Source organism: Sciscionella marina DSM 45152 (genome assembly GCF_000379465.1).
In the GTDB taxonomy this organism is placed as follows: Bacteria; Actinomycetota; Actinomycetes; order Mycobacteriales; family Pseudonocardiaceae; genus Sciscionella; species Sciscionella marina.
The window spans coordinates 56,416-112,240 of record NZ_KB905385.1; the positions used below are offsets into that span (position 1 = coordinate 56,416).

Genomic DNA, 55,825 nt, shown 5'->3' on the forward strand with positions numbered 1-55,825 from the left:
CAGAGTGGGGTGCTGACGTGTCAGAAGCGCCTTCGGTGAAACGAGTACTGATCGTTTCCGCGAACATGGGTGAGGGGCACAACGCGACCGGCCGCGCGCTCGAGGAGCGGGTGCACGTGCTGTGGCCGGATGCGCAGGTCCGGTGGGTGGACACGCTGGACGCGATGGGCAAGGCCGTCGGGCCCGCCTTCCGCTGGACTTACGTGACCAATGTGGAGTCGACGCCATGGCTCTACGAGTTCTTCTACGACTCGCTGTGGCACCGCCCCTGGTTCGCGCACGCCGCGAAACGGTTCGTCGCGGAATGGGCGGGACGCTCGCTGCGCGGGGTGCTGCGCGAGTTCCGCCCGGATCTGGTGTTGCCCACCTATCCGCTCGGCACCGCCGGGCTGAACTGGTTGCGCCGCAGGGGAGAGCTCTCCGCCCCGGTCGGCGCGTGGATCTCGGATTTCGCCCCGCACCCGTTCTGGGTCTATGACCGCATCGACCGCAATGTGGTGATGCACGATGTCGCGACCGGCCCGGCGCGGGTGTGCGTGCCCAAGGCACCGGTCTCGGTGAGCAGGCCCCCGGTGACCGGCCGGTTCGTGCCCGGTGACCGGCTCGCCGCGCGCAAGCGGCTCGGTCTTCCGGTGGACGGGTTCGTGGCCGTGGTCTCCTGCGGATCGCTCGGCTTCGGCTCGGTTGCCGCCGCGGTGCACGAACTGCTCAGCGCCGACGAGTCGGTGACCGTGCTCGCGGTGTGCGGGCGCAACGATGCCTTGCGCGCCAAGGTGAACGCGGTCAGTCCCGGGGATCCGCGGCTGATCGCCTACGGCTGGACCGACGAGGTTCCCGAGCTGCTCGCCGCCTGCGATGTGCTCGTCACCAACGCGGGCGGGGCGACCTCCCTTGAGGCGCTGGCCTGTGAACGCGCGGTGCTGATGTATCAGCCCATTGCCGCGCACGGGAAGGCCAATGCGCGCCTGATGGCCGATGCCGGGCTGGCCATTCTGTGCCCGGATCGCGGTTCGCTGACCAGGACGGTGCGCGAATTGCTCGCCGAACCGACGCGGCTGGCCGCCATCGAACGCCGGGCCCGCGAGCACGTGCGTGATCACCCCAGCCTGGACGAGGCGCTCGTGGACCTGGCCGGATCCGTGCCCGCCCCGCACCGGGTGCGCGCCCAGGACTCGATTTTCCTTTACGCGGACGGGAAAAACCATCCTCAGCAGCTGGGCGCGGTGCTGGTCCTGCATCCCAAGGAGGACGGCACTCTGCCGGGGCGCGCGGAGGCAGAGGTACTGTTCGGCGCGCTTCCCGGTGGGCGCAACCGGATGCGCCGCCGCTGGCTGCGCCATCCGCGACTGGTGGACGACCGGATCGGGGACAGCGACATCCGGCTGTCCCTTGTGGACATTTCCGAACAGGTCGCCGAGCAGGGCGAGGAGGCGGCACTGGACGCCGCGCTCGGGGAGTTCTTCTCCGCGCGGCTGGATCCGTATCAGTACGCCGGGCGGGCACGGCTGGTCAGCGGGCTCGAGGGCGGACGCGCGGCATTCCTGGTGAGCTCGCACCATTCCTTCGCCGACGGGATGGCGGTCACCGGCTCGCTGGTGTCCGCCTCGCGCGGAAACCCATGGCCGCAGGAGCTCGCGCCGTTCGACGAGCCGGAGACGGTCACCCCGCGCCAGCTGGTGCGCGGGCTGTACACGCTCGCCCGCGGCGGCGCGGTGAAACCGAATTCGCTCAACCGTGCGGTCACCACTCGGGAACGCCGCTACCGGCGAGCCTGGCTGGACCAGCCCGGGTTGAACGAGATCGCGACCGAACTCGGGGTCACGGTCCCGGATGTGGTGCTCGGCCTGCTCGCCGAGGCCCTGCGCGCCGAGGTGCCGGACACGCAGAACGGCGCCCGGCTCACCGTTCCGCAGTCCACCCGCAGCGTGCGTACCTTCCGCTCGGCGGGCAACCACACCGGGGCGATCCGGCTCGATCTCCCGGTCGCCGAGATGGAGCTGCCGGAGCGGATCAAACGCACCGCCGAGGCATTGCGCGATGAGGAGGAATCCGGTGCGCCCGCGGCCGCGCGGCTCGTGGTGCGCGTCATGGGCGGGCTGCCCGCGCCGCTGCACCGGATGCTCGCGGCAAACTTCAACTCCGGCAACTGGTTCAACATGATCGCCTCGATCCTGCCCGGCGCGCGCGGGGTGCTCAAGGTGCGTGGCTCGCTGATCGGTTCGGTGTACCCGATCCTGCCGCTGGCCAAAGGGACCGCGTTCGCCGCCGGATTCATGTTGTGGGCCAAGGAGGTCACCGTGTGCATCGCCACCGATCCGGACGGGGCCGAGACCGCCGAGCGGTTGTGCGCGCGCATCGAGGCCGAGTACGCCGCGCTGCGGATGAGGACCGCATGAGTGAAGCTTGCGAGCGAATCGTGGACCTCATGCGCCGAAAGAGGTCGAACACAGTCTCGCGAAGCGAGGCGACCGCATGAGTGAAGCTTGCGAGCGAATCATGGACCTCATGCGCCGAAAGAGGTCGAACACAGTCTCGCGAAGCGAGGCGACCGCATGAGTATGAACTGGGCGGGTGCGCGGGTACTGATCACCGGGGCATCCTCCGGGATCGGCGCCGAACTCGCTCGGCTGCTGGCGCGCCGTGGTGCGCACATTCTCGCCGCTGGGCGCACCGGATCCGCGCTGCACGGGCACGAGAACTTCGCGGGCGATCTCGCCGAACCGGGTGCCTGCGTGGAACTGGCGGCCGCGGTCGGCGATGTCGATGTGTTCATCGGCAACGCCGGGTTCGGATACGCCGGGGATTTCGCCGCCATGCCAACGGACCGGATCGGCGAACTGATCACCGTGAACCTCACGGCGAACATGCTGCTCACCCGCGCGCTGCTGCCCGGGATGCTGGACCGGGGGCACGGCGCGCTCGCCTACATCACGAGCATCGCCGGTGCCATGGCGGTGGCCGAGGAGGCCGCGTATTCCGGGGCGAAGGCAGGCATGGCCACCTTCGCGGAAAGCGTGCGGCTCGCCGCGCGGCCGAAGGGGGTGCGGGTCACCACCGTCGTTCCCGGGGTCGTGGACACCGCGTTCTTCGAACGGCGTGGCGCTGCCTATGACCGCTCCCGCCCGCGACCCGTTGCGCCGCAGCGGGTCGCGGAGGCCACTATCGCCGCCATCGAACGCGGCAGGGCCGAGGTGTTCGTGCCGTCCTGGCTGCGGTTCCCGGCCCGGCTCGGCGGGGCCGCACCGGGGCTGGTGCGCGCCCTGCGGAGCCGCTTCGAATAGCCGCTGCTAACCGGTGAACGCCTTGGTGAAATCGAGTGGGCTCTGTGCCACCCCGCTGCAGGTGGAGGAGGCGCGGGCGGCGGAATCACAGGCTTTGTCGCGGTTCAGCGACCAGAAGGAAAGCCGCCCCACCTGATTCGATTTCGCCCATTCGGCGACCGCTTTCGCGTTGTCCATGGTGAGTGTGGAATTGTCGTCGTTGGTGCCGATCATCGGGGTGATACCGATATTGGCATTGCTGTAGCCGGAATCGATGCCCTGGATCTGTTTGAGGGTCGCCTGGGCGGCGCTGGTCGCGGCCTTGCCCATGTCCTGGCTGCCCTGGTTGTAGTCCATCGCCATGATGTTGACGATGTCGATGCGCACCCCGGCGTCTTTGGCGGCCTGCACGGGTTTCAGCCCGTCCTGGGTGAGCCCGTCCGGCAGTACCGGCAGGGTGACCGAGATCTCGAGGTCCGGGTTACTCGCTTTGAGTGCTTTCACCGCTTTCATGTTCCGCGCGGCGGCCGCGGTGTCGTTCTGGGCGGCGCCCTCGATGTCGAAGTCCAGCTGGTTCACCTTGTAGGTGTCGATGATCTGCTGGTAGCCCTTCTGGATGGCCTGCTGATCGGTGCAGGTCCAGGCGAGTGGCAGGCCCGCGGCGCCACCGGTGGAGATGATCGGGCTCGCGCCTTCGGATCGCGCCTTCTCGATCTCCCCGTCGACCTTCGGATCCTTGCCGATCGGCAGCGTGTCGCCCCAGATCTGGTCGCATCCGGAACCGGTGACGAAAGCGGCGCTGAACGACTTGAGTCCGGCCCCGGTTATCGCCTGGTGGAGCATGTCCACCTGGGAATTCGACATGTCGACATAGGGGGCGGCGGTCGCGCTCGCCGTGGTCTGGGCGTCAGCGGTGAACGGGACGGCGAGCGCGCATCCGGTGACTGCGGCGACGGCGGTGGCAAGGAAGGACTTGCGGGACATCTGATCTCCTCGGCTCTGCGAAAGGCTCAGGAAAAAGCGCCACGTAGCATCGCAGCGGCCGAGCTTGATCGGTACCGACCATCGTCGCTTCACAATTGACCGAACCTCGTAGGATGGGTTCGGCGATACCAGCGAACGGAATCAGCGAACGAGGAGAAACCCATGATCGACCGGTTCGAGGCGGGTAAGGACACCGTCCAGGAGCTCACCGAGTCGGCCTCGGCGCACATCGGCAATATCGCCACGATCGTCACCGGTGCGGTGCGCGATGTGGCCCGGGAAACGGGTGACTGGCTGACCGAGCTGATCACGATGCCGGAGGCGGCGGCGCGCTCGACAAGGGACGAGTGATCCCCCGGTCCGAGCCGTACGTGCCCGGTCCGGGGGATCCGCTGTCTCCGCGTTATTTCTCGATGGCCGCCCGGATGGACTCCTTGAGCGAGCCCATGGTGGCCAGCACGGCGGTCGGTTCGTAGCCGCAGTGCGCCATGCAGTTGTCGCAGCGGGGGTCCTTGCCCCTGCCGTATTTGTCCCAGTCGGTCGTCTCGATGAGTTCCTTGTAGGTCTTGGCGTACCCATCGGACATCAGGTAGCAGGGTTTCTGCCACCCGAAAAGGGAATACGAGGGAATTCCCCACGCGGTGCACTGGAAATCGACCTTGCCCTCGAGGAAATCGAGGAACAGCGGCGAGTGGTTGAGCCGCCATTTCTTGCGGCGACCGTCCGCGAACACCTTCTTGAACAGTTCGCGGGTTTCCTGCACACCGAGGAAGTGGTCCTGGTCGGGAGCTTTCTCGTAGGCGTACGCGGGGGAGAATTCCATCTCGTCGACCTTGACCACGTCGTTGAGGTAGTCGAAGGTGTCGATGATGCTCTGCGGGGTGTCCGTGGAGAAGAAGGTGGAGTTACTGGTGACGCGGAATCCGCGGGACTGCAGCTCCTTGATCGCCTCCATCGCCTCGTCGAAGACGCCTTCCTTGCACACCGAGGCATCGTGCGCATCCCGCAGACCGTCGATGTGAATGGCCCACTGGAAATACGGCGAGGGTTTGAAATCGAACTTGTCGATCCGCTTGCGCACCAGCATGGCGTTCGTGCACAGGGTGACGAACTTCTTGCGCTTGACCAGTTCGTTGACGATGACGTCGATCTGCGGGTGCATCAGCGGTTCGCCGCCGGAGATGGCGACCATGGGCGCACCGGATTCCTCGATCGCGCCGACTGCCTGTTCGACCGGCATCCTGCGCTTGAGCACATCGGCCGGGTGCTGGATCTTGCCGCACCCCGCGCAGGAGAGGTTGCACGCGAACAGGGTTTCCAGTTCGACGACGAGCGGGAATTTCTTCACGCCCCTGATTTTGTTCTTGAAAATGTAGGCACCTACACGAAGTGCCTGTCGCACTGGTACAGCCATACGAGTTTCAGACCTCCAAATCTACCGCGGGAGTGTTGAGGGTCGTCGTTTCCTCGGCCCATTTGCGCATTCCTGGTCCCACTCTACGCAGCGTACGAATCGCCGCGATGCCCGCGGTGACGGTGCGCGGGTGGGACAGCGGGAACCGCGGGGTGTCGACGACGGCCCTGATGACCGCTCGGGGACCGGTCACCCGGTGCAGCAGGTGCGCGGATTCCATATCGGCGATGAGCGCACCGGTCGCGGCGAGTTGGGATCGCCGCGCGCCGTGCACGATCGCGGCCGTGGTGACGACCGGTCCGAGGTGCACGGTGAGTCCTGATTCGCGCAGCAGCGCGGCGAGGCGTTCGGGCTCGGTGAGCGCGAACTCGGCCCCGTCCTCGGCGCGCACGCAGTTGCCGACGACGAGGTCGCCTGCGGACACGGCACCGTCGAGGGCACCGCCGAACCCGGCGACGACCGCCGGTTCCGTGGTGGCGGGCGCGGCACGCAGCGAGCGCGCCCTGCCCATTCCGGTGCGCAGTACGTGCGCGCCCGCGCTGCGCATCGAAAGGGCTTCGATGCGCAGCGGGGCGAGCACGGTAACGGTCATGATGCAGGTTGGTCCGTTCCGAGGTAGCGGCCGATCGCGTTGATCGGGAAGACCAGCCGGTAGAGCTCATAGCTGATGTAGAAGTCGCCGGGGAATCCGGTCCCGGTGAACTGTTCCTCGTCCCAGCCGCCGTCGGCGCGCTGGTTGCTCATCAGCCAGCGGATCCCGGCGTCCGCCTTCGGCCCGCGCTCACCGGCGGCCAGCAGGGCCAGCAGCGCCCACGCGGTCTGCGAGGGGGTGGAGGTTCCCTTACCGCTCCAGGTCGTGTCCACATAGGACCGCAGATCCTCGCCCCAGCCGCCGTCCGGGTTCTGCTTCTCGTACAGCCAGGCGACCGCGCGCCGGATCCGGTTGTCCCCCGCGGAGATGCCGGACTTGATCAGCGCGGGAACCACGGCACCGGTGCCGTAGATGTAGTTCGCGCCCCAGCGGCCGTACCAGGAACCGTCTTCCTCCTGGGAGTCGAGCAGCCAGCGCAGCCCGTCGCGTGCCGGCCGGCTGTGCGTCATGCCCAGCGCGGTGTACATCTCCACGATGTGCGCGGTGACATCGGCCGACGGCGGGTCGATGACGGCGCCGAAATCGCAGAACGGCACATAGTTGACCAGCCACTGGGTGTTGTCCGCGTCGAACGCGCCCCAGCCGCCGTCCTTGGACCGCATCGCGGTGAGCCAGGTAGTCGCCTTCTCGATGGAGGCTCGTACCGCGCCCTGCCGCTGCGGGTGCTTGACCCGGTTGAGCGCGAGCACGATCTCCGAGGTGTCGTCGGTGTCCGGGTAGATGTCGTTGGCGAACTCGAAGGCCCAGCCACCGCATTCCACGCCGGGCCGCTGCACCGTCCAGTCACCCGGCACGGTGATCTGCTCGGCGAGCAGCCAGTCGGTCGCGGTGACCACGGACTCGTTGTCCGCCGGGATACCCGCGTCGAGCAGGGCGTTGAGCGCGAGCGCGGTGTCCCACACCGGGGACTGGCAGGCCTCGAACCAGCGCATCGTGCCGTCCGGGGTCTCCTCCCAGACGGTGAACCCGTCGAGCCCGTTGATCGCCTTGTCCAGCACCGGGTGGTCCATCTGGTAGCCGAGCAGGGTCAGCGCGATGATCGAGTACACCCACGGGGGCTGGATGCCGCCCCAGCCGCCGTCGGCCTCCTGGCGGGCGATGATCCACTCGCCGACCTGGCGCAGCGCCGATTCGCGCAGTGGTTTGACCGGGGAGTCTTCGTGCCGGTGCAGCAGCCAGTCCAGCCCGTTGAACGCGGTGCTGAAGAAGTCGTCGCGCAGCTTGTCCCGGGCGTCCACCAGCCGCATCGGGTTGAGCTCGGCGAGCTTGGGCAGTGTGGGCAGCGCGAAGATCGAGCGTTTCGGCTTGTCGATGTAGAGCTCGGTGATGCCGATGCCCAGCGAGCGCACCGGGCGCATGGCGCTGACCACGGTGAGCGCCATGACCGTCTGGCGCGCCCATGCCGCCCAGTCGTAGGTGTTCAGCGGGAACCAGGAGGGCAGGAAGATCATCTCCGGTGGCAGCACCGGGAGGTCGTCCCAGGACCATTCGCCGAACATCGCGAGCCAGAACCGGGTGAAGATCCGGGTCTTCGGGATACCGCCCTGGGAGAGGATGTAGTCCCGCGCCAGCCGCATGTGCCGTACCTGCGGGTCGTCCCCGGCGAGGCGGAGCGCGATGTAGGCCTCGACCGTGGTGGACAGTTCGGCGGGTCCGCCGGGGAAAGTCGCCCAGGTGCCGTCCTCGGCTTGCTGGGAGCGGATCCAGCGAGCGGTCTGCTCGGTCTGCTCCTCGGTGCGGATCCCGAGGAACTGACGCAGGAACAGATCCTCGGCATCCATCGTGACGTTGGTCCGCAGCTTGCCTTTCCACCAGCCCTGCTCGTTCTGCAGGGAGAGCAGGTGCTCACGGGCGCGCAACAGCGCCTCGGTCACCTCGGCTTCGTCGGTGGTCAGCTCGCTGTCGAGTACCGTATAGCTCACGCTGTCTCCTCGCTGGTGCTCGTCGACACCGTTCGCATAGCTGCTCTGCTGTCTGGTTCGCTCGCAAGCTCGCTCACGATCGCTGGTTCCCCTCTCTGATGCTCACAGGTCACGCTCCGTTACGAATCGTGCGGTCAGTTCGAAGGCCGCCCTGGTGTTCTCGGGCAGATCGATCTCGTCCAGGCAGGCGATCGCGGACCGCACGTGCTCATCGGCCTGGACACTGGTCCATTCCCGCCCGCCCGCCTTCTCGATCAGCGTGGCGAGCAGGGCCACGTCGGTCTCCCGCTCGTTGCCGTACCGCTCGCGCAGTTCGTCGCCCGCGCTGGTGCCGGAATCCATGGCGGCGAGCACCGGGACCGATTTCTTCCGCGAGGTCAGGTCGGAGAGCGCCGGTTTGCCGGTCACCTCGCTCGCGCCCCAGATCCCGAGCAGGTCGTCGACCATCTGGAAGGCGATCCCGAGGTGTTCGCCGAACGTGTCGAGCGCGTGCACGGTCGCCTCGTCCGCGCCCGCGGCCACCGCGCCGATGGAACTGGCGCAGGCGAGCAGCGCGGAGGTCTTGTCCCGCTCCATGCGCACGCATTCCTCGACGGTCACATCGGCGCGGGATTCGAAGCTGACATCGGCGCTCTGCCCGGCGATCAGCCTGCGCACCGCGGTCGTCAGGCATTTCTCGACGGCCACCGCCCGGTCCGGCTGATAGGCCTCGCGCACCGTGTCCACGGCGACGGTGAGCATCGCGTCCCCGGCCAGGATCGCCGCGGGGACCCCGAAGACCCGCCAGGCGGTCGCGCGGTGCCGGCGCTCCACGTCCCCGTCCATCACATCGTCGTGCAGCAGCGAGAAGTTGTGCACCAGTTCGACGGCGGCACCGGCGGGGACCCCGAGTTCGGAGCGGGATCCGGCCGCCTGCGCGGAAAGCAGCGCGAGCGCGGGCCGCAGGGTCTTGCCCCCTGGCGTGCTCGGTTTGCCCTCGCCGTCCTCCCAGCCGAAGTGGTAGCGGCAGACGCGCGCGGTGGGACCGTCGAGCCGGTCGATGGCCGAACGCAACGCGGGGGTCACCAGCTCACGCGCTTCGGTGAGTTCGCTCGGCATCACCGCGGTCATGAGAGGACGCCCTTTCCGAGCATCGCAGCGAGCCACGGCGAGCGAGGAGCGCGGGAAAGGCGTCCTCGGGCCAACACGGTCATGTGCCCTCCTGAAGTCTCGGTCTGCCGATGAGGCGCGCCGCGTCGAGCCCGCTGCGCACCGCTCCCTCCATCGTGTCCGGCCACCCGGTACCGGTCCACGCCCCCGCGAGCACCAGCCCCGGCACCTTGCTCGCCGGGTTCGCGCGCATCACCGCGGTCCCCGGGCCCTGGCGGAATGTCGCGTGCCGTTCCCGGGTGACGAAGAACGACTCGACGTTCGCCGCGGCGGCCGCGGGAAGCACCCTGCTCAGCTCGGGGAGGAAAGTCTTGCGCAGGTTCGCGGTCGGCTCGTCGATGAGTTCTTCCGCAGCAGACAGTGACACGGCGAGGTACTGGGCGCCACTCGGTTTTCGCGCGTCGTCGCTCGATTCGGTGAGTCCGGAGATCGCGGTGCGGTCGAACACCCACTGCACGGGGGAGTCGACGAAGGCGAGCATCTGCTCGTCGAGCACTTCCCGGTCGTAGACCACGTGCAGGTTCAGGATCGGCGAGGTGCCGAGCTCCTCGGGATAGCCGGACGGCGTGCGCAGCGAGCCCTTCGGGGCGAGCTCGGCCGCCTTGCGCGCGGGTACCGCGAGCACGACCCGGTCCGCCTCGAGCCGTTCCCCGTCGAGTTCCACCGTGAACCCGTCCGCGTCCGGGGTGATCCGGCGCGCCGGGGTGTCGGTGCGCACGCTCGCGCCCCGGTCCCGCAGGTACTTCTCCGCGGCCTCCCCGTGCAGCCGCTGCAGCGGAACACGGGGGATCCCGATATCTGCCGAGTCCGCGTTCTCCAGCAGCGCGGTGCGGAACACCATGGCGCACAGGGAAAGCGCGGCATTGTCCGCTTCGGTGTTCAGCGCGGCGACCGTGATCAGGTTCCACAGCGCCTCGATGGTGCGGTCGTTCTGTCCCGCGCGGCGCAGCCAGGTGCCGAACCGCTGCTCGTCCAGCGCCGGGTTGTCCAGTTCGAGCTTGCGCAGTTCGTCCACCCCGCGCAGTACCCGGAGCCGGTCCGTGAGGCCGAGCAGTCCGTACCGGGCCAGTGCGGGACCCAGGTGCAGCGGGGCGGGCAGTCCGGGGGTGCGTTCGAGCACGTACCGGTTCCCGCCCGGGCGCTGCACCGGGATGCGGAACCGGGGCTGCATCTCGATCTCGTGTTCCACCCCGAGCCTGCGCAGCCAGCCGAGGTATTCGGTGTAGCAGCGCAGCAGCACGTGCTGGCCGTTGTCGATCACCAGTCCTTCCCTGGTGAACGAGAAGGTGGCCCCGCCGAGCCGGGCCCGTTCCTCGAGCACGGTGACCGACCAGCCACGGTCCACCAGCGAACAGGCCGCCGTCAGCCCGGCAAGCCCGCCACCGGCCACGATCGCGCGCATCAGAACGCACCCGCCAAGGCCCGCGCGGCGACTCCCGCCTTCTCCATACCGGGCAACGAGACCCGCCGGTCGAGCACCTGCCAGGGCCGCAGCGAGATGTTGGTCAGCAGCCGCTGATAGATCCCGGCCATCGCCGCGCAGCAGGCCCTGCTCCTGCGGTCCAGGCGGCCGAGCAGCCGCATCCCCTCGGCGTACCACTCCTGGGCGCGGGCCGCCTCGAACTCGATGAGGGCGAGCAGCGCGTCGTGTTCGTCGAGCAGGGCGCCGTCCGCGTCGATGTCCAGGGTGCACCCGAACCGTTCGAGATCTTCGGCCGGCAGATAGATCCGCCCGTTGATCCGGTCCTCGCGGATGTCGCGCAGGATGTTGGTCAGCTGCAGGGCGATGCCGAGCGAATCGGCGAGCCGGTCGTTCGCCGGGGTCCGGTCCGCGCCGAACACCGCGAGGGAGAGTCGCCCGATCGATCCGGCGACACAACGGCAGTAGTGCCGCAGCCCCTCGAAGTCCGGATAACCGGTGCCGAGCACATCCGCGCGGCAGCCTTCGATCAGTTCCTCGAAGGCGCGCATCGGGATCCCGGTGCGCGCCCGGGTGTCCGCGATCGCCACCAGCACCGGGTCCTCGGGAAAGGCCGCGGGATCCGCGCACGCCTGCTCGGCGAGGGCGAGACCGGCGAGCTTGGTCTCGGCGTCGTCCTGCCCGTCCCCGATGTCGTCGATGCGCCTGGCGAAGGCGTACACCGCGGAGAGCGCGGCACGCTTGGGTTTGGGCAGCAGCTTGATGCCGTAGGAGAAATTGCGAGCCTGTTCGGTGGTGATCTGCTCGCAGCGCTGATAAGCCTCGTCGAGATTCACCCTCGTCCTCCAACGAGGCTGCGCAGCGCCAGCGCCGCGGTACGTGGCTTGCTCGGGCCGACCTGCGAACCGATCGTGTCGAAGTTCGCCGCCGCGATCGCCGCGGCCGTCGCGCGCCCGCCCGCGAGGAACCCGGAGACCGCGATCCGCCCGGCCCCGCGCAGTTCCCTGAGCAGTGGCTCTCCCTCGTCCAGCAGTCGCACCGCGCGCTGGGCCTCGAAGGCGGTCAGCGCGCGCAGCCCGCGCGAGGCGGGTGCCCTGGTCAGTTCCTCGGTGCTCACCCCGAACCGTTCGCGGTCCTGCGCGGGCAGGTAGATCCGGCCGTTCCCGGCGTCCTCGGCGATGTCCTGCAGGTGCTCGAGGATCTGCAGTGCCGTGCAGATCCTGTCGGAGAGCTTCTCGTTCGCCGGCGTGTGATTGCCGAACACGTACAGCACCAGGTTGCCGACCGGGTTCGCGGAGTAGGAGCAGTAGTCGAGCAGCTGCTCGTAGGTCCGGTACTCGCGCACCTGCTGATCGGTGAGGTTCGCGGTGATCAGGTCGTCGAATGGTTCGCGGGGGATGCCGACCTCGCGGACGGTTTCCCCCAGTACCCGCATCACCTCGTCGCGCGGCTCGCTTCCGGCGAACAATTCGTCGAGATCGCGGGAAACCTTGCGCAGCAGGGTGGCGCGATCGCCGGGCGCCTCATCGCCGATGTAGTCGACGAACCTGGCGTACACGTAGATCGCCATCAGATGACGCCGGTGCTTCTTCGGGAGAAACCACAGTGCGACCGGAAAATTCTCGGTCCCCGCGACCTTGCGGAGCTCGGTGGTGGACACCGCCGGATGCGGTGCTCTGTGCGCCTGTGCGGCGCCCGATCGCTGACGCTGGAGGGCCAATCGGGTCATCCTTTACTGCCGTCGTCGGTCGCCGCGGCCGCTTGTGGCTGGCCTTGCCGACCACCGCCGAGTTCGAGGTCGTCCGGGACATTTCGCGATTAGTTGTGTCATACAGCTACTTTTGCTGCTACCGTACTCTTCACCCTCGGCTTACGGTAGTTGTGGGACATCACTCGGGCGGCTACAACCCGACAGGGACTGCATAGGTGAGGAAACAGCCACGAAAGCCACGCGCGCACAAGCAGCAGGCGGCGCCGCGCAAGCGGGCCCGAGCGGACACAACGCCCGGAAAGCTCGCGCGCAAGCAGGCGCGCGCCGACAACAAGGTCGCGCGGCGGCGGGCGAAAGCGGCGACCCGGGCTGACAAGGCGAACAAGGCCGCGAAGAAACAACAGCCCATTCCGTCGTTTCTCGGGCCGAACGCCACCGGAACCGACAGTCTCGAACTGGCCGAACGGCAGCTGACCCTGCTCGTCCGCACCACCGCGATGCTCGCCCAGGAGAACACCCGCGAGGCTCCACTGGACCGCTCGAGCTACTTGTTGCTGTGCACCCTGGACAAGAAGGGGCCCTCGACCATCTCCACGCTGGCCGCCGAGCTGTGCCTCGCCGCGTCCACCGTGACCCGCCAGGTCGCCACCATGTGCGCGGCCGGGCTGGTGTCCAGTGCGGCCCATCCCAACGACCGGCGGGCCCGGGTCATCACCATGGAGTCGCACGGCAAGGAACTGTTCGTGGCCGAGCGCAAGCGCCGCCGTGGGGTGCTTCGCGCGATCACCGGCAGCTGGACCGACGACGAGTGCGAACAGCTCGCCGAACTGCTCAGCAGGCTGAACACCTCGCTCGGCCAGCTCTTCGAAGGGGCCCCGCTCGCCTACGAGCTGTGAACCGGGGAGCGGCGAATACCCCTTCACAGGGGTACCGCAGGAGGGTCAGGCCGCGGCGTGCGCGCCCGTCCAGCGCAGTTTCAGCCGCAGCGCGATGCCCTGATTGCGCATCGAACGGCGGATCCACAGCACCGAGACCGCGATGGCCGCGCCGACCACACCGTACGAGCCCGCGGTGGAGACCATCAGGAAGTTGCCGACCGTCTGGGTGGCGAGCACGAACAGCGTGCTGACCCCGTTGACCAGGAACACCAGCGCCCACAGCAGCGAGATCTGCTTCAGCACGCGCTGCAGGTGCGGATGCCCGGAGAGGGTGTCCGGGATCACCCCGAAGTCGTCGGCGAGCTTGGAGAGCAGCGGTCGCTTCAGCGGTAGCGTCGCGAGCAGGGCGAAGGTGATCAGGAAGTTCTGCGCGGTCGGCTGCAGGAAGTAGAGGAACACGCTTCCGGTGCAGAACCCGATCACCGTTCGGACGACGAGTAACGTGGTCGTCAACCACAGGACGGCGGGAACCTTCTTGCGGAGCACGACTCGGCGCCCGAGCGCGAGCAGGGACCAGCCGAGCGCGGCGAACAGGCCACCGTCCAGTCCCACGAGGCGGAACAGCAGGTAGAACAAACCGAGCGGGATGAGCGTTGACTCGAGGAGCGGCACCGCCGCTTTCCGCAGCAGCGCGGCGACCGGAGGGAGGTGCACCGTCGTATGAGTGGTCTGCACGCGCTCAGCCACCTTGCCAATCGGGTCGACTACCGGGTTCAGAGTAGGGCTGGCCATAGGAAGTATAACCGGACGCGTGAAATTGCGGTGGCGGACCGGTCGGATCGAGAGGAAAATAGCGCGTGGTGAATACCGAACTGGTGGTCGCCGCGCCACTCGCCGTGCTCGCCGCGGCGTGCATCGGGCTCGCGAGCGCGGCCCAGGCGGGCGCGGCCAAGCAGGTGGAAGCGACGGGGACACTCGACCCGCGCCTGTTCAAGCGGCTCGTGCAGAAGCCGCTGTGGCTGCTCGGGGTCGGTTGCACGATCGCGGGGCTGGTGCTGCAGCTGCTCGCGCTGAACTTCGGACCGTTGATCCTGGTCCAGCCCATCATCATTACCTCACTGCTGTTCGCCACCGTGTTCTACGCATGGTTCGGGCACACGCGCATCGACGGCATCATTATGGTCGGAGCCTTGTTATGTTGCGGTGGGCTCGCGGCGTTCATGCTGCTCGCGCGACCCACACCAGGTACCTCCGTTCCCAAGGACGTGTGGGGCCCGGTTCCGTTGGCCATCGTTCTGGTACTCGTTCTCGGTGCCGGGGTACTCACCGCGAACCACGTCGGCCGCCGGTTCAAGGTGCTGCTGCTCGCGCTGTGCACCGGTCTCGCCTACGGGATGACCGCGGCGCTGATGAAGGTCATCACCTCGCAGCTGCAGGACGGGATCGGCACGATCTTCGCCCACCCGGTGCTCTATCTGGCCTGCGCGCTCGGCCCGGTCGGTTTCCTGCTCGCGCAGAACACCTTCCAGGTCGGCAAACTGCTCTCCCCCGCGCTCGCCGTGATCACCGTGGTGGACCCGATCATCGGCGTACTGCTCGGGATGCAGTGGTTCGACGAGAAGGTCACGGTCACCCCGGGGACGCTGATCGGCGAGCTCATCGCGGGCGCCGCGGTCATCGGCGGGATCAGCCTGCTCTCCCGGCGCGCGGACCACATCACCGCGAGCCATGCGCCGCAGGGCGACGAGACAGCGGACGCGGGCGAGGTTCCCGGAGACACCGCGCCCCAGTCCTCGCACTGAGCCGGGTTTTCGGCCCGGCTCGCGCGGCGGGTCCGGTGGCGGAACCTCGGGCCCTGGGCGACCTGGCCAGGTATTCCGAGACACCACGTCGGTGCCGTCTTCGCGAGGAAACACCCCCGGATCAGACGGCGGCGTGTGCCGGTTTGCGCCGGGGCGCGCCGAGCAGCCAGGTGCCGCGCCCGTTCTCGCGTAGTCGTTCGATCGGACCGGAAAGCAGCCGGATCGCCAGGAAACCGCTGCACGCGACGATCGCGCCGAGCAGGTAGCCGCCGAGCACGTCGTGTGGGTAGTGCGCGCCGACGTACACCCGGGAGAAGCCCATGACCAGGCCGAGCACGATCATCGCCGAGCCGATACCGCGGTGTACGAGCAGGATCGAGACCGCGAAAGCCGCCGCGAGCACCGAGTGATCGCTGGGGAAGGCGAAGTCGCTCGGCGGATCACAGACCGCGACGGTGAACACGTGCGGGATCGAGCGGCACGGGCGCAGCTCGCTCACCACGGGTTTGACGAGGTATTTGCTGATCGCGTAGGCCAGCAGCACGGCGATCGGGGACCACAGCGCGGCCGCCATGATCTTCGGTGAGCGGACCCGCGCGGTCCACCAGGCGAGCACCATCAGCGCGGCGAACAGGACGAAACCGTAGTCGGTGAAACCGTTCGCGATCCCGTGCAGCCACGGCGTCTGCTTTGCGAAGTCGGTCAGGTCCACGTACCAGGAGCCGTCGATCCCCGACCCATCGACCGCGGTGCGCGCGGCGTCGGTGGCTGCTGGATTCATCGGTCCTCCGTGCTCGGAATGGCGGGTAGGCGGGCGAGCCTAGCCGATGTGATCGGTGTCAAGCCGTCGCCCTGCGCCCCGTTCATCGCTAAGGTCAGCTCCACTGCGCCAGCCAGCTCGCCGGGTCTTCCCGGATGTGCGCCAGCGCTGCCGTGCAGGCGCCGACCAGGCTTGCCTCGGTGCCGAGCCGGGCGGTGTGCACCTGCGCGCCGAGCCGCCAGCCGACGGTGCTCGCGGGTACCGCGCGCAGCCAGCCACCGAGCAGCACCGGGGGCCACCCGGTGAGCGCGAGCATCGGGGCTAGCGCGATGCTCAGCGCCTCGATGGCGTGCCCGGTTCGTTCGCGCACGCTCGCCGGGTCCACATAACGGCCGAGGCAGCCGCGAGCGCCGCACGGGCAGGGTTCCCCGCGCGGGCGCACCGGGACATGGGTGAGGTCCCCGGAGCTGCCTTCCGGGAGCAGGGCCGCACCGAGCACGGTCTCGCCGCCGAGGTAGAGCAACCGCTCGCTGCCGTGCGCCCGCGCCTGCGCCTGCGCGGCATAGCGGAGCTCGTCGCCGCTTGCCGCCTCGATGCCCGGGGCGCCGAGTTCGGCGAGTTCGGCGCGCAACCGGGCGTCGAGTTCGGGACCGTGCCTTCCGGGCGGAGCAGCCAGGGTCACCCCGGCCACCGAGCGCCCCGCGGATGTGGCCGTGTCGAACAGTTTGCGCAGCACCGGGCGCGCCAGCCGCGGTTCGCTGCCCTCGATGCCCCTGGTCTCCCTGGCCAGCACCCGGCCGCCGAGGTCGGCGAGATAACCGACGGCCTTGCCCGCGCGCAGGCTCAGCCCGATCCCCACCGGGCCGAGCGGGTCCGGGGCGAGGCTCGTCGCGGGGCGCCCTGGCCGGTCGGTGCCGCCGCGGACCGTTTCGTGCACCAGACCGGACTCGATGAGTTCGGCGGTCAGCGTGGAGACCGTGGCCTTGGTCAGCCCGGTGCGCCCGGCCAGCGCGGCCCGCGAACACCCGGGCTCATCGGTGATCAACCGGAGCAGTAACGCCATGTTGTGGCTGCGTAACGCCGAGCCGCCGGCGCCGCGTCCGGGATCCATGTTCGCCAGATTAGTTCATTCGGTGAACGAACAAAACCTGGCGCATCCGGTGGACCACCGGTAGGAAAGCGCGCATGGCAGAGGTGGCATACGTCGAAGCGTCCAGGGTGTATCCCGGCAATCCGCCCGTTCGGGCGGTGGACAAACTGAGCCTGCAGGTCAACGACGGCGAATTCCTCGTGCTCGTCGGCCCCTCCGGATCGGGGAAGTCGACCGCGCTGCGCATGCTCGCCGGGCTCGAGGAGGTCAACGAGGGCAGCATCACCATCGGTGGCCGGGATGTCACCAAGGTGCAGCCCAAGGACAGGGACATCGCCATGGTGTTCCAGTCCTATGCGCTCTATCCGCACATGACCGTCGCGGAGAACATGGGTTTCGCGCTGCGGCTCAAGCGGGTGGCCAAGGCGACGGTCGCGGAGAAGGTCCGCGAGGCCGCCGAGATGCTCGACCTGACCGCCTACCTGGACCGCAAACCGAAGGCGCTCTCCGGCGGGCAGCGGCAACGAGTCGCGATGGGGCGCGCGATCGTGCGCGAACCGAGCGTGTTCCTGATGGACGAGCCACTGTCCAATTTGGACGCCAAGCTGCGGGTGGAGACCAGGGCCAATATCGCCGCGCTGCAGCAGCGGCTCGGCACCACGACTATCTACGTCACCCACGACCAGGTCGAGGCGATGACCATGGGTCACCGGGTCGCGGTGCTCAAGGACGGGCTGTTGCAACAGTGTGCCTCGCCCCGCGAACTCTATGAGCGCCCGGAGAACGCTTTCGTCGCCGGCTTCATCGGTTCACCGAGTATGAACCTGGTCACCGCGAGCGTTTCCGCGGACGGCGCGCAGCTCGGCGGCCTCGACATCCCGCTGCTGCGCGGGGCGGAGACCGGGGCGCACGATCAGGTCACCCTCGGGCTGCGCCCCGAATCGCTGCGCCTGGTCGGTGCGGACGAACCGGGCACGGAACTGTCCGTGGAACTGGTCGAAGAGCTCGGTGCGGACGCCTACCTGCACGGCACCGTGGCCGGAGACAGCAACCAGCGCCTCGTGGTCCGGGTGGACGGGCGCACCCCGCCGCGGCTCGGGGAAAAGGTGCGGATCGGGGTGAATGCGGCGGATCAGGCGCACGTGTTCGACCCGGAAACAGGGCTTCGCATCAGCGACTGAGCCGGTATGCTCGGATGATATGAGTGCTCGGCGGGTTCCCGGTTACTGTACGCTCTGTAAATCGCACTGTGGCTCGATTTCCGTGGTGGACGGGAACCGGCTGCTCGCCGTGGAACCGCTGTCCGAGCACCCGACCGGTGGCGCCCTGTGTGCCAAGGGAAGGGCGATGCCGGAACTGGTGGCGAGCGGGGAGCGGCTGCTGCATCCGATGCGGCGTACCAATCCGAAGGACGCCGAGGATCCCGGCTGGGTGCGGATCGGCTGGGACGAGGCACTGGACGAGGTCGCGGAGCGGCTCACCGCGATCGCCGCGGAGTCGGGACCGGAAGCGGTCGCCTTCGCGGTGACCACGCCGAGTGGCACGCCGATGGTGGACGGGCACGAGTGGGTCAACCGTCTGGTGCGGTACTACGGCAGCCCGAACATCATCTATGCGACCGAGATCTGCGGCTGGCACAAGAATTTCGCGCACGCCTTCACCTTCGGCAAGGGAATCGGCACCCCCGACTACCGGCACGCCGAGCTGATCGTGCTGTGGGGGCACAATCCGGCACGCACCTGGCTGGCGCAGGCGAGCGCGATCGCCGAGGCTCGCAAGGACGGGGCGACCGTCGTGGTCATCGATCCGAAGCGGGCGGGAAGCGGGCAACAGGCGGACACCTGGATGCGGATCCGGCCGGGGACCGACGGAGCGCTGGCCCTCGGGATGATCAACCAGCTGATCCAGCACGGGAGCTACGACGAGGAATTCGTGCGCTGCTGGACCAATGCGCCGATGCTGGTCGGGGAGGACGGTGAACTCCTCGGCGCGGACGGGGAATTCCTGGTGTGGGACACCGTGCTCGAGGCCCCGCGCGGTTACGACACCGCCCATCCGCTCGCCGAACCGCGGAATGTGGCTCTGCGCGGGAGTTACACGCTGCCGGACGGCCGGACCGCGCGCCCGGTATTCGAACTGCTCGCCGAGCACGCGGGTGACTGGAGCCTGGACCGGGTCGCCGAGACCACCTGGCTGGAACCGGCCGAGATCGCGGATTTCTACGCGCTGCTGACCAAACACCAGCGGGTCACCTACTACACCTGGACCGGGGTCGGCCAGCACACCAACGCGACCCAGACCGAACGCGCCATGGGCGTGCTGTACGCGCTGCTCGGCAGCTACGACCGCACCGGCGGTATCCGGTGGTTCGACAAACTCGCGCAGAACCCGCTCGGGCCGTTCTCGATCCTCGGCCCCGAGCAGCAGGAGAAGGCCCTCGGCAAGGCCGAGATGCCGCTCGGCCCGCCCGCGCAGGGCAATGTCACCGCGCGGGACTTCCGGCGCGCCGCGCTTTCCGGGCAGCCGTACCCGGTGCGGGCGCTGATCGGTTTCGGCGCGAACATGGTGGTCTCCCAGGGTGCCGCGGACGAGAACCGGGAAGCCTTGCGGGCACTGGATTTCCAGGTGCAATGCGATATGTTCGTGAACCCGACCGCGGCCACGGCGGACATCCTGTTGCCGGTGTGCGCGCCCCCGGAACGCGAGGGCCTGCTGATCGGCTTCGACAACAGCGCCGCCGGTGAGGAACACGTGCAGCTGCGGCCCAGAATGGTGCCACCGGCCGGGGATTCGCGTTCGGACTACGAGATCGTGCTCGGCCTCGCGGACCGGCTCGGCCTGCGCGCGGATTTCTTCGACGGGGATCTGGACGCGGGCTGGAATCATCAGCTCGCCCCGCTCGGGCTCACCGTCGAACAGCTGCGTGCCAAGCCCGAGGGGGTGCGAATCCCCATCGAGCAGCGCGAGCGCAAGTACGCCACCGAGGCGTCGGACGGGACGGTGACCGGGTTCGCGACCCATACCCGCCGTGTCGAGTTGTACGCCACGATCCTGCGCGAGCACGGTCAGCCCACGCTGCCCACGTTCACCGAACCGGACGAGGTGGCTCCCGGTGACGAGGACTTCCCCTTCGTGCTCACCACCGCGAAAAACGGCCACTACACGCACTCCTCGCTGCGCAAGCTCGCCTCGCTGCGGCGGCGTTCACCCGATCCCTGCCTGGAACTTCACCCCACGCTCGCGGCGGCGCGCGGACTCGCCGAGGGGGACTGGGCGATCGTGCGCACCCCGGACGGGCAGGCGCGGTTGCGGGTGCGATTCGATGAGAGCCTGCACGAGCGGGTGGCGATCGCCGAACACGGCTGGTGGGACAACCAGCCGGTGGCCGCGACACCGGGGCTGGACGCACTCGGCACCCGGACGAGCAACATCAACGCCGCCCTCTCGGATCGCCGCCGGGATCCGGTGAGTGGATCGGTGCCGTTGCGCGCGGTCGCTTGCGATATCCGCAGGGACGACGAGACCTCGGCGGGAAACTGGTCCGGTTGGCGCGAATTCCGGGTCACCGCGCGGGTCCGCACCGAGGTGGGCGCGCTTTCGCTGACCCTGCAACCGGTCGACGGCGGTGCCGTGCCGCAGTTCCGCCCCGGGCAGCACATCCAGGTGCACGCACCGGAACTCGGCACCCAGCGGGCGTACTCGCTCACCAACGCCTACGATTCCGGCTCGCTGCGCATCCTGGTCAAGCACATCGGCGGGCGGATGTCGGCGCACCTGCACGAATCCGCGCCGGAGATCCTCGAACTCAAGGCCCCATCGGGCACGTTCACCCTGCCGTTCGGCGGGGACCGGCCGGTGTTGTGCATCGGCGGCGGGATCGGGGTGACACCGTTCCTCGGCTACCTCGAGTCGCTGGCCACCGGGGCCACCGCGCCACCGGATCTGCGCGTGGTCTACACCCGCAGGAACGAGCAGGGCGCGGCGCCGATCGCCGAGCGCCTGCGCGAACTCGCCGGACGGGTGCCGCAGGCGCGGGTACACGAATACCGCACCGGCGCGGGGATCCCCCGGTTCGGGGTCACCGAGCTCGACCCGGAGTTCCTGGCGCGCAAGCCCTTGGTCTATCTGTGCGGGCCCGCGGCGATGATGAGTGAGCTCATCGAGCAGTTCCACGCGGCCGGGCTGGACCGGTTCGACATCTTCAGCGAGGAGTTCTTCACCGAGGTGGAGATCCCGGAAACGCTGGCCCCCGCCACGGTCCGGTTCACCCGCAGTGGCCGGGAACTGCGCTGGACCAAGGAATCCGGCACCCTGCTGGACGCCGCGGAGGCGGAGGGCATCCCGCTGCCGAGCGGATGCCGCACCGGGGCCTGCGAATCCTGCCGGATCACGGTGCGTGGCGGCGAATTCGCCCACCTGTCCACTGTGGACAACGAACCGGGCAGTTGCCTGAGCTGCCAGGCGATTCCGCTCTCCGACTTGGAGATCGACGCCTGAGTACAGGCAGAAGGTTCGTATTGTGCGGACGTTCTGTGCACATTGCCCGTTGAGCGGGGTGACCGGGGCGAGGATGGTCTCCGGGCATGACTCGACGCCACAGTGACGTGACGCGCGGGGACCTGATCCGTAGGACGATGCTCACCGGGTCCGCGGTGAGCGCGACCGCGAACGCGGCCCAGGAGGTTCCGCCGCCGAAAGCCCGGCCGCGGGCACGCGAACTGGGAATCCGGGTGGGATCGCGGGAAACCGGGAAACACAACGCGATCACCGATGTGGACGGGGTCCGGGTCGGGCACACCACGCTGATCTCCGGGCAGGGTGAACAGGCGGTGCGCACCGGGGTCGCGATGCTGGTGCCGCACAACGGAAATCCGTTCGAGGACGTGATCCCGGCCGGGTTCCACTGGCTCAACGGTAACGGAGAGATGACCGGAACCGCGTGGCTGTGGGAATCGGGGCTGCTCTCCTTACCGGTCTGGATCACCAACACCGGCAGCGTCGGGGTGGTGCGCGACGCGCTCTACGCGCTGCAGGCCGAGGAGGGTAAACAGAGCTGGTCGCTGCCCGTGGTCGCGGAAACCTGGGATGGCAAGCTCAACGACACCAACGGCCGGCACGTCACGACCGCGCATGCGCGGGCCGCCTACCGTTCCGCGCGATCGGGACCGGTCGCCGAGGGCAATGTCGGCGGCGAGACCGGGATGATCTGCCATGGTTTCAAGGGGGCATCGGCACCTCCTCGCGGGTGCTGGACGGCGCGGACGGTGGCTGGACGGTCGGGGTGCTCGTGCAGGCCAATCACGGCAAACGTCCGCGGCTGACCGTGCAGGGGGTTCCGGTCGGCGAACACATCGGCGCGGATGCGGTTCCGCTTCCCGGAGAATCGCACCAGGGCGCGGGGGCGATCATCACCCTCGTCGCGACGAACGCGCCGTTGTCCGCGCAGCAGTGCGATCGGCTCGCGCAACGCACCGCGCTCGGGATCGGGCGCACCGGCGGCGTGGGGGAGAACGGCAGCGGGGACGGCACGCTCGCGGTCTCCACCGCCGCGGCGGGCCGGATCCCGGCTTCGCTGGACGGATCCCCGAGCGCGTACACCTCGAGCAGTTACCGAACTCCGCTGTCGATCCGCTGTTCTACGCGGTCGTGGAGGCCACCGAGGAGGCCATCCTGAACGCCATGCTCGCCGCGCGCACGATGACCGGATTTCGCGGTGCCACCGCATACGAGCTGCCGGACGACAAACTTCTGGACACGCTCGCGAAATACAACCGGCGCTAGAGTCCGACGGTCTCCGCGCACAGTGCGCGCGCGGCATCCACGGTTTCGGTGAGGTTTCCCGGAACCGCCGCGGTGAACAGCTCGTCGATCCCGCTCAGTCCGGCGCGGGCGAGCAGGGTTTTCTCGTTGGTGACCCATTCCCCGTGCGCGGCGAGCGCCGCGTGCGCGGACTGACTCGCCGCCTGCGCGAGCAGCCCGAGGCACTGGGCGAGCCTGCCGTACGGTGCATGGTTCGCGCGGGCGTAGGTGAACAGCAGATCCGCGCTGCCCCACCACACTTTCGGCGCGTTCTCCCGCAGTGGTTCGGGGTAAACCGGTCGCGGTAGTTCGCCACGCAGCACCTTGTTGATCGCGAGCTCGCCGACGATCAGATAGGACGGGATCCCGGCGAGGTGGAACAGCAGCGGTTCGATGTGGAACCGTCCGGCTTTCGCTTTCTCCAGTTCGCGCTCCACCACGTCGAGATCGCGGTAGTGCACATCCACCTGGTGTCCCTCGGGCTGGACCCAGGCGCCGCCGTTGAACACGCCGCCGCCCCAGCCGCCGAGCTCGGAGACCTCGCCGGGCCAGCCGAGCGCGCGCAGGTGCTCCGGATCGAACTCGCCCCGGTAGTAGATCGCCAGATCCCAGTCGCTGTCCGGGCGATTGGTGCCCTGCGCCCGGGAACCGCCGAGGGTGACCGCTTCCACGAGGGGCAGCCCGGCCAGTCGTCCGGCGATCCGTTCCAGGAATCCGTTCTCGTCCATACGGTGATCGTGACACGGAACGGCAACCGGTTCGTTGCCGCGGCGACGGCGTGATCGTGTTCTAATGAGCGGCATGGAACGAGCCGTCGCGCCGACGATCCGGGGCCGCTGTCTACGCGCGGCGCGAAGGGACGTGGTGATCGGCGCGATCGTGCTGATCATGGGCATCGTGCTGGTGATCGCGAATCCGGTCTGGTCCTCGGGTGTGGTCGCGCTGTGCGGGATCGCGGTGCTGCTGAACGGGCTCGCGCACCATGTGCTCGGGGACAAGGGCGCGAAGGCCGCGCGGGCCGTGGCCTGGCTTGCGGTGCTCGCCGCCGCGGTGTTCGCGGTGCTCTACCTGATCTGATCGGTGCCCGCCGGGATCGCGCGCGCGGCACGCAGCCGGGCATCGGCGAACCTCCGTGACCGGCCGAGTACCCGTAGCAGGGTGGCGCGCGGACGGTCGGCGAGGTCGTTGAGCTGTCCGACCCGGTAGGAGAACCGCTGGGTGCGGGCGATGAGCGGGCGTTCCCGCGTTTCCCACTGGCGAAGCCGGTCCTCCAGGGTTCCCGCGCCGTGGGTGACCGTGTGCGCGAGCCCGGCCGCGGCCAACATCGCGCAGCCACCGCCCTGCCCGAGATACGGCGGCTGGGCGTGCGCGGCATCGCCGAGGACCGCCACTCTGCCCGCGGACCAGGAACGCAGGTCGAGGCATTCGAACTCGTCCCATCGTGGCGCGGCGCCGAGCTCCCGCAGCAGCGGTTCCGCCTGCGGGAACGCGGAGATCCAGGGTTCCTGCGGGACCGGATCACCGATGGCGGAGATGTCGTTTTCCGGGCAGACGAGCGCGATGTACAGATCGGTGGCGCTGCTCGGGGTGTAGAGCAGGAAGCGGTTGCCGGACAGGAACTCGATGTAGTCCTCGGCGTCTTCGGTGGGAACCAGTCCCGGGGTGCGCGGGATCAGGAACCGGGCGCAGCGCTGGCCGAGCGCCCGCCTGCCGCGCAGCAGGCCGAGTCCGTCCCGCAACCGGGACCCGGCGCCGTCCGCGGCCACCACGAGATCGGCCCGGTGCCGGGTGCCGTCGGCAAGTTCGAGCACCCCGGAAGGCTCGGCGCGGACCGCGGTCGAACCGGTCACGATCCGCACCCCGGCCGTGCGCGCGGCGTCCAGCAGGGCGTTGATGAGCCGTTCGCGCAGCACCGTGAGCACCTCGACGCCGCCCGGCCGGTTGATCGGGATCCGGCTGAGCACCCGGTCGCGATGGTCGCGGGTCTGGATGAAACCGCCGTGGTGGGCGCCGTCCACGGTCTGTTCCAGGACCCCGAGTTGCGCGAGCACGGCGAGACCGTTGCTCCACAGGTAAATCCCGGAACCGAAGGCGCGCAAGGATTCCTCGCGTTCGTGCAGCCGGACGGACCAGCCGTGGCTGGCGAGCGCGGCCGCGACGGTGAGGCCGCCGATACCGCCGCCGGCGATCTCGGCATGGCCGGTGTATGCGGGCATGTGTCGTCCCTGGAGGTGGTTCGCCCCGCCGGACGCGGCGGGGAACGGAATCGGCCGGGAAACGGGCGGCGGCCCTGCCGGCCACGCGCACCGCCTCCGCCAGATCACGTCGGGTGACCTGGGACGACGTCGAGCAGAATACGGCCGGGGGAGTTGTATAGCAAGCTATGTACTTGGTTTGCTAAGGTTTCTCCTGGTCAGGATGCCGATACCGGATGGAGCGGGTGGTGGCGGAGCGAACCGGGGAGGATCCGATCGATCCGGCCATGGCCGTCGAATGGGCCGAGGCCTGCAACGGCATCTACCGCGTGCTCAAACGCGGGCGTGGCACCGTCGGGCGCGAGGGTGCGGGGGTGAACCTGACCGAATCCCAGGTGGCGATGCTCGAATCGGTCGCCAAGGCCGGGCCGCTGCCGGTCGGGGAGATCGCCCAGTCGGCGGGGCTGGCCCAGCCGACCGTGACCCGCATGCTCAACACGCTGGAGAACCGGGGGATCGTCCGGCGGGTGCCCAGCGCGCGCGATGACCGGGTCGTCCTCGTCGAGCTCACCGAACCGGGTGCACGGCTGTGGCAGGAAAAGCACGCGCTGCTGCGCGAATTCCAGCGTGATGCGCTGCAGCGGTTCGCCGCGGAGCGCAGGCCCGAGGTCGTGGCCATGCTGGGTGAACTCGTCCGCATCATCGAGGATCAGATCGGCGGGCGCGATTAGCGGATTCTTGACGACCGCCATCAATGCGACATACCGTGGCCGCGGCCGACGACATTGTTCCGTATTTCCGGGGAGTGCCTGCCGTGCTCCCGGCCCGGTCCCGTTCGGGACGGAAAGGACCCCAGGAACATGCTCAACACTGTCATCATCGACGGCTGGCCGATCGAGTACGTGGACTCCGGTGACCCCACCGCGCCCCCGTTGATCATGCTGCACGGCTGGGCCCAGGATCACCGGCTGTTCCGGCATCTCGAACCGCTGCTCGCCGAGCACTACCGGGTGCTGCGGGTCAATTTCCGCGGGCACGACGGACGGCTGACCGATCGCGGGGACTTCACGGCCGAGGATCTGGCCTCGGACATTCTGGTCCTGATCGAGCGGCTGGGCCTCGAGGACGTGCGGCTGCTCTCCACCTCGCACGGTTGCTGGGTGAACATCGACGTGCACGAACGCCTCGGTGAGTCGAGCCTGGGCCGCACCGTGGTGCTCGACTGGCTGATGCAGCCCTTCCCCGGTTTTCACAAGCAGATCCGCGAGGGCTGTGAACCGGAGACGCACGTGGCCGCGCGGCAGAGCCTGTTCGACGAATGGACCGAGGGCACCGACTGCCTCGACGTGCTCGATCACGTGAACCGCGAGATGACCTGGTTCGGCGGTCCGATGTGGATGCGTGCCTGCCGGGAGATCGAGAAGTCCTACGCCCACTGGGGAGATCCGCTGCGCCGGATGGCCGAACTCTCCGGGCGGCTGCGCGTGCGGCACATCTACTCGCAGCCGCTTTCCGCCGAATACCGCACCTTCCAGGAGGAGTTCGCCCGCGAACACCCGTGGTTCGATCCGGTGCACATTCCCGGGCAGACGCACTTCCCGACCCTGGAGAACCCGGCGGCGGTGGCCGAGGCGGTGCTGTCCTTCTACGCCTGAACTGCTACGTCTGCGCAGTGCTCACTTGGCCGCGTTCTCCAGGATGGCATTGAGCTCCTTGGGGGTGACCCCGTTCGCCGCGATCTTGGCCTCGGCCAGTGCGCGCAGGTCGGCCTTGGCCCTGCGCCAGCGGGCGAGCTGTTCCTCCTCGGTGAGCCCGAACCCGCCGAGCATCAGCCCGCGCACCGTGTCCATCGCGGTGTAGAGGAAGTTCTGCAGCTCGCGCAGCCAGGGTTTGCCGAGCGGGAAGCGCTGGGTGAAGCTCAGGATCGCGCTGGTCGCCATGGGCTCGACCACGTTCATCTGCTCGCTCAGTTCGGGATCGGTGCGCGCGGCGAGCCAGAGTTCGGTGGTGGCGATGAAGACCGGTCCGTTGTGCGTCTCCCAGAGCAGTTCGAGCGCGGCGTCCAGGGGGTCGTTGGTCTTGCGGATGGTGGCCATCCGCTCGAAGGCTTCCTCGGCGCGGCGCATCGCCAGGTGCCGGATCGCGGCGACGACCAGGCTGGCCTTGGTCTGGAAGTAGTGTGCCTGCGCGCCCCTGGTCACCCCGGCGCGTTCGACGACCTTCGCGGTGGTCATACCCGCGTAGCCGTACTCGACGAGGCAGTCGATCGTGGCGTCGAGCAGCTTGCGGCGGGTCTCGGCGCGCCGCTCCGCCTGGGTGCGGCGCGGCCGCTGCTGGGCGAGTTTCGACAAGCCCGACACCTCCTCCTCCGGGGCGTATAGCGAATCTACCATCGAAACCGCCGGTAAGTTTCGAGATGCTCGTGCGCCCTGCGCTGGGCGAAGTAACCTCCCCGCGGCCAGCTCGTTTGACGGTACGAGACACCTTAGACACAACCACGTCAGCAGCCAAGCTTCTAGACATTCATGCACGAGTGCATGTATCTTCTCGCACACCTTGTGGTCCCGGTCATAGAGACGCTACTCACCAGGCGGGAGGTCGCGGCGCATGCTGGATGTGCATCCGCTCGAGCGTGGGCCGCTCGCCAGAACGGTCTGGCAGATCGGCTCGATGATCGGATTCGCCGTGGTGACCGCTGCCTCGGCGGTGAAGGTTCTCGCGGGCCGCAGGCTGAACGTGCGCGAGACCTATCAGCAGACCTGGTTTCTCGCCTCGGTGACGCTGCTGCCCACCCTGCTGGTCACGATCCCGCTCGGGGTGCTGATCGCGATCCTGGTCGGTTCGCTTGCCGGGCAGCTGGGTGCGCAGAACTACACGGGTGCGGTGGTCGGTTTCGTGATCGTCGGCCAGGTGGCGCCGTTGATCTGCGCGCTGATGATCGCGGGGGTGGGTGGTTCGGCGATCTGCGCGGATCTGGGTGCCCGCAAGATCCGCGAGGAGGTGGATGCGCTCGAGGTGATGGGGATCCCGAGCATCGACCGGCTGGTGGTGCCGAGGGTGATCGCCGCGGTCGTGGTGACCGTGCTGCTGGACAGCCTGGTGATGGTGGTCGGGGTCGGATCGAGCATGTTCGTGCAGACGATCGTGCTCGGCAACTCCTCGGGTGGGTTCCTGCAGACGCTGACCCAGTTCAGTCAGCCCGCGGATTTCTTCGTGGCCGCCGTCAAAGCAGCGGGGTTCGCGATCGCGGCCGCGGTCATCGCTTCGTACAAGGGACTGACCGCGCGGGGCGGTCCCGGTGGGGTCGGCGAGGCGGTGAACGAGACCGTGGTGCTCGCGTTCACCATGGTCTTCGTCATCAATGTGGTGCTCTCCGAGCTGTACCCGGTGCTGATCCCGGGAAAGGGGGAGTACTAGATGGCACTTCCCATGCGCCGGGTCGTCATGGTGCAAGGACGGCGGTTCGTGGACGCGCTGGCCGAGCTGGGCGATCAGTTCGTGTTCTATCTGCGCAGCCTCGGCGCGGTGCCCAAGGCGATCCGCTCCTACTGGCAACAGGTCGTGGTGCTGATCGGGCAGATCAGTTTCGGTACCGCGAGCATGATCGCGGCGGGCGGCACGGTCGGCGTGGTGTTCGGGATGGCGTTCATCACCAGTGCGCAGCTTGGTTTGGAGGGGCAGCGCGGGCTCGGGCTGATCGGGTTGACCCCGCTGACCGGGTTGCTCGGTTCGGTGGTCAACACCCGGGAGCTCGCCCCGCTGGTGGCCAGCATCGCGCTCGCGGCCAAGGTCGGAACCGGGTTCACCGCGCAGTTGGGCGCGATGCGGATCTCCGAGGAGGTCGACGCGCTGGAGAGCATGGCGGTGCGCTCACTGCCGTTCCTGGTGACCACCAGAATGCTCGCCGCGCTGATCTCGGTGCTGCCGCTGTATCTGCTGGGCCTGTTCGCCTCGTATCTGGCCACGTATCTGTCCATCGTGGTGCTCAACGGGCAGTCCTCGGGTACCTACGACTACTTCTTCCAGCTCATGCTCACCCCGCAAGACGTGGTCATCTCGGTGGCCAAGGCGTTGATCTTCGCGATCATCGTGACCCTGGTGCACTGCTACTACGGCTACACCGCGCGCGGTGGGCCCGAAGGTGTCGGCCGCGCCGCGGGACGAGCGCTGCGCACCAGCCTGGTCACGCTGGTCATCCTGGACATGATCCTCGCCTTCGCGTTCTACGGCATTCCGCCGAAACTGCCCGGGATCGGGGTGGGCGGCTGATGGACGTCTCGAAGCGGCAGGTCTCCAGGCGCGTGCGGGCGCTGCGCGGGCTCGCGGTCGGGGCGGCGCTGCTGGTCGGTGGCGTATTCGCGGTGCTCGCCAGCATGGGCGGGCTGACCACGCTTCCGGTGATCAGCTCGGTGGTGGAAGTGTCCGGGAGCCCGCTCGCGGTCAATGCTCCGGTGCAGTACCGGGGGGTGGTCGTCGGCAAACTCAAGACCGTGGTGCCACTGGCCACCGGGCGCACCACGTCGCGGATCGAGATGCGCATCCAGCCCGAGCAGCTGCACCGGATCCCGTCCTCGGTACAGGTGCGCATCCTGCCCCGCACCGTGTTCGGCGACCAATTCCTCGACCTCGTCGATGTACGACCACACGCCACGACCACCCTCACCGCGGGTTCCCGCATCGCCCCGGACCGCTCCAAGCAGACCGTGGACCTCTACGACTCGTACGAAAAGGCCTACGACCTCATCACCGGACTACGCCCCGCGCAGATCAACCAGGTGCTCACCTCGCTGTCCACACTGCTCGACGGCAGAGGCAACGAGATCGGCTCGCTGATCGACCGCGCCTACAACGCTTCGGGCGAACTCATGCCGCTCACCGGCAAGATCAAGCCGACGGTGGAAGCCTTCGCGAACATGTCCGGCAAACTCCGGCAGGCCGCGCCGGACACCTACGGGGTACTGCGGAACGCCGTGGACCTGTCCCAGTTCGTGGCGCACCGCCAGGGCGATATCGCCGCGCTGCTCGCCGGTGGCGGGGCCGCGGCGGACCAGGGCACCGGGCTGCTCGCGCAGAACAAGGACAACATCATCCGGTTGCTGCACACCGGAAATCCGGTCGGGTCCACCTTCGCGACCTATCCGGAGGGCCTGCCGGACATGTTCAAGGCACTGGCCAATCTCGGTAACTCCACCGACGGGGTGAGCAACAAGACCACCATCCACGCCAACCGGATCGATCTGTACGACTCGAAGCCGTACACCTCCAAGGACTGCCCGCGCTATCCCGGGCTGGACGGGCCGAACTGCTCGGTGCCCGCTCCGCCCGATCTGCCGCTGCAGGGCGAACAGAGCCGCCCGCCGGGGGATGACCAGCTCGGCGGCGGGCAGCAGCGCACCGAGCCTCCGCAGAGCGAACCCCCGCAGAGCGAGACCCCGCAGACCGAGACTCCGCAGGATGAGACCGCGAAACTGCGCTCGCTGCTCCCGCAGATCACCGGTTCGAACGAGCAGCCGCCGAAATCCGTGGACGGCATCCTGCAGATGTACCTCGGCACCGCGCTGCGCGGATCAACGGTGGTGACCAGATGAAGGATATCGGCGTGCTCGTCAAGCTCGGCGTCTTCCTCGTGGTGACCTCGCTGAGCACGGTGCTCATGGTGAACACGCTCGTGCAGCCGATGGCCGATCCCACGTATCACTACAGTGCCCGGTTCACCGATGCCGAAGGTGTCACCCCGGGAAGCGATGTGCGCATGGCCGGGGTCCGGGTCGGCCGGGTCACCGGGGTCAGCCAGCACGATGGCGTCGCGCAGGTGGACTTCGAGGTGGCCACGAAGCAGAAGGTCAGCCCGGACAGCACGGTCGCGGTGCGCTATGCCGATCTGCTCGGCAGCCGGTATCTGGCCGTCGGGCGCGGTGTCTCGCTCGGCCAGCGCCTGGAACCCGGTTCGGTGATCCCGTTGTCCCGCACCACACCCGCGGTCGATCTGACCACCCTGCTCAACGGATTCCGCCCGCTGTTCGACTCGCTCGAACCCGAACAGGCCAACCAATTGGCGCGCTCCCTTGTCCGGGTGTTCCAGGGTGAGAAGGAGCCGATCGAGCAAGTGCTGAACACCGTGGTCTCGCTGACCTCGAAGATCACCAAGGACGATCCGCTCATCGGGGCGCTGCTGGACAATCTGAACTCGGTGATCGGGTCGGTGCTCGGCAAAAAGCAGCAGTTCACCTCGCTGGTGTCCGCGCTCGGCAAGCTCATGCGGCTCGCCGTGGACGAACGCGGGCAGATCAGTGATGTGCTCGACTCCACCACCCGGATGGCGAACACCCTCGCCGGGGTCACCGAACAGTCCGGCGCGAAACTGACCAACAACCTCACGCTGCTCAACCAGGTGTCCGGTCAGCTTTCCCAGCATGGACCGGAACTGGTGCGTGCCTTCGGTTCCGCGAGCACGGGATTCGCCAAGCTCGGCAACCTGACCTCGTACGGCAGCTGGGCGAACGTCTATCTGTGCAGCGTGAGCCTCAAGCTCGGCCCGATCGACACCACTCTGCCGCCCAATATCCACAGCGGGGTGTGCCGATGAACCTCAGCTCGATCAATCCGTTGCGCGCCGGGTCCATCGGGGTGCTGCTGATCGCGGCCGCGCTGCTCGCCGCGATCTTCGTGCCACGGGTGACGTTCGACGCGAACACCCATGAGTACACCGCCGATTTCGTGAACGCATCGGGGCTGCAGAACGGTTCCCAGGTGTACGTGGCCGGGGTGCCTTCCGGGCGGGTGACCGACCTGGAGATCGAGGGCGATCACGTGGCCGCGCACTTCCGGCTGGACCGCGATCAGCAGCTGGGCATCCGCACCACCGCGGAGATCAAGATCCAGACCGTGCTCGGCCGCCGCTACATCGCGGTGCGCCCGGCCGGGACCACCCCGATGCGGTCCGGGGACACCATTCCTGCCAGCAGGACCTCGGTCCCCTTCGACGTCGGCTCGCTGGCCCGGTCCGCATCGAGTACCGCGGGAAGCCTGGACATCCAGGCGATGCAGGACGCGATCAGCACGCTGCGCGGCAACCTGCCGACCGATCCGAAACTGATCGGGGACACCCTCAGCGGCGTCACCGGAGTCAGCAAAATGGTCGCCGAACGCAACGACCAGTTCCAGAAACTGTTGCGTGGAGCCAAATCCGTGACCGATGTGCTGGTCGGTCAGCGCAAGAACCTCAAGGAACTGCTGGGCAACGCGAAGGTGGTCGCCGAATATCTCGTGCAGCAGCGGGACGCGATCTCCACCCTGCTCACCGTCACGAACAAACTCATCGGCCAGGTCAGCCAGCTCATCAAGGACAACGAGGCCAAGGTCGATCCACTGCTCACCAACCTGGTCACGCTCGCCGACGGCCTGAAAAAACACCAGTCGCTATTGGCCGAGGCGCTGAAGAACCTGCACGACGGCTCGAAGAATCTGGCCAATGCCACCGGAAACGGGCCGTGGATCGACTTCGCGGTCCCCGGGATCCTGCTACCGGACAACGTCGACTGCGTGCTCGGCCTTGTCAAGGGGTGTAAGTGATGCAGCGCTGGCGCAAACTCCTCATTCTCGGCGTGGTGCTCGCCCTCGTCGCGCTCACCGGCTGGTTCGCCTTCCTGCGGCCGAGTGCGCACCTGACCGTGCGCGCGGAGTTCACCGCCACCGCGAGCCTGTTCGCCGGGAACAAGGTCACCCAGCTCGGCCTGCCCATCGGCAAGGTGGAATCCGTTGTGCCGCACGGGAAAACCTCCACGGTCACGTTCACCGTGCCGAGCAGCACGAAGATTCCGGCGGACGCGCAGGCCTATGTGATGAACCCGGACGTGATCAGCGACCAGTACCTGGAGCTCACCCCGACCTATCACGGCGGCCCGCTGCTGAGCGACGGTGCGCGCATCCCGGTGGAGCGCACCCACGCCCCGGTGCCCTGGGACAAACTCGTGGACACCCTGGACACGCTCGCCAAGGCGTTCGGGCCGAGCAAGGACGATCCGCAGGGACTGCTCGGCGGTGGACTCAAGGACACCGCCAAAGCCTTCGACGGCAACGGGAAGAAGGTCAACGAGGCGATCAAGAGCATTGGCAGCGCCAGCTCGCTCGTCGTCTCCGGTACCCCGGACGCCAAGCGCATGCTCACCAGCCTGCAGCAGCTGGTCAGCGTGGTGGACGAGAACCAGTCCTCGATCGATTCCCTTTCCGGCACGGTCAATGCGATCACCGGGGAATATCAGTCCCACCAGCAGACCATCAACGACACCATCGGCAAACTGACCGGGCTGATGCAGCAGGCCTCGGACCTGCTCAACAAGTACGGCAACCGCATCGACGGAACCGTCAAGAGCTTCGCCGACACCACACAGACCCTTTCGGACCTGCGCTACCGGATTGTGGACGGGATCAAATACCTCCCGCTGGCGATGCAGAACCTGTCCCGGACGATCAAGGACAAACGCGCCCGGCTGCGCATCGATGTGTCGACAAATCTGCAGCAGTTCGCCTCCACGCAGGAACTGTGCAAGACACTGCCGAATCCGCTGTGCAGCGGGGCGGGAATCGTGAACCCGATCCCCGGCCCGCCGCCACCGCAATGGGATCCGCTCGCCTTCCTCGATCCGGCACGGGGGGCGAAATGACGCGCAGGTTCACCGTTCTCGCCTTGGGCACGCTGCTCACCGTCGCGCTGAGCGGCTGCGGGCTCAGCTTCCAGAACTTCCCGATGGGCACCGGTTCCTCCGCGGCAACCTATCCGATCACCATCGAGGTCAGCGATGCCGCGCAGCTGCCGGTCGGCGGTCTGGTCCGGGTCGGGCAATCGGATGTCGGCCGGGTCGCCGAGGTCACCGTGCACGACTACGTCGCGCGGATCACCGCGAACATCAACAACGGCGTCGTCCTGCCCAAAGGTACCGGGGCGCGGCTGCAGTTGCCCTCACCGCTCGGCGAGGAGTACGTGAAACTGCTGCCACCGCAGGGAACCGGCACGGCACCGATGCGCGGCGAGGACGTCATCCCGCTCGCCGACACCTCCCGCGGCCCGGATCCCGAGCAGCTGCTCGCCTCGCTCGGCACCCTGCTACGCGGCAGCGGTATCGCCCAGGTGAAGACCCTGGTGCGGGAGACCAACACCATCGTCGGCGGGCGCGAGGGCGAGATCCGCGAGCTGCTGTCCAGGGTGCACACCGTGCTGTCCACTTTGGACTCGCAGAGCGGGAACATCGAGAAGACACTGCACAATCTGAACCAGCTGACCGGCTACGCGAACGAGAACAAGGCGGTGCTGGACAGGGCGATCACCGAGACCGAACCCGGGATCAAGGCGATCCTCGCCCAGAAGGACCGGCTCAACTCGCTGATCGGCAAGGTGGGCGATCTGTCCGCGACCGTGGAAGGGGTCGTCGGGAAGAACAAGCGCGACATCGTCGAATTCATCGACAAATTCCAGGCCCCGCTGTCCAGCCTGGCCAAGATCGGCGATCAGGTCGGCACCATCACCAAGGGCATCTCGAAGGTCGGGCCGAACCTCACCGCCGGGGTACCCGGTGATTACCTGACCGTGAACATGCGGGCGGATCTGCCGCCGCTGATCGGCAAACTGGTCGGGCAGGTGGCCAACGGTCTCGACCGGCCGGACAAGGCACCGCGGACCGGTGGTCCGGACAAACTGATGCAGAAGGCGGTGGGGAAATGAAACAGCGGATGCCGATCATCCGGTTGATCGCCTTCATCGTCGTCGGTTTTCTCGCCGCGGGCCTGGTCGTCGCCCAGACCGTGGGGCAGGACGCACTCTCGGGCACCTACCGGGTGAGCATGCACCTGCCGGAAACCGGGGGAATAGTGCAGAACTCCCAGGTGACCTATCGCGGCACCCCGATCGGCACGGTCGACTCGGTCACCATCGATCCCGGCGGCAACGGCATCACACTCGAGCTGGCGATCAAGACCGAGTACCGGATCCCGAAGGACACCATGGCCGCGGTGAGCATGGATGTGCCGATCGCGATCGAACACGTGGACCTGCAGCCGCGCACCGATTCCGGGCCCTACCTCGCCGACGGGGACACGATCCCGGCCAGGGACACCGAACTCCCCGTCCCGTTCGACCGTTTCCTCAAGGACGGCACCGATCTGCTGTCCACCATCGACACCAAGGACCTGGCGAAGGTGGGGGACGAGGCACAGGACGCGCTGTCCGGGATGGAACCACAGCTGCACACCCTGCTGCGGAATTCCGAACAGCTGATGGGGACCACCGAGGAGATCACCCCGCAGCTGATCGACCTGACCGACCGGGGAACCGCGACAATCCAGAAGAATCAGGGACTCGTCGACCAGTTGCCCGCGCTCGCGAAGAAAGTACGCGGGATGACCGCCGATATGAAGGGGCTCACCCCGAAGGCGGGTGCGCTGCTCACCGACGGGAACGCGATGATCAGGCGGATCATGCCGATCCTGAACCGCAATCAGCGCTCCATCGCGCTGATCGTGTCCAACCTGGCCAATGTCACGCAGGTACTCTCGCTGAACCTGCCCACCCTGGCCGGATCGCTGACCGACGGGCCGAAGGGCATCAACGACTTCTCCAGCGTGTTCTTCCCGAGCCCGCTGCATCCCGGGGTCACCGATGCCGCGGTCGACCTCACCGGGGCGCCCGGCCCGGTGTGCTACTACGGTACCCAGCGGCGCACCCCGCAGCAGACCGGTTCCCGGCCGGTCGAGGCCAACTGGAACTGCCCGGGCGACAAGCAGTACCTGCAACAACGTGGCTCGGTGAACGCGCCGCGATCCCCGACGAATCCCGAGATCGGTACCTATGATCCGAAGACGCGGATCGCGACGAGGCAGGACGGTTCGAAACTGAAGCTGGGTGACGGCAAGCCACCGGTGACCGGGCCACAGTCCTGGAGCGCTGTCATGATGCAAGGAATACAGTAGGGATTCGACGATGAGCGAGACGACCGTGAACGACGAAGACACCGATGCGATCGAGCGCAAGTGGGTCGAGGACGACACCACCGAGACCGACGCCGCCGGAAAGGCCGAAGCTCCCGAGGCCGCCGGGACCGAGGCCGCCGAAACACCGGACTCCGAGGCCGCCGAGGCCGCGGAACCCGAGGCTGCGGAGACGTCCCCCGAAGCCACTGAAGCCGAGCCCACCGGTACCGAGCCGCGACGCGCCGCGAAATGGTTGCGCGCCAAGGTTCTCGTGCCGAGTGTGGCCTTTCTGGTGGTGCTCGCCGCCGCCGTGTTCTTCGCGGTCAGCTACTTCCAGCTCAACTCCGCCGATTCCGACCGCACCGAGGCACTGCAGGCAGGCAACCGGATCATGAAGAGCCTCGGTGACTTCGACTACCAGGACATCAACAAGAACATCGAAGCGGTGACCGCGGACGCCAGCGACGGATTCCGGCCGCAGTACAAGAACCTGGTCAACCAGTTGCGCGGCAAGGTGCAGGAGCTCAAGGCGAAGTCCACAATGGACATCGTCGCCTCCGGGGTGACCCGGGTACAGGGTGACAAGGCCGATCTGGTCTTCCTCTCCAACCAGACCGTCACCAACGCCCAGCACAAGGAACCCGTCGTGCAACCCTGGCGCACCCAGGTCACTCTTGTCCGCCAGGGCGGCAGCTGGAAACTCGACGGCATGACCTTCGTGTGAGAATGTCCGACTCGGCTGCCTGGCGGTGTGGGTTGCCCGGGTGGCAACAGCGGCTTCGCCGCCGGAAAAGACTTTGTCGCGGCACCCTGCCCGGTACTGCGCCGTTGGCCACAGTGTCGTGAAACGGAACAGTCGATATCGGTTAAACCGGTGTCCGTCGGCCATTCCGCCCCAGTCCCGCGTCCGCCGCCAGCATATCGCTCCCGAGCATCCCGCGACCGAACAGGATCTCAACCTGGCTCAACCACAAGGAAAACGACACGCCACGTCATTTTGTGACAAGTTCCTGACCCGGCCTGGCGAGCCAGCAGCTGCCGGTCGGTCCGTGCGTCAGGGATGGTTCAGCATGGTTTCCGGCCGCGTGTGTAGACCAACCGGAAAAACCAGTACCGCATGAGCGGGTCGCGCAGTAGTTCCTGGAGTCGCGCCAGTTCATCCGGGGTGCATCCGGCTGCGGCCAGTGGGGGTTCGGCTTGCCGTACGAGGGCTTCGAGCACTTCGCCATGTGGGTCGCCGCCCATGGCGGTCTCGGAGAACTCCTCGGCGTGCAGCTCGTGGAGCTCGGCGGCGGCCATCCGGCGGTAGACCCGGTGCCCCCATCGGTAGTCCTGGTCGGCGGCCGGTCCGACGATTTCGGCCGCGATGCGCCAAACTTTCGCGAATATCGCTTCGTCGTGCGTGCTGGGAGCGGAGATCGACTGCGGGAAGTGGACTACCTCGCCCAATACCAGCCACCCGCCCGGCGCGAGCGCGTCGACGAGCATCTCGAAGATCTCCTCGCGACGCGGCAGGTGCACCAGGACCAGTCGCGCGTGGATCACGTCGAACGGACCTGGTACCGGGAGTCCGTCGTTGATGTCGTGGCGGTAGATCTCGATGCCGGGACGTTCGAGGAGATGGTCGGTCTCCAGGTCGACGGCGACCACGGTCCCATCCGGGCCTGTGCGGTCGGCCATCCAGTTCGCCACAGATCCGCTGCCCGCACCGAGTTCCAAGCAGCGTTGGCCGGGCAGGATGCCGGCCGTGCCGAGGAACTCGGCGGTCTTTCGGCCGAGCACCAAGTCGAGACCGGTGACATGCTGTCGACCGGACTCGGAACCGGTATCGAAAAGGTATTCGCTTTCGGGCATGGGGTGCTCCTCGGGGACAACGGTCTGAGCTCGAATCCACCGCCACCGGATACTCCTCGCTATCGTTCGATGACCCGAATCCGGTGTCTGCGGTGGGGCTGATGCCGGTATCGCGGCTGGTATACGAGGCGGGTCCGCTTCGGCATGGGTCGGGTCTGCGCCCAGTCGCTCCAAGCCTACGGACGCGGCATCTGATGGTAGTACGGATACTCGCGATCACTGAGCTGAACGCCGTCTCACAGGGGACCTCCGTATACCGGATGCCGGAATGCTGGGAAATCTCACCGGCCGGAGCTCAAACGTACCTGTGCCGAGCCCGGCTGGACCAGGATCAAACCTGCCAACTCCTTGACGCAGGACACCGACGGTGTCTCGATCCGTTGTCCCGGCGCCGAACGTACCCATGCCGAATCCGACAAGCACGGGAACGATTCTCGCTGAACAGGCCGCCATCACCGTGCACCAGGACCCGCCATCACCGAACCGTCCATCCCCGAACTCCAGGTTCGATTACTTGTGCTGTGCGGTGGCCGGTGCGATGTCCGCTCAGCAAAACCGCCGGAGCATCGCTGATGGTCCCGGATCCGGTTCGACCCTCGAAGTCGATTGCAGCGTGGGGGCGCGCGTTCGATCCCCGCGACCGCGGTGTTCGCGCGGGCGCGGCAGAGAGATGACCGGGCAGCGTGGCGGCTCGCTGATGGCTTTCCGGGTCGGTGTGACCGGCTCACTCGTGGGTTGCCGCCCCTGATCCGAACGAACCGCCCGACCGATCTTCGAACCCGGGACGATGTTTCGTCCGAAACGGGGCCGGGTATGGGCGACGTCGAACGGACGGAACGCCCGCAACACCGCCACCCGCTCAGGCGTTTCCGTTCGCCGAACCTACCATGAAGGAGTATGCCGATGGTGCATCCGATTCCCCCTGGGCCCGAGCCGATTCCAGGACCGCCGGACCCGCATCCGGTGCCGCGACCTCCCGATCCGATGCCGCGGCCCACGCCGCCACCGGATCCTCCGACGCCGCCTCCTCCCTCGGAACCGGAACCGACGAACGGTACCGGTCTGGGAGCCGGCTGTGGTCATCCGGGCGGTTCGGATGCGGCCTCCGCGGCGCGGTTCGATCGCGCCGTTCCTCATGTTCGGCGCGGGGCAGGCAGGTCATCAGCCCACCGCCGCTGATGAGGTCCACGATCGAACCGGTTGAAGCTGGCCGGGGCCATCGGTGCCACGGCCATCGACGTCGGGTTTCACGCCCATGACCCACGCGGGCGCGAACATCCGGAGACGACCAGGAACTGCTTGGCCGGTTCGGTCAAGGTGACCGGAACGCGGCGATATCCGAGCAGCGATCCAGTTCGCCGTTCTTGACGAGCAGTTCGAGCGAGACGCAGGTGGAGAGCAGCACATCGGTGAGGCGTTCCGCGACCTCCTCGCGGGTCTGGTCCGGCCGCCATGGTCTCGAACCCGCCGAACCGCCAGTGCCAGACGCAGCAACGGCGCCGAGTCCGGATCGCATGGATCGAGCGAAACGAGAGGGTGTTTCGATATGAATTCCGTTCGGTTTTCCCTACCGACGACGCCCGACCGTCAGGAGAATGCACTGCGGAATGCGAGTCCGAGTGCCACGTAACGCTCGCGGGAATCAGCCCAGGTGACGGATGTGGGCGAGCCAGGCCGGCCGGTCCAGAATTCCGACCGGCAAGCCGGATTCCGCCCAGTGCTTCTCGTTCACCGAGACGCGATAGGAACTCTGCTCGATGGACTCGATCTTCCAGTCCGCCCCGAATGCCGCCCGGATGGTGCCCGCGCTGATCTGTGGCCCCATCCTGGGTTCGGCCTCGGCGAGGGCGAGAATGTGCACGAGCGCGCCAGGCAGGCAGACGCGATGCAGCGCCTCGGCGTAGGCGCGCCCGCTCTCGCCATCGAAGACGTGGAACAGGGCGCTGTCGAGCACGGTCTCGTACCGGGCCGGACCGGTGAGCGCGAGCGCGTCGGCGACCTCGAACCGGGCCGGAACCCCGTGTGCGGCGGCGTTTTCCCGGGCCCGGGCGATGGCGGAATCGGCGAAGTCGATGCCGAGGATGTCGTAGCCGCGTTCGGTGAGCGCGATCGTGTGCTCCCCGGTTCCCGCACCGGGTTCGAGTACGGCGCCGCGGATGAGCCCGGCGCGTTCGAGTTCGAGCACGGCGGGCTGGGGCTGGTCGATGATCCAGCCCGCGGTGCCGTTCTCGTAGGCCGCTTCGAAGGTGTTTTTCGTTGTCATACCCCGAGCATGCAACCTAAAGCAAAGTTGAGGTCAACCCTTGGGGTGCGGCCGCCAGGCGAGCCGGGTCGCGGTGCTGACCACGGCGACGAGCGGATGACGGCGCGGGTGCAGGTGCATGCTGTCCGGCGCGGTCTCCGGGCGGGCCTGGAATTCGGCGAGATGCGTGGCGAGCCTGCCCATCCGCGGCATCAGGGTGTCGGCGAGCCCGGCAAGGCTGCCGAAGGGGGTGTTCACCGCGGGCGCCCGGTGGGTGAGCGCGCGCACGACCAGCGCGGCGGCCTGTTCCGGTTCCATGGCGGGCAGCATCCGGTACGCGCTCGCCCCGGGTTTGCTCATCGGGGTGCGCACCAGCGGCACTCGCACCGAGCTGAACGTGATCCCCTCGGCGAGCAGTTCGCGCCCGGCCACCGCACCGAATTCGTCGAGCGCGGCCTTGGAGGCGAGATAGGCGGAGAACCGTGGCGCGTGCACCTGGATGCCCTGGGTGGTGACGTTCACGATGTGCCCGAACCGTTGCGCGGTCATGCTCGGGATCAGCGCCAGGGAAAGCCGCAGCGGGGCGAAGTAGTTCAGCGCCATGGTCCGCTCGTAGTCGTGCATCCGTTCGGTGGACGCGGCGACGGGGCGGCGGATGGACCGGCCCGCGTTGTTCACCAGCATGTCCACGGTGCCCTGTTCGGCGAGCACCTGCTTGACGAGCGCGTCCACGGCCTCGTCATCGGTGAGATCGCAGGGATAGCTGGCCGATTTCCCGCCCGCGGCGCGGATCTGGTCCCGCACGGTGTCCAGTTCCTCCGCGCGCCGGGCCACGAGCACCACGTTCGCCCCACGCTCGGCCAGTTGCAGCGCGGTGGCCCGGCCGATACCCGAGGATGCGCCGGTGACGAGCACGGTCCGCGCGTCCATCCGTTGCCTGCGCGCGCGATCCGGATCGAGCTCGGCCGCCCAGTGCCGGTAGAGGACCGGGGCATAGTCGGCGAAGGCCGGGCACTCCAGTCCGCTGCCGGTCAGCGCGCGCCCGGTCTGCGCCGTGTCGAACTCCACGGGGGCGTTGAGTGCGGGGAGCAGCTGCGGCGGGATCCCGATCTCGTTGAGCGCACCGGCGATGGACTTCTTGCCGGGCCGGGGTTTCTCGTTCGCGTTGAACGCGCGGCCGAGCTTGCGCATCCGCCCGGAGAGGTCGATCGGCAACCGGGCCCGGATGCGTGGACCGCCCGCGGCCGCGCTGAACGCGCTCGCGATCTCGTTCAGGCTCTGCGAGCGCGGGGAGGCGAGGTGATAGGTCGCCCCGGACGGTGCCGCGCGGTGCATGAGGTAGGCCATCGCATCGACCACGTAGTCCACCGGAACCACGTTGGTCTTGCCCAGTTCCGGGGAGGCGAGCGGCAGCCAGGAGGGCAGGCTCGCGAGCCTGCGCAGCGCGGGCAGGAAATAGTACGGACCGTCGACCTTGTCCATTTCCCCGGTCAGCGAATCCCCGACGACCGCGGAGGGCCGGTACACCCGGAAGGGCACCGCGTCCTGGCGGCGGACGAGGCGCTCCGCGGCGAACTTCGTCGCGTGGTACGGCGTCGGGAACCGCTGGCCCAGATCGAAATCGGACTCGGTGAACCGGCCGTGGTGGTCCCCGGCCACCGCGATCGAGGAGACATGGTGGAACAACCCCGCGTTCGCGTTGCGCGCGAAGCTGAGCGCGTTGGCGGTCCCGGCGACGTTCGCCTGCTCGTTCGCGGCCTCGTCCGCGGTCAGGTCGTAGATCGCGCCGAGGTGCACCACGTGATCCGGGGCGCCGGGCAGTGCCGCCGGGTCGACGCCGAGCCCCTCGGCGCTCAGATCGCCGAGCACCGGGACCACCCGCTCCGGATGCGGCCAGTCCTCGGTGAGCCGGTCGAGGCGGGCCTTCGAGGCCTCGCGCACCAGCACCGAGACGCGCTCGCAGTCCGGGCGTTCGAGCAACCTGCGCACGAGCCGCCTGCCGAGGAATCCGGTCGCTCCGGTCACGAAGTAGTGCGTCATGAGGAGATAGTATCTTACATGCGTGCATGCACGCATGTATTTTGCGGCACGTTCTCGTCCGGGTGCACCCGGGGGTGCAACCGAAGTTGGACCCGCCGTTCGATGTGTACCCAGGGTCGCGAAAACTACCGTTCGTAGCATGAATAGCGAACTGTTGGATATCGTTCTGGGCCTCGCCGCCGTGGCCCTGGTGGTCCTGATGATCGTGCGCCGGACGCGTGGGGTTCCGGTTTCGGCTCGCAAGCTGCTGATCGTTCCGCTGGTCCTGCTGGTGGTCGGGGTGCAGCAGATTTCCGGGGACCTGCACGTGATGAGCCGCATGGACTGGGTGCTGGCGCTCGTGTTCGCGGTGGTGAGCCTGGGGGTCGGGGTGCTGCGTGGCACGCTGAGCCGCCTCTACGAGCAGGAGGGCCGCGCCTGGATGCGCTACACCTGGGTGACCGTGTCCGTGTGGCTCGCCCTGATCCCGCTGCGGGTCGGCATGGTGGTGCTCGCGAACGTCCTCGGCGCCTCGGTGGCCGGTGGAACCCACCTGATGTTCCTGCTGCTCGCGCTCACCTTCGGTGGGGAGGCGCTGGTCGTGTTCCCGAGGGCGCGCGCCAGGGGGCTGGTGATCGCGGCGAGCCCGGTGCGGGCGTAGGACACTGTGTTGATGAATGCCGCTGTTCTCGCGGTCCGCCTTGTGGTGCTCGGCGCGATCGGGTTCGCCCTCGGATTCGAACCGGGCTTCGGTCTGCACGGCGTGCAGGCGCTCACCCTGGCCGGGTTCGTGCTCGCCGTATTCGGCTGGATCGGGACCGCCCTGCTCGCGGACGACCGGTTCAGACCGAAGGTCGCGCTGCACGCGGTGTTCGTGGTGGGCGGACTGCTGATCGTCCCGGGGACCATGCAGACCGCGCTCGGCCTGATCCTGGTGTGTGTCGCACTGCTGTCCACCGCGACCGGGGTGCGTGAACCGTACGCGCTCGGGATCACCATCGCCGCCGGGATCGTGGTCGCTCTGCTCTACGGGCTGCTCGTCGGACCGGTCATCGGGCTGGTGTGGATCCTGCCCGCGGTCGGGTCCTATCTGGCCGGAACGACCCGGCGCCAGCGGCAGGAGCGCCTCGAACAGGCGGAGCTGCTGCTCGCCGAGACGCAGGTGGCGCGGGAACGCGAGGCGCAGGCGGCCACGGCCGAGGAACGGGCACGGATCGCCCGGGAGATGCACGATGTGCTCGCCCACTCGATCGGCGCGGTCAGCGTGCAACTCGAGGCGGCGGACGCGCTGCTCGAGGACGTCCCGGGAACCGAACGCGCGCTCGACTGCCTACGCCGGGCTCGCGGGCTGGCCGCCGAAGGGCTCACCGAGACCAGGCGCGCGGTCGGGGCGCTGCGCGGGGACCCCGGCGCGCTGCGCGGGGTGCTGACCGGACTCGCCGACGGGTACCAGGGGGCCGCGCACCTCGAGCTGCCCGAGACCGTGCCCGCGCTGCGCCCCGAGGCCGCCCTCGCGATCGGGCGGATCGCCACCGAGGCGGTGACCAATGCGGGCAAGCATTCCGGGGGTGCCCCGCTGTGGATGACGCTGAACTCCGCGGACGGCGAACTGTGCCTGTGGGTGCACAACGAGCTCGATCCCGCGGCCGAACCCGGCAGCGGCGGCTTCGGCCTGATCGGGATGCGGGAGCGCGCGGAACGCATCGGCGGTACGGTCACCGCGGGGGCCGAGGAAACGGGGTGGACCGTGCGAGTACGGGTGCCGCATGACTGAGCGTGCGAACGAATCATCGACATCGCGTGAGCGGGCGTTGCGGGTGGTCGTCGCCGATGATCAGACCGCGGTGCGCGAGGGGCTGGTGATCCTGCTGGACACGCTCACCGGTATCGAGGTGGTCGGCTCCGCCGAGGACGGGGAGGGAGTGCTCGAACTGGTCGCGCGCACCGAACCCGATGTGGTGCTCATGGATCTGCGGATGCCCGGCTGCGACGGGATCACCGCGACCACGCGGGTCCGCGCGGACCATCCGGGCACCCGGGTCGTCGTGCTCACCACCTACGCGGAGGACGAAGCGGTGCGCGAAGCACTGCGGGCCGGGGCGATCGGTTTCCTCACCAAGGACGCGGGCCGGGCCGATATCGCGCGCGCCATCGAGGCCGCCGCCGCGGGCCAGTCGGTACTGGACGCCGAACTGCAGCGGGGACTGCTCGCCGAACCGGAACGCAGGCCCGATCCCAGCCTCGCCGAGCTCTCCGAACGCGAGCGCGCCGTGCTGCGGCTGATCGCCGGCGGCATGGCCAACCGGGAGATCGCAGCGGAACTGGTGATCAGCGAGGCGACCGTGAAGAGCCACATCAACCGGATCTTCGCCAAGATCGGGGCCGCGGACCGCGCGAAGGCGGTGCGCTACGCGTTCACCAACGGACTCGTCACTTGAGTTCCCGGCGCATCAGTTCCTCGACGCGCTCCGGATCCTCGGCGAGCAGGTGATACCCGGCGACCAGGGCGCGGAAGTTGGTCCCCGCCCAGTCCAGGTCGCTGAACTGCGGGTCGATCAGGCCGAGCAGCCCGCGCCCGATCTCCAGGGTGAACACGCCGCGCACCAGCTCGGTGGTGGCAGGCTGGCCGGACTGCCGGAACACGTGCGCGACCAGCCTGCTGTAGCCCTCGATCGATTCACGGGCGAACTCCGCGCCCGCCGGGAACCGGGCAGCGTTGCACAGCAGCTCGTAGAAGGCGACCCGTTCCCACCTGGGCAGCGCCTCGATCATGTGCGCGACCGCCTCGGTCACCGAGCGGACCGTCTTGCTGTCCTCGAGCGCTTCGGCGACCGCGGCGCGGAAAATGTCCGCGCGGTCATTGGCGTACCAGCGAAGGGACTCGGAGACCAGGCCGTCGATCGTGGCGAAGTAGTAGGTCGCGCTCGTCAGCGGCACCCCGGCCCGCTCGGTGACGGCACGATGGGTCACCCCGGCGACCCCACGCTCGGCCACGATCTCGATCGTCGCGCGGATCAACGCATCCCTTCTCGGCTGCTTCCTGTGCGACGAGTCCGGTGATCCCATACCGCGAGCCTATTATGCCGCCCGAACATGGCGCGCGGGGCTCCGTCCCGGGCAGGATGATTGGATGGCAGTCGTGCCAACGGAATCTTGTTGCCAGCGCTACGACCCGCTCGCCGCGTGGCGTACCGGAGACGGACCGGGGTTCGACGTGTTCACCTACGGCACCGTGTTCCTGGACATCGTGTTCACCGGGCTGGGCAGCCTGCCGCGCTCGGGCACCGAGGTGTTCGCCGAGGGGATGGGCTCATGCCCGGGCGGCATCGCGAACCTGGCCATCGCCACCAGCAGGCTCGGCCTGCGTACCGGGCTGGCCGCCGCGTTCGGGGACGACGACTACGCGGACTTCTGCTGGCGCACCCTGGACGAGCAGGAGACCGTTGACCTGAGCTATTCGCGCCGGTTCGCCGGCTGGCATTCCCCGGTCACCGTGTCCATGGCGGCGGCCGGGGACCGCACCATGGTCACGCACAGCCATGAGCCCCCGGTCAGCGCGAGCGAGATGATCGGCGAACCGCCCCGTTCGCGCGCGGTGATCGTGGACCTGGACGGTCCCGAACCGATCGAGGATCCGCGGTCCTGGGCGAGCAAGGCGCGGGCGGCGGGGGCGCTGGTGTTCGCCGATGTGGGCTGGGATCCGAGCGGGGACTGGTCAGCGCGGCTGCTCGGCAGGCTCGAACACTGCCACGCTTTCATGCCGAACGCCGCCGAAGCGATGGCCTACACCAGGACCGACACCCCGCGGGACGCCCTCTACGCGCTCGCCGACCGGGTACCGCTGGCCGTGGTGACCAACGGGGTGCACGGCGCGATGGCGATCGACTCGACGACCGGGGACGAGGCCGATGTGCCCGCGCTGCGGGTCGATGCGCTCGACCCCACCGGTGCGGGTGATGTGTTCGGGGCGGGCATGGTGGTGGGCACGCTGTGCGGCTGGCCGCTGAGCCACCGGCTCGCGTTCGCCGGTGCCTGCTCGGCGCTCGCGGTGCAGCAGTTCGGCGGTTCGCTGGCCGCGCCCGGCTGGGGCGATATCGCCGACTGGTGGCACGCCATGCGGGAGAGCGCGGGCGGCGGCGCCTACCACACCTCGGTGCTGCGCAGGTACGGCTTCCTCGACGACCTGATCCCGAACAAATCGGTCGCCGCGGTGCGCAGGGCGGCGGCCACCATCGCCCGCCGCTCGGATGTGTGAGCCTAGCCGCCTTCCAGCAGTTCCCGCATACCGTCCGCGAGTTCGCGGTGCGCGTGCCTGGCTTTGCCGAAGGCGTAGGGGAAAAGCAGCGCGGGCGCGGTGAACGAGATGGTGACCTCGATGCGGGTCCGCCCATCCTCCTGTGCGCGGATCCGGGCCCGGCTGGTCAGCGTGGTCGACGGCCGTTGCCGGGCGACGGTGACCACTTCCTCGGGCCCGGCGGCCAGCACATCGGTCACGTAGGTGATCGTGAACGGCACCGGTCCGAGCCGGAGCCGGTCGGTCACCGTGGTGCTGCGCAGTACCCCGGCATCCGCCGGACGTTCCCGGGCACCGATGACGAACGGGTGCCTGCTCGTCAGTCTGGGCACATCGGTCAGCAGGGCGACCGCTTCCGCGGGAGTGCACAGTGCCGTGACGGTGTAGTGGAATCGACTGTTTCGCCTACCGAGCATGGCTTCACGGTAAGCGCTGCTCGTCGGCGCACCGCGTGTTCAGTATTACGTATAACGATTTTATCGGGGTGCGCCGCAAGTTGTTTCCGAATACTAGGAGCGAGGCTAGGGTGATTGTTCATTCCCGGCCGGGGATGGTCCAGTACGGCTCATGGACGCCGAATCAACGAGACCCGCGCCGCTGTCCCGGCGTGCGTTCGGCAGATTCGGGGTACTGACACTGGGGGTGGTGGCCGCGATGCCGCTGATCGACTGGTCTTCTCCCGCGCTGAACAGGCGGATGCAGCGGGAAAACCGAATCGATTCCGGCTGGCGGGTCAGCGGAATGAGGACGGTGCGCGATGGCGTGACACTTCCCGATTCCGTCGCCCGGCAGTCCTGGCGCGATTGGGACCCGAAAACCTGGGAAGGGGAATGGCATTACCGCAATTCCTTCGATCTGCCCCCGGCCCCCGAAGACGGGACCTATCGCTATTTCCTGCGATTCGATGGCGCGCTCAGCGCGATCACCCCGAACCTGAACGGCCACGTGCTCGGCACCCATCGCGGTGGCTATCTCCCCGCGGAGTACGAGATCACCCGGTACGTGCGGGGCCGGGACAACCGCCTGGACGTGGCCCTGGACGGGAGCTTCGAGGTGGATGTGCCACCCAACCGGCCGGGGCGGCCCTCGAACACGGTGGATTTCTGGCAGCTCGCCGGCCTGTACCGGGAGGTGACCCTGCGGGTGCGGCCGCAGGCCTTCCTCACCGAACTGCACGCCGTTCCGCGCGCGGTGCTGGATCCCTTGCGGCGCACCGTGGATGTGCGACTGCGGGTGGACGGTCGGATGCCCGATCCGCGGGTCCGCGTCGAGCTGCTCGACGGGGAACGGATACTCGGTTCGGCGAGCACGGTGCCCGATGCGCAGGGCCGGGTGCGCACCGGAATCGGTGGGCTGCGCGATGTCGAGCTGTGGGAACTCGACGCGCCGAAGAGCTATCGGCTCCGTGCCACGCTGTACTCCGGTCGCGAGCCGGTGCACGAGGAATCCGCCCCGGTCGGATTCCGTACGGCCGAGTTCACCACCGAGGGGTTTTTCCTCAACGGGCACAGGAGAACCATCATCGGGCTCAACCGGCACCAGATCTTCCCCTATGTGGGCGCCGCGATGCCGCCCCGGGTGCAGCGCAGGGATGCCCGGATCCTCAAGGACCTCAACGTGACCATGGTCCGCTGCTCGCACTATCCGCAGCACGAGGCGTTCCTCGAGGCCTGCGACGAGCTCGGCATCCTGGTCTTCGAGGAGGCGCCCGGCTGGGGAGCGCTCGGCGACGGGACCTGGAAACGGTACGTGCGAAGGGATGTGCGGGACATGATCCTGCGCGACCGCAACCATCCGAGCATCGTGCTGTGGGGTGTGCGGCTGAACGAGACCCCGGCGGACAGCGAACTCTATGCCGACACCCAGCGTATCGCGGCCGAGCTCGACGGTTCCCGGCAGACGACCGGGGCGATCATCGGAGGAGACTACGGCACCGAGGACTTCCTCCAGGATGTGTTCTCCTACAACGACTACGACTCGCAGCAGGTCGACGGGAAACGGCTGCCGAAGCTGAAGCAGCCGCGCGAGAACTGGCCGTGGCTGGTCACCGAATCCGTCGGCACCCTCTCCGGCCCGGCGAGCTTCTACCGGCGCACCGATCCGGTCACCGCCCAGCACGGGCAGGCGCTCGCGCATGCCTACGTGCACGAGCAGGCGGCCGCCGATCCGCGCTGCTGCGGGGCACTCGGCTGGGCCGGTTTCGACTACCCCTCCGGGAACGGAAACCAGTACCAGGGCGTGAAATACCCCGGCGTGCTCGACCAGTTCCGGGAACCGAAACTCGGAGCCGCGGTGTACGCCGCGCAGGTGGACCCGAACCGGCGGGTGGTCATCGAACCGGCCTTCTACTGGGATTTCCACGGCGAGTTCGCGGTCGGCGAGCTCGGTGACGACGCGCTGATCTTCGCGAACGCCGGGCGGCTCGAGCTGTTCCTGGACGGCGCGCCGTTCGCCGAGCTCCTCCCGGACCGGGGCCGTTTCCCGCACCTGCCCTATGCGCCCTTTCGCGCCGATTTCTCCCGGGTCTCCGGCGGCGAGCTGCGCATCGACGCCTACCAGGGCGCGCGGTTGCTCGGCAGCAGGCGGTTCTCCGCCGACCACGAGGGCGACCGGCTCGCGCTTTCCGCGGACGACAGCGAGATCCGCGCCGACGGGGCGGACGCCACGCGGGTGGTGCTGCGGGTGACCGACCGCCACGGGGCGCCGCGTCCCGGGCGCGCGGGCTCGGTCCGGCTGCGGTTGCGCGGTCCCGGCGAGTTGCTCGGGGACAATCCCTTTCCGCTCGCCGAAACCGGTGGGGTCGCCGCGGTGTGGGTGCGCGGGCGGCCCGGACGGATCGGCACGGTCCGGATCGGTGCCGTGCATCCGGAACTCCCCTCGAACGACGTCACGATCAGGATGGGTGATCGCGCATGACACGCCTCGGAGTCCGGCGGGCGAGCTACTTCTTCGGCGCGCTCGGCGGCCTGCTGTTCGGCTACGACCTCGGCGTCGTCGCCGGTGCCCTGCTCTCCATCGGGCCCGAACTCGGCCTGAGCGCCCTCCAGAAGGGCATGGTGACCAGTTCGCTGATCGTCGGCGCGATGCTCGGCGCGCTCGGTTCCGCCTGGCTCGCCGACCGGCTCGGGCGCCGTGGGGCGATACTCGTCTCCGGTCTGGTGTTCATTCTCGGTTGCCTCGTGGCCAGCATCGGGCTGGACTTCCCGATGATCCTCGGCGGCCGTTCGGTGATGGGCCTCGCGGTTGGCGCGTTGTCCATGGCCATCCCGATCTATCTCGCCGAGCTCGCGCCCGCGGGACGCAGGGGCGCGCTCTCCGGGCTCAACCAGCTGCTGATCTCCAGCGGCATCCTGATCGCCTACCTGGTCACCACCGCGCTCGACGGTCCTGGGCAGTGGCACTACGCCTTCGGGATCGCCATGCTCCCCGCGCTGCTGCTGGTGATCGGGATCGTCTTCCAACCGGAAAGCCCGCGCTGGCTGGTGAAAAAGGGCCGGGCGGACAAGGCGCGCGCGATCCTGGAGCGCCGGGGCGAGGACGCCGAGGCTGCACTCGCCGAGATTCGCGCGCTGCTCGGCGGCACCCGCACCCCGCTCGGTGCCCTGCTCCGGGAGCCCAGCTTGCGCCGGGTGCTCGTGATCGGCGTGGGCATCGCCTTCCTGCAGCAGATCATCGGGATCAACACGATCATCTACTACGCGCCGACGATCCTGACCACGCTCGGGTTCGCCGATTCCGCCGCGCTGCTGGCCAATGCCGGGCTCGGTGCGCTCACCGTCGTGGTCACCGTGATCATGCTGCTGGTCGTGGACCGGATCGGACGGCGCCGCCCGATGATCCTGGGTGCGATCGGCATGACGATCTGCATGCTCGCGCTCGGCACCGTGTTCCTCGGTTCGGGCAGCGCGCATACGGGCGGGCTCCTCGGCTGGGTGGCGATCATCGCGCTCGCGCTGTTCAAGGTCTCGTTCTCGATGAGCTGGGGCGGCATGGGATGGATCATCCCCGGCGAGATCTTCCCGCTACGGGTGCGCGAGACGGCGATGAGCCTGGCCACCTTCGCCAACTGGACCGGCAACCTGCTCGTCGGCCTGTTCTTCCCGGTGCTGCTCGTGATCGGCACCGGGATCGTGTTCTACCTGTTCGCCGTGATCGGGGTGCTCGCCACGGTGTTCGCGATGAAACTGATCCCGGAAACGAAGGGGAAATCCCTGGAGCGCATCGAGTTCGAACTCACCGGAGCGGCGGCGAAAGCCAGGCAGTTCGACTGAGGAGCGTGGTATACGGCACGCCTTGCTCGTGCAGCCGCCCATGTCTTCGCGGAAAACCGTACGGTGGCTCGTATCGGGAACAGGCCATGACCCCCGCCGAGGCGTTGCGCGCGTACACCCACGATGCCGACTATGCCGCGCACCAGGGACACGTGCTCGGCTCGCCGGAAAAGTGTTGTGGCGGAAGAAAGTACGGGAAACCTGGCTCGCCGGATCGGCCGGTACGGGCAACCGGAGAACCGGCCGGTTCACGGTTCCAGATCGACACATGCCAGGAACGAGCCGTCCATGGCGAACGGCACCGACTCGTGCTCGTGGGTGATCTTCCAGCTCCCGTCGACCTTGCGGAACCCGGTGGTCTGTCGGAACCACATGGCGAACGAGTCCTGGCCGTGTTTGCGGCCCGACATCCGGACGAGCGCATGGCAGAACGCGACCTCCTCGCCCGCGGTGATCTCCAGATCCCTTGTCTCGTAGGAGAGTTCCGCCCAGCTGTTCAGCCATTCCCGGAACGGCCCGACCTCGTTCGGGGTGCTCAGCGGCGGGGCGAGCGTGTACTGCACGGGATCCAGGCTGCCCAGTGCGAGGACGGCCTCGGCGTCCTGCGCGGAGAGCGCGGCGAACCGCTCGTCCAGGATGCCGCGGATCTCCTGCTCGGTACTGGCTGTGGTGATCATGATTCATTCCTTCCATGGGTAGTTTTCCTGCATCCAGGCCTGCCAGCGGGCACCCTGGTCGTCCGTGATCTGCCGGGCCCGCGGACCGAAAAGGGTCGCGGAGAATCCCACCGCCTGCCCGATCCCGCCGATGCCGAGGCTCGCGATCCCCGGTGCCGGGCTGTCCAGCAGCAGCATCGCGGTCCGGTGCCATTTCCCGTCCAGCACGCGTTCCACGGTTCCGCCGAGCGGAGGAAGCCCGTCCCCGGTGGCCAGCCGCGCACCCGGTTCCACCACGCCGAAACCCAGCGCCGAGGTGAACCCGGACCAGGCGGATTCCCAGTCGCCGCCCGCCATTCCGTAACCGTGCAGCCAGGTTCCGGGCTGATCACGGAAATGTGCGAGGTACAGCCGCAGGAATTCGAGTGCGCGGGTCATGCCTTCGGTCATGCCCTCGATCTCTTCGTCCCAGCCGTCCTCGGGATTGCCGAACCCGCTCATCACCATGCGCACCACGCAACTGCCACCGTCCCGCGCGGTCACGATCCATTCGGTGGCCAGCGTGGCCGGCGGAATGGCCTCCTCCGAAGGGCGCCATTCCGCGCGCTGGGCGAACCGGTACGGCCGGTCGTACTCGGTGATCACCCCGGAACCGGAGGGGCCGAGGCCCATCGTCCAGCTGTACTCGCCGCCCGCGCGCTCCTCCAGTTCGGTGGGATGCATCCAGGAACTGATCCCCGGGCCGGTCGCGATCGCCTCCCACACCTGCTCCGGGCTCGCGGGTACCTCCACGGACAGGTCGATGCGCTTGTCATGCACGGTCCGCTCCAACGTCGGTGGGAATGGGGTGGGCGCCTACGACCAGGCGATAGGCGCGGGCGGGCGGTGCGGATTCGTCGTGATAGCGGGCGACGAGCTCGGAGACGCGCTTGGCGAGCTCCTCGGCGAAGGCGGTGCGCTCGGCGGGCGAGGCGAACCGCAGCTCGGTGTCGATGGACAGGGTGGCCACTCGCTTCTGCTCCGTGTCGGCGCGCCGGACCAGCCCGCCGACCTCACGCACCACCCGGGCGGCGAGCGCGATCAGGTACCGAGCGGAGAGCCGGTCGGTCGAGCGGGAGGGATCCGCGGCGGCGGCCCCGAACGCGCCGGGGGAGACCACATAAGAAGCGGCACTGGCCACGAGCATCCGCTCGTTGAGCCCGCCCCAGCGCCGGGTTCTCACCTCGTGCACCAGGCCGTGCGCCTCGAGGGTGCGCAGGTGGTAATTCACCTTCTGCCTGGTCAGCCCGACCCGCTCGGCCAGCGTGGCCGCCGAGGCCGGTTCGGCGAGCGCGGCGAGCAGCCTGGTCCGGATCGGGTCGAGCGCGGTGGCCGCCGCGCCCGCTTCCTCGATGACATCCACCTCGTGCATGCGAGGCAGTAAACGCTTGACAAAAAAATTTGTCAAGCGCCGAAGGTGGAGCCGGGAGCTTCGCCAGTTACGTTGTCCGCCATGAGTGGTCGTGTTCTTGTCACCGGCGGGTGCGGGTTCATCGGGCGCGCGGTGGTCGCCGCGCTGCGTGCCTCCGGGACCCCGGTCACCGTCGTCGACCGGGAGCCGTGGCTGGGTTCCTCGGATGTGGACAGCGTGCAGGGCGAGCTCGCCGAGGCCGGGGTGCGCGAGCGGGCGCTGACCGAGGATGTGGACGCCGTGGTGCACCTGGCCGCGGTGACCTCGGTGCTGAAGTCCAAAGAAGACCCGGTGCACACCTATGAGCAGAACGTCGCCATCACCCAGGGCCTGCTCGAGCTGGCCAGACGGCGGGGAACACGCCGGTTCGTGCTCGCCTCGACCAATGCCGTGGTCGGAGATGTCGGCACCAGCACGATCACCGCGGACCGGCCGCTGGCCCCGCTGACGCCGTACGGGGCCACCAAGGCCGCCTGCGAGATGCTGCTGTCCGGGTACTACGGCGCCTACGGCCTTTCCACCTGCGCGCTGCGCTTCACCAATGTGTACGGGCACGGCATGTCGCACAAGGACAGCTTCGTGCCGCGGATGATGCGGGCCGCGCTCTCCGGTGCGGGAGTGCGGATCTACGGCGATGGTGAGCAGAGCCGCGATCTGGTGCACATCGACGACGTCGCCCGGGCCGTGCTGCTGGCGATCGACAGCGAGCACACCGGACCGGCGATCGTGGGCGCCGGGCACTCCGTTTCGGTACTCGAACTCGTGGCGGCGGTACGCTCGGTCACCGGACGCCCCTTGCCCGCCGAGCACGTCGAGGCGCCGAAGGGTGAGATGCCCGCCGTGGTCGTGGACGTGTCCGCGAGCGCGGGGCGCATCGGGTTCACCCCGAACGTCGCGCTGCACGAAGGGCTCACCGACACCTGGAAATACTTCCAAGAGACCTGGGACGAGGCATGAACGGAAAGCTGGCGCCGTATCCGGACCCGGTCGACGCGGCCGCGGTCGCCTCCTTCGGGAAGCGCTACCCGGACGCCGAGCTCGCCGAGGTCACCGTGGTGATCGCGGCCTACAACGAAGCGGGCGGGATCGGATCGGTGCTCGACGCGATGCCCCGGGAATGCCTCGGCATGCCCGTCGAGGTGCTCGTGGTCGTGGACGGCTGCAGCGATGACACCGCCGACATCGCGGAGAAGCACGGCGCGTACACCTGCGTCGCCGAACGCAACCGGGGCCAGGGGGCCGCGCTGCGGCTCGGTTACCAGGTCGCGGCGGCCCGCGGCGCGCGGTACGTGGTGACCACCGACGCGGACGGGCAGTACGACAACGACGAGCTGCCGATGCTGCTGCGCCCGCTGGTGGACGACCGGGCCGATTTCGTCAGCGGTTCCCGGCGGCTCGGCCACGAGGAGGCCGCGGACAACGTGCGCTGGCTCGGCACCCGGGTGTTCGCCGGGCTGGCCTCGTTGCTGACGCTGCGCCGGATCAGCGACACCTCGTTCGGTTTCCGGGCGATGCGCGCCGAGCTGGCCGCATCGGTGACTCTGACCGAACCGCAGTACCAGTCCTCCGAGCTGCTGCTCGGTGTGCTGGCCCGGGGTGCCCGGCTGTGCGAGCTGCCCATGACGATGCGGCTGCGTTCGGCCGGTTCCACGAAGAAGGGCGGCAGCCTGTACTACGGCGCGAACTACGCCCGGGTCATGACGGGGACGTGGTTGCGGGAGTTCGTTCTTCGCCGGCCGTCCCGGTTCGCCCGGGCCCGGCGGGACGCTGCGCAGCGGCGCGGAACACGAGCCGATCGAGCAGCGTGAACTTCAGCACGAACATCAGCGCGTAACTGCCCACGAACGCGCCGTCGAGTACGACGATCCGCCAGAACTCGCTCATCGCGAGCGGGTGCAGCAGATGATCGGTGAGCGTGGTCAGCCCGGTGGACAGCAGCCCGGTGGTCGCGACGACCAGCACATAGGGCAGCGTCTCGGTGCGGAAATGCGGTTTGCGATCGCGTCCCCACGCCCAGCGACGGCTGATGAAGTAGTTCGGGATGGCGCCCGCGAGGAACGCGAGGAAGCTCGCGAGGGTGCTGTTCGTGTGCCCGGTGAGCAGGCCGAGCAGTACGATCTGCGAGAGTACGGTCCCACACACCGCTGTGACCAGCGCTTTCGAGAAACGCTTGAGCACGTTCAGGCGCCGCTCGCCCACCCGTGCGCGCACCCGTTCGGAGATCACCACAGCATTCATTCTCCAGCAGGGCGGCCGCACGGTCGGGAGCGCCCCGCAGTTCTGTCAAAACTCTCAGGGTCAACCCCGTCTGATATTTGAGAGTCTGTCCGTTAGGGAGTGAAAATAATGAAGGAGGCCCCAGTGCGGGTACTTGTGCTCGGCGGCGACGGCTATCTCGGCTGGCCCACCGCGCTGCATCTGTCGGAGGCAGGCCACGAGGTCGGGGTTGTGGACAACCTCGTGCGGCGCAGCTACGACGAGGAACTCGGGGTGCGCAGCCTCGTGCCGATCGAGGACATGGCCACCAGAATCGCCGCCTGGCAGGACGTCTCCGGCAAGCGGCTCGCCTGGTACGAGGGCGACCTCACCGAGGCCGACTTCGTGTACGAGACGCTGCGCGACTTTCGCCCGGACGCGATCGTGCACTTCGCCGAGCAGCGTTCCGCGCCGTACTCCATGATCGACCGCTCGCACGCGGTGTACACCCAGCACAACAACGTGGTGGGCAACCTGAACCTGCTCTACGCCATGGCCGAGATCGACCCGGACATTCACCTGGTCAAGCTGGGCACCATGGGCGAGTACGGCACGCCGAACATCGACATCGAGGAAGGCTGGCTGACCGTCGAGCACAACGGCCGGACCGACCGGATGCTCTACCCGAAGAAGCCGGGCTCCTTCTACCACCTGTCCAAGGTGCACGACTCGCACAACATCGAGTTCGCCTGCCGGATCTGGGGTACCAGGGCCACCGACCTGAACCAGGGCGTTGTCTACGGCCAGCAGACCTCGGCGACCGCGAAGGACCCGAGGCTGGCGAC

General features: G+C 68.2%; 52 protein-coding genes and 2 pseudogenes (1 of these 54 cut by a window edge). 30 read left to right on the forward strand and 24 right to left on the reverse strand.

The window, feature by feature from the left end:
- Positions 1-17: 17 nt before the first annotated feature.
- Both A37U_RS43455 and A37U_RS0113055 read left to right on the forward strand, forming a co-directional pair.
- Positions 18-2,396, forward strand: a complete 2,379-nt coding sequence (locus tag A37U_RS43455; RefSeq protein ID WP_157182804.1) for an MGDG synthase family glycosyltransferase — start codon at positions 18-20, stop codon at positions 2,394-2,396.
- Positions 2,397-2,552: 156 nt separating this feature from the next.
- The gene (locus A37U_RS0113055; protein ID WP_338055005.1) at positions 2,553-3,281 is read left to right on the forward strand and encodes an SDR family NAD(P)-dependent oxidoreductase; all 729 of its coding nucleotides are present in this window, start codon (positions 2,553-2,555) and stop codon (positions 3,279-3,281) included.
- Between the two features lie 6 nt (positions 3,282-3,287).
- On the opposite strand, the gene A37U_RS0113060 is transcribed toward A37U_RS0113055, so the two are convergent.
- Entirely contained in the window at positions 3,288-4,244 is a 957-nt protein-coding gene (locus A37U_RS0113060) for a chitinase (RefSeq protein ID WP_020497093.1), read from the reverse strand.
- A gap of 162 nt (positions 4,245-4,406) precedes the next feature.
- Here A37U_RS0113060 and A37U_RS0113065 point away from each other — a divergent pair, with 162 nt between their 5' ends.
- A complete protein-coding gene (locus A37U_RS0113065) occupies positions 4,407-4,595 on the forward strand; it encodes a hypothetical protein (protein ID WP_020497094.1) in 189 nt (62 codons plus the stop codon).
- Between the two features lie 52 nt (positions 4,596-4,647).
- On the opposite strand, the gene hpnH is transcribed toward A37U_RS0113065, so the two are convergent.
- From hpnH to hpnC, 7 genes are all read right to left on the reverse strand, one after another.
- A complete protein-coding gene (gene hpnH, locus A37U_RS0113070; RefSeq protein WP_026197179.1) occupies positions 4,648-5,658 on the reverse strand; it encodes an adenosyl-hopene transferase HpnH in 1,011 nt (336 codons plus the stop codon).
- Positions 5,659-5,665: 7 nt separating this feature from the next.
- Positions 5,666-6,250 carry a nucleoside phosphorylase-I family protein gene (locus A37U_RS0113075; RefSeq protein WP_020497096.1) on the reverse strand — a complete coding sequence of 195 codons (585 nt, stop codon included), beginning with the start codon at positions 6,248-6,250 and terminating at the stop codon, positions 5,666-5,668.
- Positions 6,247-8,232: a squalene--hopene cyclase gene (gene shc / locus A37U_RS0113080; RefSeq protein ID WP_020497097.1), complete on the reverse strand. Its 1,986-nt coding sequence runs from the start codon at positions 8,230-8,232 to the stop codon at positions 6,247-6,249. The genes A37U_RS0113075 and shc overlap by 4 nt, the downstream gene beginning before the upstream one ends.
- 102 nt (positions 8,233-8,334) lie before the next feature.
- The gene (locus A37U_RS0113085; protein WP_020497098.1) at positions 8,335-9,342 is read right to left on the reverse strand and encodes a polyprenyl synthetase family protein; all 1,008 of its coding nucleotides are present in this window, start codon (positions 9,340-9,342) and stop codon (positions 8,335-8,337) included.
- Between the two features lie 79 nt (positions 9,343-9,421).
- On the reverse strand, positions 9,422-10,783 hold the full coding sequence (hpnE, locus tag A37U_RS0113090; RefSeq protein ID WP_020497099.1) for a hydroxysqualene dehydroxylase HpnE: 1,362 nt from the start codon (positions 10,781-10,783) through the stop codon (positions 9,422-9,424).
- A complete protein-coding gene (gene hpnD / locus A37U_RS0113095) occupies positions 10,783-11,637 on the reverse strand; it encodes a presqualene diphosphate synthase HpnD (protein WP_020497100.1) in 855 nt (284 codons plus the stop codon). Before hpnD ends, hpnE begins: the two co-directional genes overlap by 1 nt.
- Entirely contained in the window at positions 11,634-12,461 is an 828-nt protein-coding gene (gene hpnC, locus A37U_RS43460; RefSeq protein WP_157182805.1) for a squalene synthase HpnC, read from the reverse strand. Before hpnC ends, hpnD begins: the two co-directional genes overlap by 4 nt.
- Before the next feature lie 266 nt (positions 12,462-12,727).
- Between hpnC and A37U_RS48265 the strand changes: the two genes are divergently transcribed.
- The gene (locus tag A37U_RS48265; protein WP_020497102.1) at positions 12,728-13,408 is read left to right on the forward strand and encodes a MarR family winged helix-turn-helix transcriptional regulator; all 681 of its coding nucleotides are present in this window, start codon (positions 12,728-12,730) and stop codon (positions 13,406-13,408) included.
- 45 nt (positions 13,409-13,453) lie between these two features.
- Here the strand turns inward: A37U_RS48265 and A37U_RS0113110 are convergent, their stop codons facing one another.
- Positions 13,454-14,125 carry a VC0807 family protein gene (locus tag A37U_RS0113110; protein ID WP_051111634.1) on the reverse strand — a complete coding sequence of 224 codons (672 nt, stop codon included), beginning with the start codon at positions 14,123-14,125 and terminating at the stop codon, positions 13,454-13,456.
- A gap of 125 nt (positions 14,126-14,250) precedes the next feature.
- Between A37U_RS0113110 and A37U_RS0113115 the strand changes: the two genes are divergently transcribed.
- On the forward strand, positions 14,251-15,192 hold the full coding sequence (locus A37U_RS0113115) for a DMT family transporter (protein ID WP_240437577.1): 942 nt from the start codon (positions 14,251-14,253) through the stop codon (positions 15,190-15,192).
- A 121-nt stretch (positions 15,193-15,313) separates the two neighbouring features.
- On the opposite strand, the gene A37U_RS0113120 is transcribed toward A37U_RS0113115, so the two are convergent.
- Positions 15,314-15,973: a phosphatase PAP2 family protein gene (locus tag A37U_RS0113120; protein ID WP_020497105.1), complete on the reverse strand. Its 660-nt coding sequence runs from the start codon at positions 15,971-15,973 to the stop codon at positions 15,314-15,316.
- Between the two features lie 94 nt (positions 15,974-16,067).
- Positions 16,068-17,063, reverse strand: coding sequence for a winged helix-turn-helix domain-containing protein (locus A37U_RS0113125; protein ID WP_020497106.1), 996 nt, complete (start codon positions 17,061-17,063; stop codon positions 16,068-16,070).
- Positions 17,064-17,137: 74 nt separating this feature from the next.
- Here A37U_RS0113125 and A37U_RS0113130 point away from each other — a divergent pair, with 74 nt between their 5' ends.
- The 4 genes and pseudogenes from A37U_RS0113130 (at position 17,138) to A37U_RS54410 (ending at position 22,823) form a co-directional block, all read left to right on the forward strand.
- Entirely contained in the window at positions 17,138-18,223 is a 1,086-nt protein-coding gene (locus A37U_RS0113130; RefSeq protein WP_020497107.1) for an ABC transporter ATP-binding protein, read from the forward strand.
- Positions 18,224-18,242: 19 nt separating this feature from the next.
- The gene (locus A37U_RS0113135) at positions 18,243-21,539 is read left to right on the forward strand and encodes a molybdopterin-dependent oxidoreductase (protein ID WP_026197180.1); all 3,297 of its coding nucleotides are present in this window, start codon (positions 18,243-18,245) and stop codon (positions 21,537-21,539) included.
- A 137-nt stretch (positions 21,540-21,676) separates the two neighbouring features.
- Positions 21,677-22,716 (forward strand): annotated as a pseudogene (locus A37U_RS43470) (P1 family peptidase).
- A complete protein-coding gene (locus A37U_RS54410) occupies positions 22,689-22,823 on the forward strand; it encodes a hypothetical protein (protein ID WP_020497109.1) in 135 nt (44 codons plus the stop codon). The pseudogene A37U_RS43470 and the gene A37U_RS54410 overlap by 28 nt, the downstream one beginning before the upstream one ends.
- On the opposite strand, the gene A37U_RS0113145 is transcribed toward A37U_RS54410, so the two are convergent.
- Entirely contained in the window at positions 22,820-23,569 is a 750-nt protein-coding gene (locus A37U_RS0113145; protein ID WP_020497110.1) for a nucleotidyltransferase domain-containing protein, read from the reverse strand. The two genes, A37U_RS54410 and A37U_RS0113145, sit on opposite strands and share 4 nt — an antisense overlap.
- 73 nt (positions 23,570-23,642) lie before the next feature.
- Between A37U_RS0113145 and A37U_RS0113150 the strand changes: the two genes are divergently transcribed.
- Positions 23,643-23,918 (forward strand): hypothetical protein, encoded by a 276-nt coding sequence (locus tag A37U_RS0113150; RefSeq protein WP_157182807.1) that lies wholly within the window; start codon positions 23,643-23,645, stop codon positions 23,916-23,918.
- Here A37U_RS0113150 and A37U_RS0113155 read toward each other — a convergent pair.
- Positions 23,906-25,057, reverse strand: a complete 1,152-nt coding sequence (locus A37U_RS0113155) for an FAD-dependent oxidoreductase (protein ID WP_020497112.1) — start codon at positions 25,055-25,057, stop codon at positions 23,906-23,908. The genes A37U_RS0113150 and A37U_RS0113155 overlap by 13 nt on opposite strands.
- Before the next feature lie 227 nt (positions 25,058-25,284).
- Here A37U_RS0113155 and A37U_RS43475 point away from each other — a divergent pair, with 227 nt between their 5' ends.
- Both A37U_RS43475 and A37U_RS0113165 read left to right on the forward strand, forming a co-directional pair.
- Complete coding sequence (locus A37U_RS43475; RefSeq protein WP_157182808.1) at positions 25,285-25,767, forward strand: MarR family transcriptional regulator; 483 nt, start codon at positions 25,285-25,287, stop codon at positions 25,765-25,767.
- A gap of 129 nt (positions 25,768-25,896) precedes the next feature.
- On the forward strand, positions 25,897-26,691 hold the full coding sequence (locus tag A37U_RS0113165) for an alpha/beta fold hydrolase (RefSeq protein ID WP_020497114.1): 795 nt from the start codon (positions 25,897-25,899) through the stop codon (positions 26,689-26,691).
- A gap of 21 nt (positions 26,692-26,712) precedes the next feature.
- Here A37U_RS0113165 and A37U_RS0113170 read toward each other — a convergent pair whose 3' ends face one another.
- Positions 26,713-27,396, reverse strand: a complete 684-nt coding sequence (locus A37U_RS0113170; RefSeq protein ID WP_026197181.1) for a TetR/AcrR family transcriptional regulator — start codon at positions 27,394-27,396, stop codon at positions 26,713-26,715.
- A gap of 247 nt (positions 27,397-27,643) precedes the next feature.
- On the opposite strand from A37U_RS0113170, the gene A37U_RS0113175 reads away from it, so the two are divergent.
- The 9 genes from A37U_RS0113175 to A37U_RS0113215 are packed head-to-tail and all read left to right on the forward strand — an operon-like array spanning position 27,644 to position 36,722.
- Positions 27,644-28,453 carry an MlaE family ABC transporter permease gene (locus tag A37U_RS0113175; RefSeq protein ID WP_020497116.1) on the forward strand — a complete coding sequence of 270 codons (810 nt, stop codon included), beginning with the start codon at positions 27,644-27,646 and terminating at the stop codon, positions 28,451-28,453.
- Positions 28,454-29,305, forward strand: a complete 852-nt coding sequence (locus A37U_RS0113180; protein ID WP_020497117.1) for an MlaE family ABC transporter permease — start codon at positions 28,454-28,456, stop codon at positions 29,303-29,305.
- Positions 29,305-30,624, forward strand: coding sequence for an MCE family protein (locus A37U_RS0113185; RefSeq protein WP_020497118.1), 1,320 nt, complete (start codon positions 29,305-29,307; stop codon positions 30,622-30,624). The genes A37U_RS0113180 and A37U_RS0113185 overlap by 1 nt, the downstream gene beginning before the upstream one ends.
- Positions 30,621-31,622: an MCE family protein gene (locus A37U_RS0113190; protein WP_020497119.1), complete on the forward strand. Its 1,002-nt coding sequence runs from the start codon at positions 30,621-30,623 to the stop codon at positions 31,620-31,622. The genes A37U_RS0113185 and A37U_RS0113190 overlap by 4 nt, the downstream gene beginning before the upstream one ends.
- A complete protein-coding gene (locus A37U_RS0113195; RefSeq protein ID WP_026197182.1) occupies positions 31,619-32,608 on the forward strand; it encodes an MCE family protein in 990 nt (329 codons plus the stop codon). The genes A37U_RS0113190 and A37U_RS0113195 overlap by 4 nt, the downstream gene beginning before the upstream one ends.
- Positions 32,608-33,699 carry an MCE family protein gene (locus A37U_RS43480; RefSeq protein ID WP_020497121.1) on the forward strand — a complete coding sequence of 364 codons (1,092 nt, stop codon included), beginning with the start codon at positions 32,608-32,610 and terminating at the stop codon, positions 33,697-33,699. The genes A37U_RS0113195 and A37U_RS43480 overlap by 1 nt, the downstream gene beginning before the upstream one ends.
- Complete coding sequence (locus A37U_RS48270; RefSeq protein WP_020497122.1) at positions 33,696-34,754, forward strand: MCE family protein; 1,059 nt, start codon at positions 33,696-33,698, stop codon at positions 34,752-34,754. Before A37U_RS43480 ends, A37U_RS48270 begins: the two co-directional genes overlap by 4 nt.
- Positions 34,751-35,998, forward strand: coding sequence for an MlaD family protein (locus tag A37U_RS0113210; RefSeq protein WP_020497123.1), 1,248 nt, complete (start codon positions 34,751-34,753; stop codon positions 35,996-35,998). Before A37U_RS48270 ends, A37U_RS0113210 begins: the two co-directional genes overlap by 4 nt.
- A 10-nt stretch (positions 35,999-36,008) precedes the next feature.
- The gene (locus A37U_RS0113215; protein ID WP_020497124.1) at positions 36,009-36,722 is read left to right on the forward strand and encodes a hypothetical protein; all 714 of its coding nucleotides are present in this window, start codon (positions 36,009-36,011) and stop codon (positions 36,720-36,722) included.
- A 341-nt stretch (positions 36,723-37,063) separates the two neighbouring features.
- Here the strand turns inward: A37U_RS0113215 and A37U_RS43490 are convergent, their stop codons facing one another.
- From A37U_RS43490 to A37U_RS0113245, 4 genes are all read right to left on the reverse strand, one after another.
- Positions 37,064-37,852, reverse strand: coding sequence for a class I SAM-dependent methyltransferase (locus A37U_RS43490; RefSeq protein ID WP_020497126.1), 789 nt, complete (start codon positions 37,850-37,852; stop codon positions 37,064-37,066).
- A 1,312-nt stretch (positions 37,853-39,164) separates the two neighbouring features.
- On the reverse strand, positions 39,165-39,368 hold the full coding sequence (locus A37U_RS51465) for a hypothetical protein (RefSeq protein WP_020497128.1): 204 nt from the start codon (positions 39,366-39,368) through the stop codon (positions 39,165-39,167).
- Between the two features lie 126 nt (positions 39,369-39,494).
- Positions 39,495-40,115 carry a class I SAM-dependent methyltransferase gene (locus A37U_RS0113240; RefSeq protein WP_020497129.1) on the reverse strand — a complete coding sequence of 207 codons (621 nt, stop codon included), beginning with the start codon at positions 40,113-40,115 and terminating at the stop codon, positions 39,495-39,497.
- Positions 40,116-40,148: 33 nt separating this feature from the next.
- Positions 40,149-42,134 carry an SDR family oxidoreductase gene (locus A37U_RS0113245; RefSeq protein WP_020497130.1) on the reverse strand — a complete coding sequence of 662 codons (1,986 nt, stop codon included), beginning with the start codon at positions 42,132-42,134 and terminating at the stop codon, positions 40,149-40,151.
- A gap of 139 nt (positions 42,135-42,273) precedes the next feature.
- Here A37U_RS0113245 and A37U_RS0113250 point away from each other — a divergent pair, with 139 nt between their 5' ends.
- From A37U_RS0113250 to A37U_RS0113260, 3 genes are read left to right on the forward strand one after another with little or no spacing between them, the layout of a single operon-like run.
- Positions 42,274-42,774: a DUF1453 family protein gene (locus A37U_RS0113250; RefSeq protein ID WP_020497131.1), complete on the forward strand. Its 501-nt coding sequence runs from the start codon at positions 42,274-42,276 to the stop codon at positions 42,772-42,774.
- A 12-nt stretch (positions 42,775-42,786) separates the two neighbouring features.
- A complete protein-coding gene (locus A37U_RS48275; protein ID WP_020497132.1) occupies positions 42,787-43,887 on the forward strand; it encodes a sensor histidine kinase in 1,101 nt (366 codons plus the stop codon).
- On the forward strand, positions 43,880-44,551 hold the full coding sequence (locus tag A37U_RS0113260) for a response regulator transcription factor (protein ID WP_026197183.1): 672 nt from the start codon (positions 43,880-43,882) through the stop codon (positions 44,549-44,551). The genes A37U_RS48275 and A37U_RS0113260 overlap by 8 nt, the downstream gene beginning before the upstream one ends.
- Here the strand turns inward: A37U_RS0113260 and A37U_RS48280 are convergent.
- Complete coding sequence (locus A37U_RS48280) at positions 44,544-45,131, reverse strand: TetR/AcrR family transcriptional regulator (RefSeq protein ID WP_020497134.1); 588 nt, start codon at positions 45,129-45,131, stop codon at positions 44,544-44,546. The genes A37U_RS0113260 and A37U_RS48280 overlap by 8 nt on opposite strands.
- Before the next feature lie 112 nt (positions 45,132-45,243).
- Between A37U_RS48280 and A37U_RS0113270 the strand changes: the two genes are divergently transcribed.
- Positions 45,244-46,368 (forward strand): carbohydrate kinase family protein, encoded by a 1,125-nt coding sequence (locus tag A37U_RS0113270; RefSeq protein WP_020497135.1) that lies wholly within the window; start codon positions 45,244-45,246, stop codon positions 46,366-46,368.
- 2 nt (positions 46,369-46,370) lie between these two features.
- Here the strand turns inward: A37U_RS0113270 and A37U_RS0113275 are convergent, their stop codons facing one another.
- Positions 46,371-46,823, reverse strand: coding sequence for an SRPBCC family protein (locus A37U_RS0113275; protein WP_020497136.1), 453 nt, complete (start codon positions 46,821-46,823; stop codon positions 46,371-46,373).
- A gap of 151 nt (positions 46,824-46,974) precedes the next feature.
- Between A37U_RS0113275 and A37U_RS43505 the strand changes: the two genes are divergently transcribed.
- Together A37U_RS43505 and A37U_RS0113285 are read left to right on the forward strand one after the other, a co-directional pair.
- A complete protein-coding gene (locus tag A37U_RS43505; protein ID WP_020497137.1) occupies positions 46,975-49,323 on the forward strand; it encodes a glycoside hydrolase family 2 protein in 2,349 nt (782 codons plus the stop codon).
- Positions 49,320-50,678 carry a sugar porter family MFS transporter gene (locus tag A37U_RS0113285; protein WP_020497138.1) on the forward strand — a complete coding sequence of 453 codons (1,359 nt, stop codon included), beginning with the start codon at positions 49,320-49,322 and terminating at the stop codon, positions 50,676-50,678. Before A37U_RS43505 ends, A37U_RS0113285 begins: the two co-directional genes overlap by 4 nt.
- Before the next feature lie 248 nt (positions 50,679-50,926).
- Here the strand turns inward: A37U_RS0113285 and A37U_RS0113290 are convergent, their stop codons facing one another.
- The 3 genes from A37U_RS0113290 to A37U_RS0113300 are packed head-to-tail and all read right to left on the reverse strand — an operon-like array spanning position 50,927 to position 52,745.
- Complete coding sequence (locus tag A37U_RS0113290) at positions 50,927-51,355, reverse strand: YybH family protein (protein WP_020497139.1); 429 nt, start codon at positions 51,353-51,355, stop codon at positions 50,927-50,929.
- A 3-nt stretch (positions 51,356-51,358) separates the two neighbouring features.
- On the reverse strand, positions 51,359-52,153 hold the full coding sequence (locus A37U_RS43510) for an SRPBCC family protein (protein ID WP_020497140.1): 795 nt from the start codon (positions 52,151-52,153) through the stop codon (positions 51,359-51,361).
- Positions 52,146-52,745, reverse strand: a complete 600-nt coding sequence (locus tag A37U_RS0113300) for a winged helix-turn-helix domain-containing protein (protein ID WP_020497141.1) — start codon at positions 52,743-52,745, stop codon at positions 52,146-52,148. The genes A37U_RS43510 and A37U_RS0113300 overlap by 8 nt, the downstream gene beginning before the upstream one ends.
- Positions 52,746-52,826: 81 nt before the next feature.
- On the opposite strand from A37U_RS0113300, the gene A37U_RS0113305 reads away from it, so the two are divergent.
- Positions 52,827-53,741: an NAD-dependent epimerase/dehydratase family protein gene (locus A37U_RS0113305; RefSeq protein ID WP_020497142.1), complete on the forward strand. Its 915-nt coding sequence runs from the start codon at positions 52,827-52,829 to the stop codon at positions 53,739-53,741.
- Positions 53,742-53,746: 5 nt separating this feature from the next.
- Positions 53,747-54,592, forward strand: a pseudogene (locus tag A37U_RS0113310) (glycosyltransferase family 2 protein); the annotation flags it as partial.
- On the opposite strand, the gene A37U_RS49635 reads toward A37U_RS0113310, so the two are convergent.
- Entirely contained in the window at positions 54,480-55,022 is a 543-nt protein-coding gene (locus A37U_RS49635; protein WP_083933464.1) for a GtrA family protein, read from the reverse strand. The pseudogene A37U_RS0113310 and the gene A37U_RS49635 sit on opposite strands and share 113 nt — an antisense overlap.
- Positions 55,023-55,145: 123 nt before the next feature.
- On the opposite strand from A37U_RS49635, the gene A37U_RS0113320 reads away from it, so the two are divergent.
- On the forward strand, positions 55,146-55,825 hold the 5' portion of the coding sequence (locus A37U_RS0113320; RefSeq protein ID WP_020497145.1) for an NAD-dependent epimerase/dehydratase family protein. 481 nt of this gene lie beyond the right edge of the window; only the first 680 of its 1,161 coding nucleotides appear in the window; its start codon is at positions 55,146-55,148; its stop codon lies beyond the right edge, outside the window.

What these genes read in the sequence shown, in the direction of transcription:
- A37U_RS0113055 (WP_338055005.1), top strand. Translation starts at nt 2,553, where the DNA reads ATGAGTATGAACTGGGCGGGTGCGCGGGTACTGATCACCGGGGCATCC.
- A37U_RS0113060 (WP_020497093.1), bottom strand. Translation starts at nt 4,244, where the DNA reads ATGTCCCGCAAGTCCTTCCTTGCCACCGCCGTCGCCGCAGTCACCGGA.
- A37U_RS0113065 (WP_020497094.1), top strand. Translation starts at nt 4,407, where the DNA reads ATGATCGACCGGTTCGAGGCGGGTAAGGACACCGTCCAGGAGCTCACC.
- hpnH (WP_026197179.1), bottom strand. Translation starts at nt 5,658, where the DNA reads ATGGCTGTACCAGTGCGACAGGCACTTCGTGTAGGTGCCTACATTTTC.
- A37U_RS0113075 (WP_020497096.1), bottom strand. Translation starts at nt 6,250, where the DNA reads ATGACCGTTACCGTGCTCGCCCCGCTGCGCATCGAAGCCCTTTCGATG.
- A37U_RS0113085 (WP_020497098.1), bottom strand. Translation starts at nt 9,342, where the DNA reads ATGACCGCGGTGATGCCGAGCGAACTCACCGAAGCGCGTGAGCTGGTG.
- hpnE (WP_020497099.1), bottom strand. Translation starts at nt 10,783, where the DNA reads ATGCGCGCGATCGTGGCCGGTGGCGGGCTTGCCGGGCTGACGGCGGCC.
- A37U_RS0113120 (WP_020497105.1), bottom strand. Translation starts at nt 15,973, where the DNA reads ATGAATCCAGCAGCCACCGACGCCGCGCGCACCGCGGTCGATGGGTCG.
- A37U_RS0113125 (WP_020497106.1), bottom strand. Translation starts at nt 17,063, where the DNA reads ATGGATCCCGGACGCGGCGCCGGCGGCTCGGCGTTACGCAGCCACAAC.
- A37U_RS0113130 (WP_020497107.1), top strand. Translation starts at nt 17,138, where the DNA reads ATGGCAGAGGTGGCATACGTCGAAGCGTCCAGGGTGTATCCCGGCAAT.
- A37U_RS0113135 (WP_026197180.1), top strand. Translation starts at nt 18,243, where the DNA reads ATGAGTGCTCGGCGGGTTCCCGGTTACTGTACGCTCTGTAAATCGCAC.
- A37U_RS0113145 (WP_020497110.1), bottom strand. Translation starts at nt 23,569, where the DNA reads ATGGACGAGAACGGATTCCTGGAACGGATCGCCGGACGACTGGCCGGG.
- A37U_RS0113150 (WP_157182807.1), top strand. Translation starts at nt 23,643, where the DNA reads ATGGAACGAGCCGTCGCGCCGACGATCCGGGGCCGCTGTCTACGCGCG.
- A37U_RS0113155 (WP_020497112.1), bottom strand. Translation starts at nt 25,057, where the DNA reads ATGCCCGCATACACCGGCCATGCCGAGATCGCCGGCGGCGGTATCGGC.
- A37U_RS0113165 (WP_020497114.1), top strand. Translation starts at nt 25,897, where the DNA reads ATGCTCAACACTGTCATCATCGACGGCTGGCCGATCGAGTACGTGGAC.
- A37U_RS0113175 (WP_020497116.1), top strand. Translation starts at nt 27,644, where the DNA reads ATGCTGGATGTGCATCCGCTCGAGCGTGGGCCGCTCGCCAGAACGGTC.
- A37U_RS0113180 (WP_020497117.1), top strand. Translation starts at nt 28,454, where the DNA reads ATGGCACTTCCCATGCGCCGGGTCGTCATGGTGCAAGGACGGCGGTTC.
- A37U_RS0113185 (WP_020497118.1), top strand. Translation starts at nt 29,305, where the DNA reads ATGGACGTCTCGAAGCGGCAGGTCTCCAGGCGCGTGCGGGCGCTGCGC.
- A37U_RS0113190 (WP_020497119.1), top strand. Translation starts at nt 30,621, where the DNA reads ATGAAGGATATCGGCGTGCTCGTCAAGCTCGGCGTCTTCCTCGTGGTG.
- A37U_RS0113195 (WP_026197182.1), top strand. Translation starts at nt 31,619, where the DNA reads ATGAACCTCAGCTCGATCAATCCGTTGCGCGCCGGGTCCATCGGGGTG.
- A37U_RS43480 (WP_020497121.1), top strand. Translation starts at nt 32,608, where the DNA reads ATGCAGCGCTGGCGCAAACTCCTCATTCTCGGCGTGGTGCTCGCCCTC.
- A37U_RS48270 (WP_020497122.1), top strand. Translation starts at nt 33,696, where the DNA reads ATGACGCGCAGGTTCACCGTTCTCGCCTTGGGCACGCTGCTCACCGTC.
- A37U_RS0113210 (WP_020497123.1), top strand. Translation starts at nt 34,751, where the DNA reads ATGAAACAGCGGATGCCGATCATCCGGTTGATCGCCTTCATCGTCGTC.
- A37U_RS0113215 (WP_020497124.1), top strand. Translation starts at nt 36,009, where the DNA reads ATGAGCGAGACGACCGTGAACGACGAAGACACCGATGCGATCGAGCGC.
- A37U_RS43490 (WP_020497126.1), bottom strand. Translation starts at nt 37,852, where the DNA reads ATGCCCGAAAGCGAATACCTTTTCGATACCGGTTCCGAGTCCGGTCGA.
- A37U_RS51465 (WP_020497128.1), bottom strand. Translation starts at nt 39,368, where the DNA reads ATGCGATCCGGACTCGGCGCCGTTGCTGCGTCTGGCACTGGCGGTTCG.
- A37U_RS0113240 (WP_020497129.1), bottom strand. Translation starts at nt 40,115, where the DNA reads ATGACAACGAAAAACACCTTCGAAGCGGCCTACGAGAACGGCACCGCG.
- A37U_RS0113245 (WP_020497130.1), bottom strand. Translation starts at nt 42,134, where the DNA reads ATGACGCACTACTTCGTGACCGGAGCGACCGGATTCCTCGGCAGGCGG.
- A37U_RS0113250 (WP_020497131.1), top strand. Translation starts at nt 42,274, where the DNA reads ATGAATAGCGAACTGTTGGATATCGTTCTGGGCCTCGCCGCCGTGGCC.
- A37U_RS48275 (WP_020497132.1), top strand. Translation starts at nt 42,787, where the DNA reads ATGAATGCCGCTGTTCTCGCGGTCCGCCTTGTGGTGCTCGGCGCGATC.
- A37U_RS0113260 (WP_026197183.1), top strand. Translation starts at nt 43,880, where the DNA reads ATGACTGAGCGTGCGAACGAATCATCGACATCGCGTGAGCGGGCGTTG.
- A37U_RS0113270 (WP_020497135.1), top strand. Translation starts at nt 45,244, where the DNA reads ATGGCAGTCGTGCCAACGGAATCTTGTTGCCAGCGCTACGACCCGCTC.
- A37U_RS0113275 (WP_020497136.1), bottom strand. Translation starts at nt 46,823, where the DNA reads ATGCTCGGTAGGCGAAACAGTCGATTCCACTACACCGTCACGGCACTG.
- A37U_RS43505 (WP_020497137.1), top strand. Translation starts at nt 46,975, where the DNA reads ATGGACGCCGAATCAACGAGACCCGCGCCGCTGTCCCGGCGTGCGTTC.
- A37U_RS0113285 (WP_020497138.1), top strand. Translation starts at nt 49,320, where the DNA reads ATGACACGCCTCGGAGTCCGGCGGGCGAGCTACTTCTTCGGCGCGCTC.
- A37U_RS0113290 (WP_020497139.1), bottom strand. Translation starts at nt 51,355, where the DNA reads ATGATCACCACAGCCAGTACCGAGCAGGAGATCCGCGGCATCCTGGAC.
- A37U_RS0113300 (WP_020497141.1), bottom strand. Translation starts at nt 52,745, where the DNA reads ATGCACGAGGTGGATGTCATCGAGGAAGCGGGCGCGGCGGCCACCGCG.
- A37U_RS0113305 (WP_020497142.1), top strand. Translation starts at nt 52,827, where the DNA reads ATGAGTGGTCGTGTTCTTGTCACCGGCGGGTGCGGGTTCATCGGGCGC.
- A37U_RS49635 (WP_083933464.1), bottom strand. Translation starts at nt 55,022, where the DNA reads ATGAATGCTGTGGTGATCTCCGAACGGGTGCGCGCACGGGTGGGCGAG.